The 40,598-nt window shown below is 67.1% G+C and carries 43 protein-coding genes; 23 read left to right on the forward strand and 20 right to left on the reverse strand.

What is annotated here, in order from left to right:
* Positions 1-592, forward strand: a 592-nt coding sequence (locus tag AC1DS0_RS29925) for an autotransporter outer membrane beta-barrel domain-containing protein (protein WP_476817848.1), incomplete at its 5' end; no start/stop codon positions are given.
* A 30-nt stretch (positions 593-622) separates the two neighbouring features.
* On the opposite strand, the gene AC1DS0_RS29930 is transcribed toward AC1DS0_RS29925, so the two are convergent.
* A complete protein-coding gene (locus tag AC1DS0_RS29930) occupies positions 623-1,708 on the reverse strand; it encodes a Kelch repeat-containing protein (RefSeq protein ID WP_476817849.1) in 1,086 nt (361 codons plus the stop codon).
* Between the two features lie 155 nt (positions 1,709-1,863).
* On the opposite strand from AC1DS0_RS29930, the gene AC1DS0_RS29935 reads away from it, so the two are divergent.
* The 5 genes from AC1DS0_RS29935 (at position 1,864) to AC1DS0_RS29955 (ending at position 7,919) form a co-directional block, all read left to right on the forward strand.
* Positions 1,864-2,625: an SDR family oxidoreductase gene (locus AC1DS0_RS29935; protein WP_476817850.1), complete on the forward strand. Its 762-nt coding sequence runs from the start codon at positions 1,864-1,866 to the stop codon at positions 2,623-2,625.
* A 136-nt stretch (positions 2,626-2,761) separates the two neighbouring features.
* Positions 2,762-3,493, forward strand: a complete 732-nt coding sequence (locus AC1DS0_RS29940) for a cation efflux transmembrane domain-containing protein (RefSeq protein WP_476817851.1) — start codon at positions 2,762-2,764, stop codon at positions 3,491-3,493.
* A gap of 157 nt (positions 3,494-3,650) precedes the next feature.
* A complete protein-coding gene (locus AC1DS0_RS29945; RefSeq protein WP_476817852.1) occupies positions 3,651-4,586 on the forward strand; it encodes a sulfurtransferase in 936 nt (311 codons plus the stop codon).
* Positions 4,587-4,595: 9 nt separating this feature from the next.
* Entirely contained in the window at positions 4,596-5,846 is a 1,251-nt protein-coding gene (locus AC1DS0_RS29950) for a YeeE/YedE family protein (RefSeq protein ID WP_476817853.1), read from the forward strand.
* Positions 5,847-5,933: 87 nt separating this feature from the next.
* Positions 5,934-7,919, forward strand: a complete 1,986-nt coding sequence (locus AC1DS0_RS29955; protein ID WP_476817854.1) for an acetyl/propionyl/methylcrotonyl-CoA carboxylase subunit alpha — start codon at positions 5,934-5,936, stop codon at positions 7,917-7,919.
* Positions 7,920-7,960: 41 nt separating this feature from the next.
* On the opposite strand, the gene AC1DS0_RS29960 is transcribed toward AC1DS0_RS29955, so the two are convergent.
* The gene (locus AC1DS0_RS29960; RefSeq protein WP_476817855.1) at positions 7,961-8,542 is read right to left on the reverse strand and encodes a helix-turn-helix domain-containing protein; all 582 of its coding nucleotides are present in this window, start codon (positions 8,540-8,542) and stop codon (positions 7,961-7,963) included.
* A 94-nt stretch (positions 8,543-8,636) separates the two neighbouring features.
* Between AC1DS0_RS29960 and AC1DS0_RS29965 the strand changes: the two genes are divergently transcribed.
* Positions 8,637-9,605: a threonine ammonia-lyase gene (locus AC1DS0_RS29965; protein ID WP_476817856.1), complete on the forward strand. Its 969-nt coding sequence runs from the start codon at positions 8,637-8,639 to the stop codon at positions 9,603-9,605.
* On the opposite strand, the gene AC1DS0_RS29970 is transcribed toward AC1DS0_RS29965, so the two are convergent.
* Positions 9,602-10,441, reverse strand: coding sequence for an aminoglycoside phosphotransferase family protein (locus AC1DS0_RS29970; RefSeq protein ID WP_476817857.1), 840 nt, complete (start codon positions 10,439-10,441; stop codon positions 9,602-9,604). The genes AC1DS0_RS29965 and AC1DS0_RS29970 overlap by 4 nt on opposite strands.
* 108 nt (positions 10,442-10,549) lie before the next feature.
* Complete coding sequence (locus tag AC1DS0_RS29975) at positions 10,550-11,329, reverse strand: SDR family NAD(P)-dependent oxidoreductase (RefSeq protein WP_476817858.1); 780 nt, start codon at positions 11,327-11,329, stop codon at positions 10,550-10,552.
* 151 nt (positions 11,330-11,480) lie between these two features.
* Here AC1DS0_RS29975 and AC1DS0_RS29980 point away from each other — a divergent pair, with 151 nt between their 5' ends.
* Positions 11,481-11,918 carry a DUF1489 family protein gene (locus tag AC1DS0_RS29980; protein ID WP_476817859.1) on the forward strand — a complete coding sequence of 146 codons (438 nt, stop codon included), beginning with the start codon at positions 11,481-11,483 and terminating at the stop codon, positions 11,916-11,918.
* 94 nt (positions 11,919-12,012) lie between these two features.
* On the opposite strand, the gene AC1DS0_RS29985 is transcribed toward AC1DS0_RS29980, so the two are convergent.
* From AC1DS0_RS29985 to panC, 3 genes are all read right to left on the reverse strand, one after another.
* Positions 12,013-12,843 (reverse strand): SDR family oxidoreductase, encoded by an 831-nt coding sequence (locus tag AC1DS0_RS29985; RefSeq protein ID WP_476817860.1) that lies wholly within the window; start codon positions 12,841-12,843, stop codon positions 12,013-12,015.
* Positions 12,844-13,116: 273 nt separating this feature from the next.
* The gene (locus AC1DS0_RS29990) at positions 13,117-13,635 is read right to left on the reverse strand and encodes a YcxB family protein (RefSeq protein WP_476817861.1); all 519 of its coding nucleotides are present in this window, start codon (positions 13,633-13,635) and stop codon (positions 13,117-13,119) included.
* A 24-nt stretch (positions 13,636-13,659) separates the two neighbouring features.
* Positions 13,660-14,508, reverse strand: coding sequence for a pantoate--beta-alanine ligase (gene panC / locus AC1DS0_RS29995; RefSeq protein ID WP_476817862.1), 849 nt, complete (start codon positions 14,506-14,508; stop codon positions 13,660-13,662).
* 192 nt (positions 14,509-14,700) lie between these two features.
* On the opposite strand from panC, the gene AC1DS0_RS30000 reads away from it, so the two are divergent.
* Both AC1DS0_RS30000 and AC1DS0_RS30005 read left to right on the forward strand, forming a co-directional pair.
* Positions 14,701-15,450, forward strand: coding sequence for a VWA domain-containing protein (locus AC1DS0_RS30000; RefSeq protein ID WP_476817863.1), 750 nt, complete (start codon positions 14,701-14,703; stop codon positions 15,448-15,450).
* Positions 15,447-16,175 carry a J domain-containing protein gene (locus AC1DS0_RS30005; RefSeq protein ID WP_476817864.1) on the forward strand — a complete coding sequence of 243 codons (729 nt, stop codon included), beginning with the start codon at positions 15,447-15,449 and terminating at the stop codon, positions 16,173-16,175. Before AC1DS0_RS30000 ends, AC1DS0_RS30005 begins: the two co-directional genes overlap by 4 nt.
* A gap of 17 nt (positions 16,176-16,192) precedes the next feature.
* Here AC1DS0_RS30005 and AC1DS0_RS30010 read toward each other — a convergent pair whose 3' ends face one another.
* The gene (locus AC1DS0_RS30010; protein WP_476817865.1) at positions 16,193-17,824 is read right to left on the reverse strand and encodes an SPOR domain-containing protein; all 1,632 of its coding nucleotides are present in this window, start codon (positions 17,822-17,824) and stop codon (positions 16,193-16,195) included.
* 411 nt (positions 17,825-18,235) lie between these two features.
* Here AC1DS0_RS30010 and AC1DS0_RS30015 point away from each other — a divergent pair, with 411 nt between their 5' ends.
* The 7 genes from AC1DS0_RS30015 to AC1DS0_RS30045 all read left to right on the forward strand — a co-directional run bounded on the left by AC1DS0_RS30015 (position 18,236) and on the right by AC1DS0_RS30045 (position 24,580).
* The gene (locus AC1DS0_RS30015; protein WP_152013764.1) at positions 18,236-18,580 is read left to right on the forward strand and encodes a phasin family protein; all 345 of its coding nucleotides are present in this window, start codon (positions 18,236-18,238) and stop codon (positions 18,578-18,580) included.
* Positions 18,581-18,772: 192 nt separating this feature from the next.
* Complete coding sequence (locus AC1DS0_RS30020) at positions 18,773-19,831, forward strand: Rieske 2Fe-2S domain-containing protein (RefSeq protein ID WP_476817866.1); 1,059 nt, start codon at positions 18,773-18,775, stop codon at positions 19,829-19,831.
* 270 nt (positions 19,832-20,101) lie between these two features.
* On the forward strand, positions 20,102-20,443 hold the full coding sequence (gene clpS, locus AC1DS0_RS30025) for an ATP-dependent Clp protease adapter ClpS (protein ID WP_244544047.1): 342 nt from the start codon (positions 20,102-20,104) through the stop codon (positions 20,441-20,443).
* A gap of 43 nt (positions 20,444-20,486) precedes the next feature.
* Positions 20,487-22,994, forward strand: a complete 2,508-nt coding sequence (clpA, locus tag AC1DS0_RS30030) for an ATP-dependent Clp protease ATP-binding subunit ClpA (RefSeq protein WP_476817867.1) — start codon at positions 20,487-20,489, stop codon at positions 22,992-22,994.
* Positions 22,995-23,024: 30 nt separating this feature from the next.
* Positions 23,025-23,273, forward strand: coding sequence for a hypothetical protein (locus AC1DS0_RS30035; protein WP_476817868.1), 249 nt, complete (start codon positions 23,025-23,027; stop codon positions 23,271-23,273).
* A 219-nt stretch (positions 23,274-23,492) separates the two neighbouring features.
* Entirely contained in the window at positions 23,493-24,227 is a 735-nt protein-coding gene (locus AC1DS0_RS30040; protein WP_476817869.1) for an AzlC family ABC transporter permease, read from the forward strand.
* Positions 24,224-24,580, forward strand: a complete 357-nt coding sequence (locus AC1DS0_RS30045) for an AzlD domain-containing protein (protein WP_476817870.1) — start codon at positions 24,224-24,226, stop codon at positions 24,578-24,580. Before AC1DS0_RS30040 ends, AC1DS0_RS30045 begins: the two co-directional genes overlap by 4 nt.
* Positions 24,581-24,668: 88 nt before the next feature.
* Here the strand turns inward: AC1DS0_RS30045 and AC1DS0_RS30050 are convergent, their stop codons facing one another.
* The 9 genes from AC1DS0_RS30050 to AC1DS0_RS30090 all read right to left on the reverse strand — a co-directional run bounded on the left by AC1DS0_RS30050 (position 24,669) and on the right by AC1DS0_RS30090 (position 31,448).
* Entirely contained in the window at positions 24,669-25,511 is an 843-nt protein-coding gene (locus AC1DS0_RS30050) for a M48 family metallopeptidase (RefSeq protein ID WP_476817871.1), read from the reverse strand.
* Positions 25,512-25,649: 138 nt separating this feature from the next.
* Positions 25,650-26,537, reverse strand: a complete 888-nt coding sequence (locus AC1DS0_RS30055; RefSeq protein WP_476817872.1) for a sigma-70 family RNA polymerase sigma factor — start codon at positions 26,535-26,537, stop codon at positions 25,650-25,652.
* A gap of 9 nt (positions 26,538-26,546) precedes the next feature.
* Entirely contained in the window at positions 26,547-27,011 is a 465-nt protein-coding gene (locus tag AC1DS0_RS30060) for a carboxymuconolactone decarboxylase family protein (RefSeq protein WP_476817873.1), read from the reverse strand.
* Between the two features lie 69 nt (positions 27,012-27,080).
* Complete coding sequence (locus AC1DS0_RS30065) at positions 27,081-27,548, reverse strand: carboxymuconolactone decarboxylase family protein (protein WP_476817874.1); 468 nt, start codon at positions 27,546-27,548, stop codon at positions 27,081-27,083.
* Between the two features lie 64 nt (positions 27,549-27,612).
* On the reverse strand, positions 27,613-28,041 hold the full coding sequence (locus AC1DS0_RS30070; protein WP_476817875.1) for an HIT family protein: 429 nt from the start codon (positions 28,039-28,041) through the stop codon (positions 27,613-27,615).
* Between the two features lie 34 nt (positions 28,042-28,075).
* Positions 28,076-29,311: a GNAT family N-acetyltransferase gene (locus AC1DS0_RS30075; RefSeq protein ID WP_476817876.1), complete on the reverse strand. Its 1,236-nt coding sequence runs from the start codon at positions 29,309-29,311 to the stop codon at positions 28,076-28,078.
* A complete protein-coding gene (locus AC1DS0_RS30080; protein WP_476817877.1) occupies positions 29,308-30,057 on the reverse strand; it encodes a glycerophosphodiester phosphodiesterase family protein in 750 nt (249 codons plus the stop codon). Before AC1DS0_RS30080 ends, AC1DS0_RS30075 begins: the two co-directional genes overlap by 4 nt.
* Entirely contained in the window at positions 30,057-30,530 is a 474-nt protein-coding gene (locus AC1DS0_RS30085; protein WP_476817878.1) for a RidA family protein, read from the reverse strand. Before AC1DS0_RS30085 ends, AC1DS0_RS30080 begins: the two co-directional genes overlap by 1 nt.
* Before the next feature lie 105 nt (positions 30,531-30,635).
* The gene (locus tag AC1DS0_RS30090) at positions 30,636-31,448 is read right to left on the reverse strand and encodes an SDR family NAD(P)-dependent oxidoreductase (RefSeq protein WP_476817879.1); all 813 of its coding nucleotides are present in this window, start codon (positions 31,446-31,448) and stop codon (positions 30,636-30,638) included.
* Between the two features lie 122 nt (positions 31,449-31,570).
* On the opposite strand from AC1DS0_RS30090, the gene AC1DS0_RS30095 reads away from it, so the two are divergent.
* Positions 31,571-32,146, forward strand: coding sequence for a TetR/AcrR family transcriptional regulator (locus AC1DS0_RS30095; protein WP_476817880.1), 576 nt, complete (start codon positions 31,571-31,573; stop codon positions 32,144-32,146).
* 105 nt (positions 32,147-32,251) lie between these two features.
* Complete coding sequence (locus AC1DS0_RS30100) at positions 32,252-33,079, forward strand: cell envelope integrity EipB family protein (protein WP_152013779.1); 828 nt, start codon at positions 32,252-32,254, stop codon at positions 33,077-33,079.
* On the opposite strand, the gene AC1DS0_RS30105 is transcribed toward AC1DS0_RS30100, so the two are convergent.
* Together AC1DS0_RS30105 and AC1DS0_RS30110 are read right to left on the reverse strand one after the other, a co-directional pair.
* Positions 33,036-34,400 (reverse strand): DNA polymerase IV, encoded by a 1,365-nt coding sequence (locus AC1DS0_RS30105; protein WP_476817881.1) that lies wholly within the window; start codon positions 34,398-34,400, stop codon positions 33,036-33,038. The two genes, AC1DS0_RS30100 and AC1DS0_RS30105, sit on opposite strands and share 44 nt — an antisense overlap.
* Positions 34,397-34,687, reverse strand: a complete 291-nt coding sequence (locus AC1DS0_RS30110) for a DUF3572 domain-containing protein (protein ID WP_152013797.1) — start codon at positions 34,685-34,687, stop codon at positions 34,397-34,399. Before AC1DS0_RS30110 ends, AC1DS0_RS30105 begins: the two co-directional genes overlap by 4 nt.
* Before the next feature lie 141 nt (positions 34,688-34,828).
* Between AC1DS0_RS30110 and AC1DS0_RS30115 the strand changes: the two genes are divergently transcribed.
* A complete protein-coding gene (locus AC1DS0_RS30115) occupies positions 34,829-35,200 on the forward strand; it encodes a response regulator (RefSeq protein ID WP_091842024.1) in 372 nt (123 codons plus the stop codon).
* Between the two features lie 16 nt (positions 35,201-35,216).
* The gene (locus AC1DS0_RS30120; protein WP_476817882.1) at positions 35,217-36,593 is read left to right on the forward strand and encodes a PleD family two-component system response regulator; all 1,377 of its coding nucleotides are present in this window, start codon (positions 35,217-35,219) and stop codon (positions 36,591-36,593) included.
* A gap of 268 nt (positions 36,594-36,861) precedes the next feature.
* Here the strand turns inward: AC1DS0_RS30120 and AC1DS0_RS30125 are convergent, their stop codons facing one another.
* Positions 36,862-37,065: a hypothetical protein gene (locus AC1DS0_RS30125; RefSeq protein ID WP_476817883.1), complete on the reverse strand. Its 204-nt coding sequence runs from the start codon at positions 37,063-37,065 to the stop codon at positions 36,862-36,864.
* Positions 37,066-37,389: 324 nt separating this feature from the next.
* Here AC1DS0_RS30125 and AC1DS0_RS30130 point away from each other — a divergent pair, with 324 nt between their 5' ends.
* Entirely contained in the window at positions 37,390-37,716 is a 327-nt protein-coding gene (locus tag AC1DS0_RS30130) for a hypothetical protein (RefSeq protein WP_476817884.1), read from the forward strand.
* A gap of 319 nt (positions 37,717-38,035) precedes the next feature.
* On the forward strand, positions 38,036-40,598 hold a 2,563-nt coding region (locus AC1DS0_RS30135), incomplete at its 3' end, for an autotransporter-associated beta strand repeat-containing protein (RefSeq protein WP_476817885.1).

Consider the following 40,598-nt stretch of genomic DNA (forward strand, 5'->3'; position numbering starts at 1 on the left):
ATCTGCGTCTCGACGCCATCTGCGTCTCGACGCCGGCGCGGCCTATAGCTGGTCGGAGAGCGACATCCGCCGCCAGGTCCAGATCCGCGGCTTCGGCGACCTGCTGCGCCTGCAGCGTCCGGGCTCGGTGACGCAAGGCTTCGCCGAGCTCGGCTATGCCTTCGCCTTCCAGGGCTTTGCGCTCGAGCCCTTCGCGCAGCTGGCGCTGATCCGGGTCTCGACCGACGCCGGCAGCGAGTGCGGCGGGGCCGCGGCCTTGCGTGTGCTCTCCTCCGACCAGACGCTGGGCTTCATCACGCTCGGCCTGCGGGCCGAGGCGCAGCTCGGGGCGATGCCGCTGTTCGCCCGGGCCATGCTCGGCTGGCGCCACGGTTTTGGCGAGCTCACCCCGCAGGCCAGGACCGCCTTCGTCGCCGGCACGACACCGGCCACGGTCTTCGCAGCCAGGATCGACCGCGAGGCACTTGTGGCGGAAGCCGGCCTCGACTGGCGGATCTCGCAGGCCACCGCGCTCGGCCTGACCTACTCCGCCGCCATCGGCGAACGCTCCAGAGACCACGCCCTCAAGGGCAGGGTCGAGATGCGATTCTGAAAGGGCGCGAGGGCCGGCCTCGCGATCGGCTCACCCCAGACTGAACGCCTCATGCACTGCGCTCTGCACGCCGCCGCCCATGATCGGGCCGCCGCCGGCGACGTGGATGGCGTCGCCGACGAGGGCGGCGCCAAGGCCGTGGCGCGGTGTCAGCATCGGGGCGAACTGTTCCCAGCCGTCGCTGGCGGGATCATAGGCCTCCATCTGGCCGAAGACGCGGTTGGTGCCTTCGCCGCCCATGATGAAGACCTTGCCGCGATAGAGCACGGCGCCGTGGCCGGAGCGGGCGGTCGGCAGCGGGTTGCGCGGCGCCCATTTGTCGGTCGCCGGGTCATAGGCATGGTGCAGGTTCGAATTGGTGTGGAAGCTGTCGACGCGTCCACCGATGACATGGATCAGGTTGCCGATGGCGAGCGTGCCGGTGTGGTCGCGCGCCGTCGGCATGGGCGCGCGCTCGCTCCAGGCGTCGGCCTTGGGATCATAGACGCGGTGCCAGTTGACCGAGGTCTTGCTCTCGGTGGTGTCGCCGATCGCGCCGCCGATCGCGTGCAGCAGGCCGTTCAGTCCGACGACCGCGGCCGAGCCGATCGGGCGGGGCAGGGGCGCGATCTCAGCCCATTTATCCGCCTTGGGGTCGTAGACGAAGCAGCGCGGATGCGGCTTGCGATTCTGCTCGAGGAAGCCGCCGATGGCGTAGAGTTTTCCATCGAGAAAGGCGACGCCGACATGGTTGGCGCCCTGGGGCACGGGCGCGCCGTCGCTCCATTTGTCGGCCTTGGGATCGTAGACATGGTGGTAAGCGCGGTCGGTGCGCTGCTCGCCATAGCCGCCGACGATGTGCATGCGGTCGTCATGGGCCGCGGCCCAGGCCATTTCCGAGCGCGGCAGCGGCAGCAGCGCCTTCGTGCTCCAGCGGCCGGAATCGGCGGTCTTGGGCGCCGGTGAATCGAAGACGTTCTGCGAGGCGGCGAGCTCGGGCTTGCCGATGCGACCGGGCTGGTTCAGCCGCTCGTAATGGCCGCCATGCTGCTCATGGCCGGGCTGCTGGGCGAAAGCGGTTCCGGCGAGGCTCGCGGCTCCGGCGGCGACGAAACTGCGGCGGTTCAGGCTGGTCATGACGCATCCTCCCTCGCTAGAACAGTAGGGCGGACCTTGCGTCAGGCAAGGGACAGGGCGGAGCCGGTCTGCGGGAAAAGCGGTTCCGTATACTGCATACGCTGCTAAGGTGCGGCACCTGAAACGGTTTAAATCACGGTAAGGCGAGGAAGCGCATGTCTGGGCATAACAAGGTCGCGATCATCACCGGTGCCGGCTCGGGCGTCGGCCGGTCTGTCGCCATCGCCTTCCTGAAGGATGGCTACCGCACCGTGCTGGCGGGACGGCGCACTGACGCTCTTGAAGAGACGATCAAGCTCTCGGGCGTACCAGCCGCGCAGGCGCTCGCGGTCTCGACCGACGTCACCGACAAGAAGTCCGTCGAGGCACTGTTCGCCAGGACCAAGGACAAGTTCGGGCGCGTCGACGTGCTGTTCAACAATGCCGGCGTCAATGCGCCGGGCGGCGTGCTGCTCGAGGACCTTTCGCTGGAGGACTGGCAGAAGGTCGTCGACACCAACCTGACCGGCCCGTTCCTGTGCACGCAGGAGGCCTTCAAGGTGATGAAGTCGCAGGAGCCGCGTGGCGGGCGCATCATCAACAACGGCTCGATCTCGGCGCAGGTGCCGCGGCCGAATTCGGCCGCCTACACCGCGACCAAGCACGCCATCTCCGGCCTGACCAAGACCGCCTCGCTCGACGGGCGCAAATACGACATCGCCGTCGGCCAGGTCGATATCGGCAATGCTCTGACCGAGATGGCCAAGAAGATGACCACCGGCGTGCCGCAGCCGGATGGCTCGATCAAGGTCGAGCCGGTGATGGATGTCGACCATGTCGCCTCGACCGTGCTGCATATGGCCGGCCTGCCGCTCGAGGCCAACATCCTCTTCGTCACGGTGATGGCGACCAAGGCCCCGCTCGTCGGGCGCGGCTAAGGGGCACGCTCCCGCAAGCGCCGGCGCCGTGAGCGGTGATCCGCTATCGTCCTGGTCGGGCCAGTTCCGGCCAGCGACGTCTTGCGACGAGCATAATTTGCGCGACACTGTCCGGGGCGGCTCGGGAGTGCCTCGCTTGTCAGCCTTCGATGCGTCGGAACGGGTTGAAGACGTGGATGGTCGGCACAAGGCCGAGCATGACGGGGAGGAGGGCGCTCGCGTCGAGAGCGAGCCCGGCCATGCCGCGCCGGTCGATCCCAAGGTCGCGCGGGCCTATCGGCTGACGATCTGGGGTATCGCGCTCGGCATCCTGATCTTCGCCGGCAATGTCGTGCTCTGGGCGCTGGCGATCGGCAACAACCAATTGTTCAAGGACGGCGTCGACTGGGTCTATGACGTCGCGCTCTACGGCATCGCCGCGCTGGTCTTCGGCCGCGACGAACGCGCCGAGAAGCTGGCGGCGCTCGGCATCGGCGCGGTGATGGCCGTCGCGGGCCTGCACACGCTCTATGATCTCTGGGACAAGATCCTGCGGCCGCGGCCGATCGAACTCTTCACGCTCGGTTTCTCGGCGGCGAGCGCGATCCTGATCGCTTATCTGATCATCGGCGTGCTCTGGCGCTTCCGGGCCGAGGCCAATCCTGTGATCAAGGCAACCTGGCTGTCCTCCCGGAACGACGCGATTTCGACCACCGGCTTCGCGCTGCTCGGCCTCGCTGCGCGGCTATTGCCAGTGCGCTGGCCGGAATATCTGTTCGACGTCTTCGTCGCCTTCCTCTGCTTCCAGGCGACCTGGGCGATCTGGCGCGCGACCAGACAGCCGCAGGATCGAACCAAAGTCGAAGCAAAAGGAGAATATTCTCCCTAGACCAAGGTCGTACGACCCAGTTCTTCCGCCCTGATGGCAAACAAAAAAATCCTGTCCGGCTTCTCCGGCAGGTCGCGTGGCGAAATCATGGCAGCCCCTGCAATTCACGCCGAAACGGGCCGAGATCCCGGCTCTTTCGGCGCCAAGGAGCGCCAGAATGTCCGTCCTCTCCCTCATCCGCCGTGGTGCGGCCGTGCTGGCCGCGAGCCTCGCGCTCGGCGGCGCGGCGCTGGCCCAGTCCGGCCCGCTGGTCTCGACCGAGTGGCTGGAGAAGAACCTCAACGATCCCAAGGTCCGGATCGTCGAGGTCAGCGTCGAGCCCGGCATCTATGAGCGCGGCCATATCCCCGGCGCGCAGAACATCGCCTGGCATACCGACCTGGTCGAGGCCGTCTCGCGCGACATCGCCGGCCCCGAGAAGTTCCAGGCGCTGGCCCGCAAGCTCGGCGTCGACAAGGACGTGACCGTCGTCCTCTACGGCGACAACAACAACTGGTTCGCCGCCTGGGGCGCCTGGGTGTTCGACATCTACGGCCTGCGCGACAACGTCAAACTGCTCGATGGCGGCCGCAAGAAATGGGAGCTGGAGAAGCGCCCGGTCGCGACCAATCCGGTGCCGGTCAAGGCCTCCAACTTCACCGTCGGCGAGCCGAACAAGGCGCTGCGCGCCCGCCTCACCGACGTCGTCGCCACCGTCGAGAAGAAATCCGAGGCGCGCGTGCTCGACATCCGCTCGCCGGACGAGTTCTCCGGCAAGATCATCGCGCCGGCCGGCTTCCAGGAGCTGGCGCTGCGCGCCGGCCATATCCCCGGCTCGGTCAACGTGCCGTGGGCGCGGGCGGTCAACCAGGCCGACGGCACGCTGAAGTCGCCGGAGGAGCTGAAGAAGCTCTATGCCGAGGTCGGCATTGACGGCACGAAGCCGGTGATCACCTCCTGCCGCATCGGCGAGCGCTCGAGCCACACCTGGTTCATCCTCTCGCGCGTGCTCGGCTATCAGGCTGCCAATTATGACGGCTCCTGGACCGAATACGGCAACGTCGTCGGCCTGCCGATCAGCAATCCGGCCGGCACCGTCTGGGGCGGCAAGTAAGCCCTCCTGATGAGCATTTCCGATGATAGCGGCGCGCTGGACTATGAGCTGGCGCGCCGGCAGGCGGGGGCGGAGCCGATCGGGCTGCCGCCCTTGCGCTACATCGCGGCGGCCATCGTCGCCACGGCGATCGCGGTGTCCATCTACCTCGTCGGGCGCCATGGCGATCCGGCGCCGCGGCTCCAGCTCTCGCTGATCCTCGGTGCCGCCTTCGGCTTCGTGCTGCAGCGCGCGCGCTTCTGCTTCTTCTGCATGTGGAAGGATTGGCTCGACCGGCGCGATCCGCGCGGCCTGCTCGGCATTCTCGCCGCGCTGGCGGTCGGGCTTGCCGGCTACACCCTGATCTACGGCGCCTGGCTGCCCGATCCGTCCGGGACGCGCCTGCCGCCGACGGCGCATATCGGCCCGGTCGGCCCGGCGCTGCTGCTGGCGGGGCTCGCCTTCGGCGCAGGCATGGCGATCTCCGGCTCCTGCATCAGCGCCCATCTCTACCGGCTGGGAGAGGGCTCGCCGACCTCGCCCTTCGCGCTGCTCGGCGCGGGTCTCGGCTTCATTCTCGGTTTCCTGAGCTGGAACGAGCTCTATCTCCTGACGATCTCGGAGTCGCCGGTGCTGTGGTTGCCGCGGCAGATCGGCTATGGCGGAGCGTTGCTGGCGGGGGTTGCCGTGCTGGGCGCGGTGGCCTGGTGGCTGCTGCGGGTTGGCCGGCCGAACGAGCGGGGCGCGGCGGACAAGGCGCTGGTCAATCCCGTCGCCGCGATCTTCCTGCGCCGCTGGCCTGCCTGGCTTGGCGGGCTCTTCGTCGGGCTGATCGGCGTTGCCGCTTACCTGCGCCTGTCGCCGCTCGGCGTTACTGCCGAGCTCGGCTCGCGCTCGCGCCAGTTGGCGACGCAATTCGACTGGCTGCCGGCGCGGCTCGAAGGGCTCGACAGCTTCCGCGGCTGCGCCACCCTGATCCGCGAGACGCTGTTGACGCCGAACGGGCTCTTCGTCGCGGGGCTCATCGTGGCTGCGTTTGCTGCGGCGCTGGCGGCGGGCGAGTTCAAGCCGCGGCGGCCGAGCGGCGGCCATGTCCTGCGCGGGCTGGCGGGCGGCGTGCTGCTCGGCTGGGGCACGGTGTTCGGGCTCGGCTGCACGGTCGGCACACTGCTCTCGGGCATCTCGGCGGGAGCGGTCTCGGGCTGGGTGTTTGCGGTCGGCCTGATCGCCGGCACGACGGTGATGCTGAAGCTGGGGCGGCGGCTCGGGCTGCTGGATTGAGGCGCTGCACCCATCCCGGCCTGCGCAACAAGGCGCAGACAAGGGCTTCGGCTGGGCTATAACGGGGCATCGGTTCGAGGATGTCCCATGTCGATTGCCGCCAAACTGCCCTCCATCCTGATCGCCAATCGCGGCGAGATCGCCTGCCGGGTGATCCGCACCGCCAAGCGGCTCGGCCTGCGCACCATCGCCGTCTACTCAGACGCGGACGCCGAGGCGCTGTTCGTCGAGATGGCGGATGAGGCCTACCGGATCGGCCCGGCGCCGGCGCGCGAGAGCTATCTCGATGCTGGGAAAATCCTCGCCGTCGCCAAGGAGGCCGGTGCGGCCTGCATTCATCCGGGCTACGGCTTCCTCTCCGAGAATGTCGCGTTCGCCGAGGCCTGCGCAGCGGCTGGCATCGTCTTCGTTGGCCCGCCGGCCTCCGCCATCAGCGCCATGGGCCTGAAGGATGCGGCCAAGGCGCTGGTCGAGAAGGCCAATGTTCCGATCGTGCCGGGCTATCACGGCGCCGAGCAGGATGTCGGTTTCCTCGCCAAGGAGGCCGAACGCATCGGCTATCCCGTGCTGATCAAGGCGGTCGCCGGCGGCGGCGGCAAGGGCATGAAGAAGGTCGATCGGCCCGAGGATTTCGCCGACGCGCTCTCCAGCGCCCAGCGCGAGGGCAAGAATGCCTTCGGCGATGCGCGCGTGCTGGTCGAGAAATACGTGCTCTCGCCGCGCCATGTCGAAATCCAGGTCTTTGGCGACAGCCACGGCAATGTCGTCCACCTCTACGAGCGCGACTGCTCGCTGCAGCGTCGCCATCAGAAGGTGATCGAGGAGGCGCCGGCGCCGGGCATGACGCCGGAGGTGCGCGCCGCCATGGGCAAGGCGGCGACAGAGGCGGCCAAGGCGGTCGGCTATGTCGGGGCCGGCACGGTCGAGTTCATCGCCGACGGGCGCGATGGGCTGCGCGCCGATCGTTTCTACTTCATGGAGATGAATACGCGTCTCCAGGTCGAGCATCCCGTCACCGAGGCGATCACCGGGCTCGACCTGGTCGAGCTCCAGCTCAAGGTCGCCGCCGGCGAGCCGCTCGGCTTCACCCAGGAGGATGTTCGGGCCGAAGGCCACGCCGTCGAGGCGCGGCTCTATGCCGAAGATCCGGAGAAGGGCTTCCTGCCTTCGACCGGCAAGCTCTGGGCGCTGCAATTCCCGCAGAGTGAGGACATCCGCATCGACACCGGCGTCGAGGCCGGCGATTCGGTGACGCCGTTCTACGACCCGATGATCGCCAAGGTGATCGCCCATGGCCGCACGCGCGACGAGGCGCTCGACCATCTTGCCTTCGCGCTCGGCGAGACCATCGTCGCCGGTCCCCGCACCAATCTCGCTTTCCTGAAGAAGCTCGCCGAGGCTGAGGGCTTCCGGAAGGGGCCGTTCGATACCGGTTTCATCGAGCGCAATATCGAGGCGCTCGGAGCCGAGCCGCAGCCGCTCGATGCGGCGGCGGTTGCGGCGGCCGCGCTGCAGCTTGAGGAAGAGCGTCAGGTGGCGGCGCTCGACCTCGCTATCGAGCGGACCGGCGATGAAGCCAAGTCGCCCTGGCTCGACGCCGATGCTTTCTCGCTGATGCCGCGTCCGGCGCTCGGCCTGCCGCTGCTGGTCGATGGCGAGCGGATCGAGGCCAGGATCGAGTGGAACGGCGACGATGCCCGAGTCTCGCTGCCGGGCCATCCGCTTGATGAGGGCGAGCATGAGGTGACGCTGGTCAGGGCCGAGGCCGGGACCTATCTCGCTTTGCATCGCGGCCGGCAGACCTCCGTCGCGCTGTTCGATCCGTTCAGTGTCGATCTCAATGCAGTCGCCGGCGCTGGCGGCGTGATCAAGGCGCCGATGCACGGCAAGCTGATTGCGCTCTTCGTCACAGCGGGCGAGGCAGTGGTGAAGGGCCAGCGGCTCGCCATCGTCGAAGCGATGAAGATGGAGCATGTGTTGACCGCTCCGCGCGACGGCACCGTCACTGAGCTCGGCGCCGAGCCGGGCGCGCAGGTAGCCGAGGGCGCGAAAGTGGTCGTGCTCGGAGAGTGACGCTTCCCGGCGCTAGGAGCTGGGCTTGTTCTCGAACAGGCTCAAGCCTTCGGGCTTGGTGCGAAGCGGTAGTGGATCAGGTCCATGACCACGGCCTCTTCGCGCGTCCGATTGCGATAGCCGTGCCGGCGGTCGGCGGGAAAACGCAGCGACTGGCCCTGCCTGAGCGGCCGCCACTCCTCCTCGACCAGCAGTTCGACCTCGCCGTGCTGGACGGTGATGTGCTCGACGACGCCGACGTCGTGCGGCTCCGAGATGCTCTCGAAGCCGGGTGCGAAGGTGAGTTCGTAGAGCTCGAAGCCGAACCGCGCCTCGTATGGAAAGACAAGAGCCCGCTGCATGCCTTCCTGCGACGGGCGCACGCGCAAGTCGGCGGCGTCGCGCAGAAGCAGCACGTCGCCGCTTCCCCCATCGGCCTCCAGCAGCGCGGTCATGGGAGCCCCCAGGCCCGTGGCGATCTTCCAGAGCGTCGCGATGGTCGGCGCGGATTCCCCCCGCTCGATCTGGCCGAGCATCGCCTTGCTGACGCCGGTGCGGGCCGCCGTCTGGTCGAGGCTCCAGCCGAGGTCACTCCTGATCGCTTTGAGCAGCTTCGGTGTTTCGACGGGGCTGACGGGTTTCATGGCAGGCGTCTCCGCGGCGTGCGTTATTGCGCACAAAGGTCTTGTGCGTTAAAGCGCACGAGCCTTTCCTATCATTCTGCTGGAGGCTTGTCCCATGCAGCCGAACACCAGGCTCGACCTCGACCGCATCCGGCAAGCGCAGCGAGAAATCTCGCCGCTGTTTCGCGATACGCCGCAGTTCCAATCTCCGACGCTCGGCGAATTGCTCGGCTGCGAGCTCGTCATCAAGCTCGAGACTGCGAACCCGATCGGCTGCTTCAAGGGGCGCGGGACCGAGGTCGCGATGGCGCGGCTCGCCAGGAGTGCAGGCCCAAAGGCTGCGATCTGCGCCAGCGCCGGCAATCTTGGCCAAGCGCTGGCCTATAGCGGCCGGTCGCGCGGCATCGATGTTTCGGTGATCGCGGGCAAGGGCGCCAACCCCGGCAAGATCGAGCGCATTCGCCGGCTGGGCGGAGTGGTCGAGCTGGTCGAGGGCGATATCGAGACTGCCCGCGAGCGTGCGCGGAAGATCGCGGCTGACGGCAACGCCTTCCTGATCGAGGACAGCGAGAACCTCGACACTTGCGAGGGCGCGGCGACGATCGGGCTCGAGCTCGTCGAGGGGGCAGGGCGTATCGATACCTTGCTGCTCGCGCTTGGCGGCGGTGCGCTGGCGACCGGCGTCGGCCATGTCATGAAAACCCTGTCGCCAGCGACCGAGATCGTCTGCATCCAGCCGAAAGGGGCGCCGGCCCTGGCGCTGTCGTGGCGAGCCCGATCGGTCGTGACCACAGAGAGTACCAACACCATCGCCGACGGCGTCGCCGGGCGATTTCCGATTCCGGACGTCCTCACCGACCTGCTCGCCGTCGCCGACCATGTTCCGCTGGTCGAGGAAGCCAGCATCGTCGAAGGCATGCGGCTGCTCTACCGGCATGCCGCCCTCGTCACCGAGCCGTCGGCGGCGCTCGGCATCGCCGCCATGCTGGAAGATCCCGGGCGTTACCGTGGCAAGCGCGTCGCCACGGTGATCTGCGGGTCGAATGTCCTGCCCGATCGGTTCAGTGCGTGGATGCAGGACTAGAGCGCATCCAGCGCGACGATAGCCCGCTCGGCAACGGCGAGATTGATCTGCGCCAGCGGATCGTCGTCACCAAGGAACCAGGCGGCCGAGAGCCCGCACCAGGCCAGGATCCATCTGAGCAGGCGTTCGCGCTCCAGCCCGGATTTCGCCAGCACGATCCCCAGCCGGCGCTCGAAGCGGCCGGGCAAGACCGCGACCGGCGGCTCGGGATCGGCGAGATCGGGATCGCAGAACAGGATCGTGTATTCGAAGGCGCGATCGCCGATCACCGATTTCGGGTCGATGGCGAGCCAGCCTTTGGCCCCGAAATCGAGCACATTGTCATGGTGCAGGTCGGCATGCAGCGGCATGATCTCGCGCTGTGCCGGCAGGAGTTCGGTCGCTGCTGCCGCCGAGCGGGCGAGGATGCCGCCGCGCTCCTGCGCCATCGGGAAGAGATCCTTGAACCAGGTTTCCAGTGGGATCAGGCCTGAAGGCGCCGGGCCGCGCGGCTTCTGCAAAGCGGCGATGGCGTCGCAGAGAATGGCTGTCGCCTCATCGTCGCCCGCTGCGCCGCTGCGTGCCATGGCGGCGAGCGAGCGGGAGCCGGTGGCGCGCTCGATCAGCATGGCGCTGCCATCGTCATTGCGCTCGAGCAGCCGAGCGGCGCCGTCGCCGGCCCAGTAGTCGAGCGGCAGATAGCCACGCCGTTCGTCCTCGACCTCCGGCAGCTTCAGCATGGCGGGTTGGCTATCGTGCAGCACAGGCAAGAGCTGGCTGGCATGAGTGCGGATCGGCTTGCCGGCGGGCGCGAGATTCCAGCGGGTCAGCCAGGGCGAAAAGGCGTTGGTCGGCATCGTCGGTCGTCTATTCCGTCATTGCGAGCGTAAGCGAAGCAATCCAGGGGGACTGCGCGGACGCTCTGGATTGCTTCGTCGCTGCGCGCCTCGCAATAACGTCGGAGGTTAGTCCGCCGCGCGGCCGCGACCAATCAGCGGAAACTGCTCGACCTCGTAGATCTGGCCGGAGACGTGGCCGCTTTCTTCCGACAGCCAGAAGGCGGTGTGGGCGGCAATCTCGGCCGCCTGCATGATCTGGCCGAAGGGGGCGAATTCGAGCGGTACCTCCTTCTCCCAGCCGGGCTTCTTGCCCTCGCGCTGCTGCGTCGCATCTTCGTTGGCGGTGAAGGTCCAGCCGACATTGAGCTGGTTGACCCGGATATGCTCGCGGCCGAGCGTGTTGGCGAGGTTGCGCGTCATCGTCATCAGCGCGCCCTTCGACATCGAATAGACGGTGAGGTTGGAATTGCCGCAAAATGCGTTGATCGAGCCGACGGTGAGGATCGAGCCGCCGGATTTCTGCAAGCGGAAGGCGCGGATCGCCGCCTCGGCGCAGAGCAGCGGCGCGCGGGTGTTGATCGCGATCATATGGTCGAAGAAGGCGGCCGTGGTCTCGCCGAGCACGCCGCGCGGATAGATGCCGGCATTGTTCACGAGCCCATCGATGCGGCCGAAGGCCTTGCGCGTCGCGTCGACCAGCGCCTGGGCCGTCGCCGGCTCGGCGAGATCGCCGATCGCGCCGGCGGTCGCGGGGCCGAGCTTGCGGCAGGCGGTGTCGACCTCGTTCTGCTCGCGGCCATGGACCAGCACCTTGGCCCCCTCGGCGATCAGGCGCTCGGCCATGGCGTAGCCGATACCGGTCGAGGAGCCGGTGACGAGAATGGCCTTGCCTTGCAGTCCGCGCATGTCGTGTCTCCGTTCGGGTCGGCAGCCTTAGTAGCCTGCGAGCGCGGCGCCGTCATGGCCGCGCCCTCGTGGGTCACCCCGGCGCGGCGCGGTTGTGGAGAAAGGCTGCGGCCTCTGGCGAGGCGCGCCTGCGAGGATTAGGTTGCCCGCCATGCCGCTCCATATCCTCAAGCTCTGCGTCGGCGCCGAATCGATCAGCGATCTCGAAGAGTGGATCGCCGAGCGGCAGGCGCAGCGCCGTGCTCGCGGCGAGCCGTTGGAACAGCTGCACACCACCCGCATGGTGCCGAAGCGGGTCGAGGAGATCGTCAACGGCGGCTCGCTCTACTGGGTTATCAAGGGCCAGGTCTCGGCCCGCCAGCGCCTGATCGCCATCCGCCCCTTCACCGATGGCGAGGGCATCGGCCGCTGCCATCTGGTGATGGAGCCGGTGGTGGTGCCGGTTGAACCCCGGCCGTTCCGGCCGTTCCAGGGTTGGCGTTATCTCCAGGACAAGGATGCGCCGCGCGATATCGATGGCCGCAGCGGCGATCTCGGCGTCATGCCCGAGCAGATGCGGCGCGAACTGGCGGAGCTGGGGCTGCTGTAACCCAAGCGTTACGAGAGCTGTTGGAGTTGCCACCGCAGATCGCCTCGGAGGCGCCTCTGCGGTGGCTTCTTCCTGTTAGTAGCCCGCTGAAAGCTCAGCCTGAGTTCAGGGCTGCGAAGAGTTCCTCGTAGCGGCCATCACGCTCGGCCCAGCGCCGGGACTGATCGCGTTCGAGCAACAGCTCGCCCCGAGGGTGATCGGCCTGTTCGAGCCGTTGCACCACCTCGGTGACATAGGCCGCGAGAGGCATGGCGCGCGGGTCGATGGCCTGCTGCGCGCCGGTGAGTTCCGTCTGCACGTAGGGCGGCGAGAGCTCCAACACTTCGACAGGGACGTTGCGGAGCTGATGACGCAGCGACTGCAGCCAGGAATGCAGGAAGGCCTTGCTGGCGCAATAGGTCGGGAAGTCGGCGCGCGGGACGAAGGCGAGCGCGGAGCTGGTCGCGAGGATCGCCGCGTTTGGCTGGCCTTTGAGGAGTGGCAGCAGTGCCGCCGTCACCCGCAGCACCCCCAGGATATTAGTCGAGACGATCGCCTCCGCATCGGCGATGTCCCAGCTGTCGCTTGTCATGTCCTCGCTGCGCGAGATGCCGGCATTGGCAATCAGCACATTGAGGTCGGGAAAGCGCGCACGAATCTCGTCGCCAAGGCGCGACATGCTTCCAGGGGCGTCGAGATCGAGCGGCAGCCCGACCATGCCGGGTCGGCCAGCCGTGATCTCGTCGAGGAGGGCTTGCCGCCGTCCCGTGACGATGACGCGATTGCCTCGCGCGTGAAAAGCCTCGGCGAGCGCACGGCCGATGCCGCTGGAGCCGCCGGTGACGAGAATGGTGTTGCCAGTCGTCTTCATGATTGCTGCCTTCATCAGGTTCCGGTGAGTGGAAGGCCACGGCGGCCTCGGGAACGCTGACGGCAGGTGGCTCACGGGAGACGGCACGGCACCATGGCAGGTGTGAACCTGTCCGGAGCAGCGAGCTGTCTCGCGCGGGCTTGCGGCCGCAAAGCAGGTGACTGGGGCATACCGTGGCGCCTTGTGCATCGAGATCTCCCTGCTGGGACCTTCTCGACCAAGGACGCGTTGGATGACGGTAACGCCTACGGCAGTGCCTTGCGGCGACTGCAGGGGCAGAGCTAGCCCGGTAGTCTGCCGAGGTCAACGTATCGTTGGGACTGCGCTCCGCGCAGGTGCAAGGCTCGTTCAGAACGCTGCGAGGATCCGCTGCAGATCCGCGATCTGCTCGGGCGTCAGCGCACGCTTCGGCAGGATCTGGTAGCTGTAGTCCGAGATGAAAAACAGGAAGAGGTGTTGATCCTCGCGGATCTTCATGTAGTCGCGCCACGGAATGTGGTTGCGTGCGCCAGGCTGCTCAGCCTCGTAGGCTTCCTCGTCCCAGCTGGCCGAGACGGGCTTGCGGACCAGCTTGTCCTGCCTGAACCGTCGGCGGATGACGAGCGGGCCGAGCGCGAGCGGTATGCCGAGGCCGAAGCCGAGAATGGTCGCGATGATGACGAGCGCGAACGGCAGGAGGTTGCCGCGCAATTCCGGCCAGGGCATTCCGGCAGCGGAGAAGAAGCCGACGAAGGCCGCCATCGCGACGAGCCAGAGTACTGACAGACGGATGATGGTCTGCTTCTCGCGGATTCCGCTGAAGGCGTGCAGGCGAACCGCGCGACGGAGATCGAGCTCGTCGAGCGTGAAGGTCGTCGTGCGGTCCATCGCCTCTTCCGTTCGGCCTGCGCCTTACACCCCGATATTGTCGATCAGCCTGGTTCCGCCGATCCGCGCCGCGATCAGCAGGCGAATCGGGCCATCGGCGCGCGAGGTCACCGGCGCCAGCGTGTCGGCGTGGCGGGCTTCGAGATAGTCGAGCTCGAAGCCGGCGGTGATGATCTCGTTCTGTGCGTCGGCGACCGCCTGGAAGAGCGGATCGTCATTGCGGATGCGGGCGGCGAGGGCCTGCATCACCCGGTGCAGCGTCGGAGCCAGCGCGCGCTCATCGGCCGAGAGGTAGCGGTTGCGCGAGGACATTGCGAGCCCGTCTGCCTCGCGGAAGGTCGCCAGCGGCACGATCTCGATGCCGAGATCGAGGTCGCGGGCCATGCGCGTCACCACCTTGAGCTGCTGATAGTCCTTCTCGCCGAAGACGGCGAAATCGGCCTTGCTCTGTGTGAAGAGCTTGCAGCAAACCGTTGCCACGCCTTCGAAATGTGTCGGGCGGAAGCGATCCTCCAGGCTGACGGCGGCCGGGCCGAGCAGCAGCACGCGGCTGGCGAAGCCCGGCGGATACATCTCCTCGACGGCGGGGAAATAGATCGCATCGGCGTTTGCCGCTTCCAGTTGGGCGCGATCGCTGTCGAAGGTGCGCGGGTACTTCTTGAAGTCCTCATGCGGGGCGAACTGCGTCGGGTTGACGAAGATCGAGACGATGACGCGGCGAGCGTGCTTCTGCGCCTTGGTGACGAGCGCGATATGGCCCTCGTGCAGCGCACCCATGGTCGGCACGAGCGCGACCTTCTCGCCGGCTGCATGCCAGGCCGCGACCGCCTCGCGCATCGCCTTGACCGTTTCGAACACCGCGACCTGCGACATGGCGCTTCTCCCCAGGCATGTTCCGCAAAAGTGGTCCCACTTTTGCGGTCAGAACATGCCGTACTATTGAGTTGCGCGAATTCTGATCGTTCGACCGTCGCCGGTCGAACGGAAAGCGCGCGGTTGGGGACGGGTAGCAAATGCCGGCGGCGCGGCCAATATCTCTGACATGAGCAAATCCCGGCGAAGAGCATGACGCGTGAAGACGGCAAGGCGGTGGGCAAAGCGGGCGAGACGCGCCCGGTCGAAAGCGCTGCGCGCTCGAAGCCCGGAGAGATCGATCGCTTCGTCGCTGCGGCCAAGCAGCTCGCGCCGCTCGCGACTGGGCAGGCCGGGCGGCTCGTCTTCTCGCTCGACGCGACGATGAGCCGGCAGCCGAGCTGGGATCTGGCGTGCTCGCTGCAGGGCCAGATGTTCGAGGTCGCGGCGAAGACCGGCGGGCTCGCGGTTCAGCTTGTCTATTTCCGCGGCTTCGACGAATGCCGCGCCTCGGGCTGGCTCGGCGAGCCGCAGCGCCTGACCGGGCTGATGAACAAGATCGATTGCCGCGGCGGGCAGACGCAGATCGGCCGCGTGCTCAAGCATATCCGCGACGAGGAGCGGCAGGTGGCGATCCGCGCTTTCGTCTATGTTGGCGATGCGATGGAGGAGGATGTCGATCGGCTCTGCGCGCTTGCCGGCGAGCTTGGCCTGCGCGGCGTCAGGGGTTTCCTGTTCCAGGAAGGGGCCGATCCGGATGCCAGCGCCGCCTTCGCCGAGATCGCACGCCTGACCGGCGGCGCCCATGCCCGCTTCGACGTCAACGCGCCGAATTCCCTGCTCGACCTGCTGCGCGGAGCAGCGGCCTATGCCAGCGGCGGACGCGAGGCGCTGTTGAAGCTCGCGGGGCAGAATGCTGCGGCACAAAGGCTGCTCACGGCGATGGAGGGCCGTACATCGTGAGTCTGCTCTACGGTATCGCCACGCTGATCCTGATCTGGTGGCTGGCCAAGCTCTTCGCCGGCTCCGATCCGAAGAAGCTGGTCCGGCTCGGCAAGGTCGTCGGCGGCACGCTTTCACTCGGCGTCGCGGCGTTGCTGATGCTGCGCGGCCGCCCGGATATGGCGATCTTCCTGGGCGGGCTCGGGGCCTGGCTGCTCGGCTGGAGCGCTTATGGCCCCGGCGGGCTCAAGATGCCGGAATGGGCGAAGGACTGGGGCGGGACCGGCTCGGCCGGACGCTCGAAGGTCGCATCGAGCCTGCTGGAGATGGAGCTCGACCATGACAGCGGCGGCGTCAGGGGCAAGGTCCTGGCCGGCGCTCATGCGGGGCGCGATCTCGACGATCTCAACCCCACCGAACTCAGTGCGCTGCTGCGCGAGTGCCTCGCCGGTGATCCCGACGGGGCGCGCCTCCTAGAGGCATATCTCGACCGCCGGGCGCCCGGATGGCGTGAAGACGCTGATCGTCACCGCGACGCGGGGCAGCGCGGCGCGGCGCGCACGGGCGCGATGTCGGACGAGGAGGCCTACGAGATCCTGGGGCTTCAGCCGGGGGCGGGCCCGGAGGCGATCCGCGATGCCCATCGGGGCCTGATGAAGCGGATCCATCCGGATGCCGGCGGCACCAGCGGGCTTGCCGCTCGTGTCAACCAGGCCAAGGATACCTTGCTGAAAAAGCATGGCTGATCTCCTTTCCCGATCGGTCAGCCGCGGGTGGCGAAGCAGGAGAAGCCGCCGCGTTTGAGCTGGGCGCAGGCCTTCTCGGCGTCCTTGGACTCCTCGAAGCCGGCGAAGCGGGCGCGGAACAGGGTGGCACCACCCTTCTCGACCTTCTCGGTGAAGGGCGAAGCGTCGGCGAGCGAACCGGAGGCCTTGGCGCGGGCGCGGCTGAGGATGTCCTTGGCCTTGGCCTCGTCGTCGGTGGCGCCAAGCTGGATCACCCATTTCGAGGCGATCGCGGTCTTCTCGGCCAGCTTGGCTTCGGCCTTGGCCTCGGGCGCCTTGGCGACATGCGCCACCTTGACCGGGGCCGGAGCCGGCTCGGACAGACGGGCCTCGACCTTCTTCGGCATGGGCTGGGCCTCGTCCTTGACCGCCGCTTCGGCGACCTTGGCGATCGAGGAGGTGGTGTCGACATTCGCCGGCGGGCGCAGGACCTTGCCTTCAGCCGGGGCGGCGCCGATCGACCAGCGCATGGCCGACGGCGTCGTGGTCGCGGCGACCGGGCGCATGTTGGAGAGGGCGAGCGCCTGGGCGCTGCCGCTGAGGGCGCGCGGCGGCGGCATCTGGGCGGTCGTCGTCGTCGCGGCATAGGCGCGGGCGGCGGCGGGCACTTCCGGCTCGGCGCGCGGACGCGGTACCGGGATCGGCGCAGGGGCCGGGGCGGGTTCAGGCGTCTGGGCGACGAGCGCCGGGCGAGCCGGCGGCTCGGGAACCGGGGCCGGAGCCGGCGCGCGATAACGCTCCTGCTGCGGCTCTGTGGCCTCGGCGATCATCGGAGCGCTGCGGCCGCCGGTGCTGGCGCGCGGCAGGCTGGCGAGGACGAGATCGGACATGATCTTGTCGCGCGATGCGCCGGAGCGACCGCCGAGCACGATCGAGACGATCTGGCGACCCTCTGCCTTGGCCGAGGTCATCAGGTTGAAGCCGGAGGCGCGGGTGTAGCCGGTCTTGATGCCGTCGACGCCCTCGATCTTGCCGAGCAGGCGGTTGTGCCCGCGAATCGTGCGCGAGCCGTACTGGAAGGAGCGCGTCTGGAAGAGCGGGAAATAGCGGGGGAAACGCTCCTGAATCGCCCGAGCCAGGATGGTCAGGTCGCGCGCCGTGGTGATGTTCGGCGGCGAGTTCGGCAGGCCGTGCGGGTTATAGAAGCGGGTCGAGTCCATGCCGAGCGAGCGCGCCTTGCGCGTCATCTGCTCGGCGAAGGCCTCTTCGGAGCCGGCGATGTTCTCGGCGACCACGACGGAGGAATCGTTGGCCGAGAGGGTGATCATGCTCTTGATCGCGTCCTCGACCTCGATGGTCGAGCCGGCGCGCAGGCCGAGCTTGGTCGGCGGCTGCGAGGCGGCATAGGCCGAGACCTTGAGCTCGGAGCTCATGGTGAAGCGGCCGCGCTCCATCTGCTCGAAGAGCATGTAGAGCGTCATCACCTTGGTGAGTGAGGCCGGGATGCGCGGCGCATCCTCGTTGACGGCGTGCAGGGTGCGGCCGCTCTTGGCGTCGACGACCATTGCTGCATAGGGCGGGGCGTAGCCGCCCGAGACATGGCGCCGCTTCTTGCGGGCCGCCTCTGCGGGCGAGACCGTCGCGGTCAGAGCAACGGCAGCAATACTCACCACCCCGATGAACGCGAGCCAGCGCCCGCGTCGGGACCCAACGCAACCAGAAGCCATGCAACTCGCCTCAACTCACCCACCCGTCCGTCGCAGGCTTTGCAGCGTGGCGCGAAGGACACAGACTAGGAGGTTAGGTGGATGCGGTTACGGAGGAGTTAAGCGCCGGACAGCTTTCACATGGTCGTTTTCACATGGCGGTCACACGGGGCGGTCAGGTTGCAAACCGTTGCCGGTACACGCTGGGTAGCTCTGCGTTTGGTGCATTGCAGCACAAGCTTGACTTTTATGTTGCGCTGCACAATATGCAGAAGCGCCCCGGTGATGGACCTTTTCATCTGACCTTGAGGGCACGGAACCCGGGCCATTCCGGCTCGTCAGCAGAGGCGGCGCGCGAGCGTCGAAAGGGACACCATGATCCAGCAGTTCGAGACCATCCAGAAGGCTTCCAAAGAGAACGTCGATGCCGCTCTGAAGGCGTTCGGCGCCACCTCGAAGGGCGTGCAGGCTCTGGCCGTTGAGGCCACCGACTACGCCAAGAAGTCGTTCGAGGCCGGCACGGCCACGATCGAGAAGCTTGCCGGCGTGAAGACGCTCGACAAGGCCATCGAGATCCAGTCGGACTACGTCAAGACCGCTTTCGAGGGCTATGTCGCCCAGGTCACCAAGATCGGCGAGCTCTATGCCGCGATCGCCAAGGACGCCTACAAGCCGTTCGAGGGCATCGTCGCCAAGGCCGTCCCGACCCCGGCCAAGTGATTTTGGCGCGGCGGGATTCGCCCGGCCGCAGCTGATCACCTGAGAATTTCAAGAAGCCCGGCCTCGGCCGGGCTTCTTTGCGTTTGGGCTCCTTCCGGATGCGCCTTCGCGGCAATGCTCTGGCAACTGGCGGGCGGCTGTCTGCCTGCGTCGTGTTTAGCCTGATGGCAGCGACCTGAGCCAGGAGCCGCAATGAGCCGTTCGACGATTGCCATGGACGCATCGAGCAGTGCAGAGCCGCCCCGGGAGGCCTGGTACTGCGTCAAGAGCTCCGGCAGCCTGGCGACGGGCGCGATGGCGAGCGTGACCGTTCTCGGCGAGCAGGTCGTGATCGGCCGCACGAAGCTCGGCGAGCTCTTCGCCTTGCGCGATCGCTGCCCGCATCGCGGCGCGCCCCTGTCCGAGGGGCGGTTCGACGGCGTCGCGATCACCTGCCCCTTCCATGGCTGGCGCTTCGGAGCCGATGGTCGCTGCCGGGCGATGCCGACGCTGGTCGATGGCGACGTCACCGATCCCGGCCAGGTCAAGGTCGGCGAGTTCCCGATCCGCGAGAGCGACGGCATCATCTGGCTCTATCTTGGTACGCGGCCGGAGCTTGCGCCGCCGGTGCCTGCCTTGGCGCTTGCAGGCAAGACGCGCTGCCGCGTCGCGGTCTCGGTTCTGGTCGAGGCCTCCTATGATCTCAGCGTGCTCAGCCTGATCGACCCCGGACATGTCGGCTACGTCCATAACTCGTGGTGGTGGCGGCCGACCGCGACGGCGCAGGAGAAAGTTAAGGACTTCGAGCCGCTGCCCTTCGGCTTCCGGATGAAGGCGCACAAGGCGGCGGCGAACTCGCGCGGCTATCGCCTCCTCGGGAGGCCGCAGACGGAAGTCGACTTCCTGCTGCCTGGCCAGCGGATCGAACGGATTCGCCTCGGCGAGCGCGCGATCGTCAACGCGACCTTCGCCACGCCAATCGATGCGCGCCGGACGCTGCTGACCAATGTGCTGCTGTCGGACCTGCCGCAGCTCATGCCGCTCGCGCCGGTGATCAGATGGGCAGGGCACGCCTTCCTGCGCCAGGACCAGCGGATTCTCGAACTCGCCCAGCAGGGGCTGGAGCGCAAGCCGACCATGCTGCTGCTGGGGCAGGCCGACCGGCTGGCGCAATGGTATTTCCGCCTGAAGCGTGACTATGCCACAGCCCGCCGGGAGGGCACCGTTTTCTCCAATGGGCTTACTCCGGAGCGGCTGCGCTGGCGAACTTGAGAGTTGGCTGCGGCTCCGCAAGGCCCTGAGAAGCCTGGCTATTCCGGCCGCGCTTTTGCTTTGTCCGATTCAAAAAGGCGCTTTGCTGTGGCATGCGCTCCGAACGGGCTGGCGAAGCGGGGGAGACGACTGTAAATTCGTGAGCGAAGCACTATCTTGATGTCAGCCTTCGGGACGGACACCTTGAGCCAAGCAGCCACGACGCCAATCGATCAGGACCTGCCAGCCGGCAACGCGCCGCGCGGGAACGCGTCCTCTTTTGCGCCGCGTCTGGCGTCGAAGCCGCGGGCGCCATCCGGCCCGACCGACAATGACCGCAGCGGAACCGGCACCGCGGTCCTGACCCGCACCAGAACACGCAAGCCCAACCTCTACCGCGTGCTGATCCTCAACGACGACTACACTCCGATGGAGTTCGTGGTGCATGTGCTGGAGCGGTTCTTCAACAAGGACCGGGCCGAGGCGACGCGCATCATGATGCACGTTCACCAGAACGGCGTCGGCGAATGCGGCGTCTTCACCTACGAGGTCGCCGAGACCAAGGTCACCCTGGTGATGGACCTCGCCCGCAAGCACATGCATCCGCTGCAATGCGTGATGGAGAAGAAGTAGCTTTGAACATCATCCTTTCGAAACTGGACTGGGAGCGCTGACCTTGCCGAGCTTCTCGCGCAGCCTCGAACAGGCGCTTCACCGGGCCCTCGCGCTCGCCAATGAGCGCCACCATGAATATGCGACGCTGGAACACCTGCTGCTGGCGCTGGTCGATGACCAGGATGCCGCCGCGGTGATGCGCGCCTGCAGCGTCGATCTCGACACGCTGCGCCGCAACCTCGTCGACTATATCGATGCGGAGTTGACCAACCTCGTCACCGACGGGCGCGACGATTCCAAGCCGACCGCCGGCTTCCAGCGCGTGATCCAGCGCGCGGTGATCCATGTCCAGTCGTCCGGCCGCGAGGAGGTGACCGGGGCGAACGTGCTCGTGGCGATGTTCGCTGAGCGCGAGAGCCATGCCGCCTACTTCCTGCAAGAGCAGGACATGACCCGCTACGACGCGGTCAACTATATCAGCCACGGCATCGCCAAGCGCCCCGGCGCCAGCGAGAGCCGGCCCGTGCGCGGCGCCGAAGAGGAGCCGGAGCAGCGCGAGCAGCGCAGCGAGCAGGCCAGTGACGGCGACAAGGACAAGAAGAAAAAGGAAAGCGCCCTCGACGCTTACTGCGTCAACCTCAACCGCAAGGCGCGCGACGGGCGCATCGACCCGCTGATCGGCCGTGAGGCCGAGGTGCAGCGCACCATCCAGATCCTCTGCCGCCGGCAGAAGAACAATCCGCTGCTGGTCGGCGATCCCGGCGTGGGCAAGACCGCGATCGCCGAGGGTCTGGCGCTCAAGATCGTGCGCGGCGAGGTGCCGGAGGTGCTGGAGGACGCGACCGTCTTCTCGCTCGACATGGGCACGCTGCTCGCCGGCACGCGTTATCGCGGCGATTTCGAGGAACGCCTCAAGCAGGTGATGAAGGAGATCGAGCAGCACCCGAAGGCGGTCATGTTCATCGACGAGATCCATACGGTGATCGGCGCCGGTGCGACCTCGGGCGGCGCGATGGACGCCTCGAATCTGCTGAAGCCGGCGCTGGCCTCGGGCGGGCTGCGCTGCATCGGCTCGACCACCTACAAGGAATACCGCCAGTATTTCGAGAAGGACCGGGCGCTGGTGCGCCGCTTCCAGAAGATCGACGTCAACGAGCCGTCGGTGCCGGACACGATCGAGATCCTGAAGGGGCTGAAGCCTTATTTCGAGGAGTTTCACAAGCTGCGCTACACCAACGACGCCATCAAGGCGGCGGTGGAGCTGTCGGCGCGCTACATCCATGACCGCAAGCTGCCGGACAAGGCGATCGACGTGATCGACGAGACCGGCGCCTCGCAGATGCTGGTGACCGAGGCCAAGCGCAAGAAGACGATCGGCGTCAAGGAGATCGAGGCGGCGGTCGCGACCATGGCGCGCATCCCGGCCAAGACCGTCTCCAAGGACGATGCCGAGGTGCTGCGCAACCTCGAGACCACGCTGAAGCGCACCGTCTACGGTCAGGAGAAGGCGATCGAGGCGCTGTCCTCGTCGATCAAACTCGCCCGTGCCGGCCTGCGCGACGGCGAGAAGCCGATCGGCTGCTACCTCTTCGCGGGGCCGACCGGCGTCGGCAAGACGGAGGTGGCGCGCCAGCTCGCCTCCTCGCTCGGCGTCGAGCTCGTGCGCTTCGACATGTCGGAATACATGGAGCGCCACACCGTCTCGCGGCTGATCGGCGCGCCTCCGGGCTATGTCGGCTTCGATCAGGGCGGCCTCTTGACCGACCAGATCGACCAGCATCCGCACTGCGTGCTGCTGCTCGACGAGATCGAGAAGGCCCATCCTGACCTGTTCAACATCCTTCTGCAGGTGATGGACCACGGCAAGCTGACCGACAACAACGGCAAGCAGGTCGATTTCAGGAACGTCATCCTGATCATGACCACCAATGCCGGCGCCGCCGACATGGCCAGGAACGCCTATGGCTTCACCCGCCAGAAGCGCGAGGGCGACGACACCGAGGCGATCAACAAGCTGTTCGCGCCGGAGTTCCGCAACCGGCTCGACGCGACGATCTCGTTCGGCCACCTGCCGAAGACGGTCGTGGCGCGCGTCGTCGACAAGTTCGTGCTGCAGCTCGAGGCGCAGCTCGCTGACCGCAACGTAACCATCGAGCTCTCGGACGAGGCGCGCGAATGGCTGGTCGACAATGGCTATGACGAGGCGATGGGCGCCCGACCGATGGCCCGTCTGATTCAGCAGACGATCAAGACGCCGCTGGCCGACGAGGTGCTGTTCGGCCGCCTGAAGAATGGCGGTGCGGTCAAGGTGGTGGTGATCCAGTCCGAGACCGGTATCAAGGTGCTCGGCCTCGAATTCCCCGACGGGCCGATCAAGCCCAAGCCGGAGAAGGACGTCGCTGCTGCAGCCGAGAAGCGCACGCGCAAGCCGCGGGCGAAAACGCCGAGCAAGGCCAAGGCGGCCGGCTCCGGCAGCGCCAAGCGCGGTCCGAAGCCGGATGCTCCGGTCGAGCCGCCGAAGGCGCGCAGCGTCCGTACCGTCCCGAAGGTTCCGTTGACCAAGGCCTGATCGGTGTTCTTCAAGCGCAAGTCGGAAAGTGTGTGGGCTCAAGAGGGCGAGGTCGCCGCGCAGGCGGCCGCTCCCGCGCCCAAGGAAAAGCTCGGCTGGTTCGAGAAGCGGGCGCGCCGGCGCCGGCGCCGGATCATCTTCGAGGAAGTGCTGGGCTGGATCATGGTCCCGGCCTTCCTCTATCTGCTCTATCTCGGCTATCGCGCCGTCGGCGGGATACCGAAGGAAGGCATGGACTTCTTCCAGGAGGTGATCGGGCTCGCGATGAAGAGCTTCTGATCCGACTTGCGCTGGGCGCAAGGCCGGCGCGCGGTCTGGTGGCTGTCATGCGACCAGCGTCATGCGCTTTAAGCAAAAGGGCTCGCAGTTGCTGCGGGCCTTTTTCATATCGTTCGGTCCGATGATCCGATCTTCGAGCTCCTCGCCTTTCGATCGCAGCAGCGCTGTTCCGCCAGGGATCGTGCCGGTGGGCAGCTGGTGGCGCAGAGCGATGGCGAGATGACCGAGGCCGCTCCCAACCAATGGCTGCGCCCGTGGGCGCGCGGCTTCCGCGATGCCGCGATGCTCCCCGCCTGGGTCGTCGGGCTCTCGCTGATGGGCGTCGGCACATTGGCGCGCGATGTCGGCTATCCCGTCGAGGCGGCTGTGCTCTCGACGATCCTGGTCTGGGCCGGCCCGTCGCAGGTGCTGTTCTTTGCCTCGATCGCCGCCGGCGCCGCCTGGAGCGCGATCGCGCTCGCCATCGGCTTCGCCTCGCTGCGCTTCCTGCCGATGACCGTATCGCTGCTGCCGCTGCTGCGCCGGCCGGGCCAGAGCGTGGCGCAGCAGATGCTGATCGCGCATTTCGTCGCCGTCACGGCCTGGGTCGAGGCGCTCCGGCGACTGCCGAACATCCCGCCCGAACAGCGCGTCGGCTATTTCCTCGGTTTCGCCAATGCGCTGATCGTCATCAGCGCGCTCTGCACCTATGCCGGTTTCCATCTTGCCGGCATCGTGCCCGCGCCGGTCGCGGCCGGATTGCTCTGCCTGACACCGATCTTCTTCCTGTCGTCGATGGTCGCCGGCATTCGCGGCCTCGGCGACATGGTCGCGATCGGGCTCGGCCTCGCGCTTGCGCCGGTGGCAGGCTGGGCGATCGGCGGCGGCTTCGATCTGATCGCAAGCGGCATCGCCGGCGGCAGCATCGCCTTCCTGGTCCAGCGCTGGCGCAAGGCGCGAAAGGCGGGCGCATGACCCAGCCGATCGCCTTCCTCGACGGGCCGTGGTGGCCCTATCTCGCGCTTGTCCTGTTCGCGATGCTGCCGACCGAGATCTGGCGCTGGCTCGCCGTCGCCTTCGCGCGGAAGCTGGACGAGAGATCGCCCTGGCTCGAATGGGTCAGGCTGGTCGCGACCTCGCTGCTGGCCGGCGTCGTGGCCAAGCTGGTGCTGACGGCTCCAGGTGCGCTTGCCGGCGTGCCGCTTACGGTGAGGCTGGCAGCGCTCGCTGTTGCCGTTACGGTCGTGCTCGCCTTTCGCCGCCGGGTGATGCTGGCGGTGCTTGCCGGCGAGGCGGTGCTGATCGGCGGCGCCGTATGGCTGAGCTGAAGGCCTAGCCGCGCGATCCCTTCCATATGAAAACCGGCGCCTGGGAAGGCGCCGGCTCGGTCATGCTCGATGGCTGTCCGCCTCGGCTTTACGCCGGCCGCGGTGCGAAGCTCGGGCGGATCGTCTGGTTTGCCGCCGGCTGCGTCTTGTACCACTGCGTCACCGCCTCGACGCGGCGGGTGTGGCGCGGATAATGCGAGACGATCTTCAGGAAGAAGCCGGCGATGCCGGGCACCATCTGCTCCTGGTTCTGGAAGGCGTCGGGGTTCATCTGGGCGTTCAGCCTGGCGCTGCCGCAGGCCAGCATCTGCAGGCCAGTGCGGGCGGCCTGCAGATCGCGGGCGACGAAGGCGCCGATGCGGTCGCAAGTCAGTTCGCGGCCACGGGAGTAGGCGGCGCCGAGGAACGGGATGATGTGGCCGGGAAAGCGCAGATAGCTCCAGGGCTCGTCGAGATGGCCGGCGACATGGTGACCGAGCTCATGGCCGATGACGAAGCGAACCTGCTCGTCATTGTCGGCGTCGATCAGGGCCGAGGTCAGCCAGATATAGCGCTGGCGGCCGACGAGGCGTAGCGCCATCGCGTTCAGCACGCCGCTCGAGTTGTAGACGAAGGTCTGCGGGATCTCGCGCAGGCCGAGCGCGCGAGCGCCGTCCTCGACCATGCGGTGGATGTGCGGGAACTGATCGGGCCCGACCATGACGAAATGGCCGATCATATAGGCGCGGGTGATGGCGCGGGCCCAATAGGAGACCAGCCAGAAGATGCCGAAATAGAAGAGCAGCAGGAGACCGTGCCAGATCGAGCCGCTCAACAGGGCAACGGCAATGGCGCCGAGCACCACCGCCCAGATGGCGATTCCGACGACGAGCATGATGCTGCCGTAGAGCTTTTCCTTGGGATGTTTGACTTGGGAAATATCGAAATTCATAGCGCAAGGCTCCAGCGTGGATGAAATCAGCTAGCCGGGATGCCTTGTCCACATTTGAGCCATAATCGCGTCGGTTCGCGTGTGGTCTGGGCTGGTTTCGATCTGACGTTGCGTTATCTCCGCAGAATGCCGTGCGCCTCAATCGACCGTCAGCGTGATGTGCCGGAGCTTGTCGGGATTGCGCACGACATAGATCGCATGGACGCGCCCGCCGCGGATGTCGAGGGCGGTCGCCTGCAGAGTCTCGCCGCGCTCGAGGCTGAGATAGCCGGGCAAGCCGTTGATCATCACGGGCTTGTAGACGGTGGTCGATTGCCCGAGGCTCATCACCTTGCGGGCGATGCCGGCAAAAAAACGCGCGACGCGATCGATGCCGTGGAGCACGTTCATGACTGCCAGCACCTTGCCGCCGCCGTCGCTGTGGAAGGCGACATCCTGGGCGAGCAGGGTCTGCAGGTCGCTGGTGTCGGCGTTGTGGGCGGCCTTGAAGAAGGCCTCGACGAAGCGCTTCGCCTCAGCCGGATCGATCTTGTTGCGCGGTGGCATGTCGATGCGGACATGCTCGCGGGCGCGCTTGGCGAGCTGGCGGCAGGCGCTCTCGCTACGATCGATGGTGCGGGCGATCTCGGCGAAATCCAGCTCGAAGATGTCGTGCAGCAGAAAGGCGGCGCGCTCCAGCGGCGACAGCCGTTCGAGCGCGAGCATCAGCGCGATCGGGGCGTCGAGCTGCGTGTCGACATCGGCTTCAGCCGCGCCGATTTCCTCGACCAGCGGTTCCGGCAGCCAGGCGCCGACATAGAATTCGCGCTTGCTGCGGGCCGACTTCATCTGGTCGAGGCAGAGGCGCGTGACGGTGCGGGCGAGATAGGCGCGCGGCGCTTCGACCTCGCCCTGCGTCACGTCGCGACAGCGCAGCCAGGCCTCCTGGACGATGTCCTCGGCATCGCTGACCGAGCCGAGCATGCGATAGGCGAGGCGGGTCAGGAAACGGCGATGCGTCTCGAAGAGATCGTCCGGGGCGGTCATGGCGGTGTCTCAGGCGGCGGTCTTGGCTGGCCGGTCGTTGGGGTGGCTCGTGCGGAAGCCGATCGCGATCCGGTTCCAGGTGTTGATCGTGCCGATCAGCAGAGTGAGCTTCACGGTTTCCTCAGGGCTGAAATGGCTGACGACTTCGTCATAGGCCTCGTCCGGCGCATGGGTCTGCGAGATCAGCGTCAGCGCATCGGTCCAGGCGAGGGCGGCGCGCTCGCGCGGGGTATAGAGCGCCGACTCGTGCCAGGCGTCGAGCAGGAAGAGGCGGGCCGGGCTCTCGCCCTCCTTGATCGCATCGGCCGAATGCATGTGCAGGCAATAGGCGCAGCCATTGATCTGCGAGGCTCGCATCTTCACGAGGTGGATCAGGCTGTGCTCGAGGCCGCTCTCCTTGATCGACGCTTCGAGCGCGATCATCGGCTTCATGGTGTCGGGGGCGGTGGTGTAGGGGTTGAGGCGCTTGCTCATGATGGGGCTTTCGGACTGAAGCATTTCTGGCCCGGCGACTGCCGGGCCAGCAGGCTGGTTCGCGCGGCGTCAGGCCGCGGCCTTCTCGCGGCGACGATCGTTCGGATGCAGCGTGCGGAAGCCGCAATTGATCCGGTTCCAGAGGTTGATCATGCCGATCGCGACCGAGAGGTCGACGCAATCCTTTTCGTCGAAATGCTCGCGCAACTCGGCGAAGGCCTCGTCGCTCGGGCTGCGGTCGACGAGCCGCGTCAGCTCTTCCGTCCAGCGCAGGACGGCGCGCTCGCGCGGGGTGTAGAGCTCGGACTCCTCCCAGGCGCTGAGCAGGGCAATCCGGATCTCGCTCTCGCCGGCCTTGCGCGCGTCGGCGATGTGCATGTGCAGGCAGTAGGCGCAGCGGTTGATCTGTGACGCCCGGATCTTCACCAGTTCGAGCAGGCTGTGCTCCAGCTTCGACTGGTTGATGTAGTCCTGCAGGCCGAGCATGGCCTTGTAGGCGTCGGGGGCGGTCTGGAAGCCGTTGAGGCGCTGGGTCATCGTCGTCTCCATCAGGTGGTGATGAAGACAGGACGAGACGGCCAGCGCCCGCGTGACATGCTCCTCAAAGATTTTTTAGCGCCGCTCGAATTTTTTCCGCGGCGGCCGCGAGATCCTCGGGCTTGGCCATCTCGCTGGCCGGTGGCTTCATCGCGATGCCCTCATGGCGCGGGATGACGTGGACGTGCAGGTGGAAGACGACCTGGCCGCCAGCGCTCTCGTTGAACTGCTGCACGGTGATGCCGTCGGCGCCGAAGGCGGCCATCTGCGCCCTGGCGATGCGCTGGGAAATCGTCGCGACATAGCCGAGATCGCCGGCGTCGATGTCGAGGATGTTGCGCGCCGGGTTCTTCGGGATCACCAGCGTGTGACCGGGCGCGCGCGGCATGATGTCGAGGAAGGCGAGCGCCCGGTCGTCCTCGTAGACGCGGTGGGCCGGCAATTCGCCGCGCAGGATCTTGGCGAAGATGTTGCTGGGATCATAGGCGGTCATCGCGCAGGTTCCGGTCGTTGGTGGGCCAAGGAAGTCAGCTGTCGCCAGCCTTGCGGAAGGGGCTCTCCTGCGCAAGCGCAGTCACTGCAGAGCTGATCTCACGCCGTTCGCCGGGCAGATAGGCGGCGACGGCACGGGCGAGGCCGGGATCGGCGAGGAGATGGGCTGAGCGCGTGATCACCGGGCGATAGCCGCGTGCCAGCTTGTGCTCGCCCTGGGCGCCGGCCTCGACGCGGACGAGCTTGTGCGCGATCGCGTAGTCGATGGCCTGGTGGTAGCACAGCTCGAAATGCAGGAAGGGGTGATCCTCGATGCAGCCCCAGTTGCGCCCATAGAGCGTGTTGCCACCGCGGAAATTGATGGCGCCGGCGATATTGCGGCCGGCGCGGCGGGCGAGCACCAGCACGACGCGCTCACCCATGCGCTGCCCGATCTCCGAGAAGAAGCGGCGGTTGAGATAGGGCCGGCCCCATTTGCGCGAGCCGGTGTCCTCGTAGAATGAGTGGAAGTCGTCCCAGACGCTCTCGGTGAGATCGGCGCCGGAGAGAACGGCGACCTCGATGCCGGCCGAGAGCGCCTCGCGCCGCTCGCGCTTCAGCGCCTTGCGCTTGCGCGAGGCCAGCGTGGCGAGGAAGTCGTCATAGCTGCCGAAGCCCTCATTGCGCCAATGGAACTGGATGTCGTGGCGTTCGAGGAAACCCGCCTCCAGCAGCGCCGCCATGTCCGGCTCCTGCGCGAAGGTGACGTGCACGGACGAACCGCGGACCTGCTCGCGCAACGCCTCCAGTCCGGCGATGAGAGCCTCGCGCGCCTCGGCTGCATGCGGCCCATCGGCGACGAGCAGGCGCGGGCCGGTCGCGGGCGTGAACGGGGCGGCGACCTGGATCTTCGGGTAATAGCGGCCGCCGGCGCGCATATAGGCTTCGGCCCAGCTATGGTCGAAGACGTATTCACCTTGGCTATGGCCCTTCACGAACGAGGGCGCGGCGGCGATCAGGCGGTCGTCGGCATCTTCGACCAGGAGATAGGCCGGTGACCAGCCGGTGCGGCCGCCGACGCAGTCGCTCTCTTCCAGCGCGCGCAGAAAAGCGTGCGAAACGAAGGGGTTGTCCGGGTCTGCTTGAGAGATTGAATCCGCTTGTTCGCAAGCTGATTCAAACGGTCGGCCGGCGCCTGGATTGGCGCAGGCGTCCCAGTCTGCGGCCGGGACGCTTTTCAGCGAGGTGGCAACGCGGACTCTGAGAGTGTCGCGTGTGCCGGTTTCGCTCAAGGCAGGAAGCCCTCGAAGACCATCTGGTCGGCGTGTGCGGCGGCGCGGGCGCGGTCCTCCGGCGTGCGCACCGTCCAGCTCATCAGCGGCAGTCCCAGCGCCTTGCGGCAGAGGAAGGGCGCAGCGCTCGGCAGGTCGGCGACCTTCCATGAGACGAAGTCGGGCCGGCTCTGCTCGAAATGCAGGAGGTTGGCGAGTGCGTGCTTCTGCGCAGGCGAGAGATGGTCGTAGTCGGCGTAAGCATACTCGTTCATCGCGACGATGCCGCGGGCGAAGCCGGGGGCGAGTTCGCGCAGGGCCGCGACGATCACCGGATCGAAGGATTTCAGTACGATCGGCTGGCCCTTATGGGCTTCAAGGATCTGCGCCGTACGCCGGGCCAGCCGCAGGTCGCCGTCGAAGCGGCTCTTGATCTCGATCACCAGCGGCGTCTGCCCGCCGATGGCGTCGAGGAAGCCGGTCAGCGTCGGGATGCGGTCGCTGGCGCCCTTCAGGCCGATCTGCGCGAGCTCGGCTGCCTTGCGGGCATCGACCCGGCCGGTCTCGGCCGTGAGGCGGTCTAGGACGAAGTCATGGAAGACGACCGCGTCCTCGTCGGCGCTGAGCTGGACGTCGCACTCGATGGCGAAATTGCCGGCGATCGCGCCGGCAGCCGCCGAGAGCGAGTTCTCGATCACGCCGCCGGCGGCATCGTGCAGGCCACGATGCGCGATCGGGCGGGCGGTGAGCCAGGCTTCAGCGGCCATCAGGCGATCTCGAACATGGCTTCGACCTCGACGGCGGCGTCGGCCGGCAGATTGGCGACGCCGACGGTCGAGCGGGCATGGCGGCCGGCATCGCCGAGCACTTCGACCATGAAATCGGAGGCGCCGTTCATGATCGCCGGCAGGGCGGCGAAATGCGGTGCGGCATTGATGAAGCCGCCGAGACGGACACAGCGCTTGATCCGGCCGAGATCGCCGCCGAGCGCCGCCTTGGCCTGGGCGAGCACGTTGATGGCGCAGAGCCTGGCCGCCTCGAGCCCGGCCTCGTTGAAGATCTCGCCGCCGAGCTTGCCCTTGTGTGCGTCGGAGAGCTTGCCATCGAGGCCAAAGCAGATCTGGCCGGAGATGATCAAGAGGTTGCCGGTGATGACATAGGGAACGTAGTTCGCGACCGGCGCGGCCGGGGCCGGCAGGGTGATGCCGAGGGCGGCGAGCTTGGTGTCGACAGCGTTCATCGGAGGGCTCCTGACCGGATCTGAACAGGAGCCTTTCATCGCCGATGCCAAGCCGGGTCGCAAGCGCGGCGCGGCTTGGCTGATGCGCCTGCCGGGCAGGGCGGATCAGGCAGCGTTGGGGCGCTTCGCCAGATAGCGCTCGGCCGGTGCGTTGCGCGAGAGATTAGGGCCGAGGGCCAGCCGCGCCGCCGTATAGCGCTCGAAGTCGGCCGTATCCGGCAGCGAGGGAATGGTGATGAACTCGCCCTGGTCGAAGCCGGCCAGTGCCGCATCGACCATGGCATCGACCTCCATCACCATTTCGGGCGGAAAACCGTCGACATCGACGCCGGCGCGCTGCCAGATTTCGGTGCGGGTGGCACCGGGAAGCACTGCCTGGACATGGACACCGGACGAGGCAAGCTCCTGCTGCAGCGAGATGCTGAGGTTCAGGAGGTAGGCCTTCGTGCCGCTATAGCTGCCATTGTAGATCTCCGGCGCCAGGGCCAGCACCGAGGCGATGTTGATGATCGCGCCCTGCTTGCGTGCGACGAAGTTACGGGCGRCCGCCGCGGCGAGGCGGGTCGGGGCGATGACATTCAGCTCGATCATGGTCTGGAAATGATCGATCTCGCCATCGAGCAGCGAGCCGGCGACCGACATGCCGGCATTGTTGACCAGCACGGTCAGGTTCCTGTCCTCGCGCAGGCGCTGCTCGATCGCGGCGAGATCCGCCTTCGCGGTCAGATCGGCCTTGAGCCATTCCACCTTGCGGCCAGTCTCTTTGCGAAGGCGCTCGGCGAGCGCTTCAAGGCGCGCCGCGTCGCGGGCGACGAGGACGAGATCATAGCCACGACGGGCCAATCTGTCGGCGTAGACGGCGCCGATTCCGGTCGAGGCGCCGGTGATGAGGGCGGTGCCGAGCTGCTGCGTTGCCATGTCGAATTCCTGTTCGATTTCAGTGTCTATTTTTCATGATGATTATCATGATTGAATTTAAATGATCATCGTCATATAAAGAGTCAAGAGGCTGGATCGCCGATTGTCGAAGGAGCGGATCAATGCGGGTCAGCCGCGAACAGATGGCCGAAAATCGCGAGCGCATTCTCGATACGGCGGCGACGCTGTTCCGCGAGCGCGGCTTCGACGGGGTCGGCGTCGCCGATGTGATGAAGGCGGTCGGCCTGACCCATGGCGGCTTCTACGGGCATTTTTCGTCGAAGGATGATCTCGCGGCCCAGGCGCTCGGGCGCGCCTTCGTCCACTCCGGTCAATGGGCTGTCGAGGCGAAGGCCGCGGACCCACAGGCGCCGCTGCAGGCGATCGTCGATCGCTATCTGTCACCGTCGCATCGCGATGATCCCGGCCATGGCTGTCCGGTCGCAGCGCTTGGCAGCGACACTGCGCGTCAGGGCGAGGCATCGCGTCTTGCCGCGACGGAGGGCGTGCGGGTGGCGATCAAGGGCCTCTCCGCCATCGCGCCGGGTGCAACCGCGGACGAGCGCAGAGCCAGCGCCATTGCGAGCTACGCCACATTGGTCGGCGCGCTCGTGCTCGCCCGAATGGTCGATGATGAAGCGCTGTCGGACGAGATCCTGGCGACGGCCAAGGCGGAGCTTTCCTCTGCCGAGGCGTGAGGGGCGCAACCTGCGTTGCCCGCCTTGTTTGCGCCATTGCCGCAATGCACCTAGATTTGAAGGGCTGCAGTTCGCCCCGGCTAAGAGCGCGAATCGAGGATCGGCATGAAGACGTATCGCGGCGGGATCGCAGGCCTGGCGGTGATGGCGGCGACGGGAGTCTGGGCGCAAGCTCCAGCTTCGGCCGAGCGCGTCGTGCTGGTGCCGCACCGGGCGGTCTATGATCTCGTGCTCGACGACGGCAAGCCTTCGCGCGACATCACCACGGCGCGCGGCCGCATCGCCTTCGACTTCTCCGGTGACGCCTGCGATGGCTATGCGCTCTCCTTCCGGCAGGTCACTGAGCTGACCAGCGAAGGCGGCCCGCGCGTGATCGATGCGCGCACGACAAGCTTCGAAGAGGGTGACGCCAAGAGCTATCGCTTCAAGACCGAAAGCTCGGCCGCAGGCGCGCCGGCCGACATTGTCGACGGCACGGCGAAGAAGGGCGAGGCCGGCTACGAAGTGCAGCTGCGTGCACCCAAGGCTGAGACGCATCGCGAGCCGAGCGCAGCGATGTTTCCGAATGAGCAGATGAAGGCCGTGATCCAGGCGGCGCGCGAGGGCAAGAATACCCTCAATGTCCGCCTCTATGACGGCGCCAATTCCGGCAAGGACGTCTACGACACGCTCTCGGTGATCGGCCGCAAGATCACGACGCCGGCCGCCGAGACGCCGCTGCGCAAGCCGGAATTCGAGAAGCTCGCGCGCTGGCCGGTGACGGTCTCCTATTTCAAGGTCGGTTCCGGTGAGAGCACACCGGCTTACACCGTGTCCTTCGAGCTCTATGAGAACGGCGTCACAGGTGCGATCCGGCTTGATTACGGCTCGTTCGCGCTGCGCGGCACGCTCACGCGTCTGGATCTGCTTCCGGCGAGCGAGTGCTCGAAGTAGTCGTGCTCGAAGTCGTCCTGCGGCGCGTATCGCGCAGCGACAGGCCCTTTTCGATCGCGGCGTCGCCGAATTTGGCGCGGACCTTGTCGAGGGCGCTTTCCATCGCCTTCAGCTTCGGCGTCTGCAGATCGGCGAGATCGCCGCGATCGGCCTCGGCCGGATCGGAGAAATCGCTCATGCCGATGCCGATCAGCCGGTAGCGCGGCCCGGTGCATTCGCGCCTGAGCAGGTCGCGTCCGGCGGAAAAGAGGCGCGCCGCGAGCTGGCTCGGCTCGGGCAGGCGTGCGGCGCGGGTGATGATGTGGAAGTCGTGGGTCTTGAGCTTGAGGGTGACGGTGCGCCCGGCAAGCTCCTGCGCTTTCAGCCGCTGCGAGGTCCTTTCGCAGAGCCGCCAGAGGATCGGCTCCAGCTCCTCGAAGCTGGCGACGTCGACGTCGAGCGTCGTCTCGGATGAGACGGTCTTGGCCTCGTGCTCGACGGTGACCTTCCGCGGGTCGATGCCGAGCGCGAGATTCCGCAGGCGTGGCCCGTCCTTGCCGACCAGGCGATAGAGCGTCGCGATCTCGGCCTTGGCGAGATCGCCGATGACGCGGAAGCCCGACTGCGCCAGCTTCGCCACGCCGGCCTTGCCGATGCCGGGGATCATCCCGACCGGCTTCCGGGCCAGGAAGGCGACGGCCTCGGCCTGGCCGATGATCGAGAAACCGCGCGGCTTGTCGAGATCGGAGGCGACCTTGGCGAGGAACTTTGCGTAGGAGAGCCCGACCGAGATGGTGATGCCGATCTCGTCCTCGATCCGGCGCTGGAAGCGGGCGAGGGTGAGCGCCGGGCTGGCATGGTGGAGCCGCTGCGTGCCACCGAGATCGAGGAAGGCCTCGTCGATCGAGAGCGGCTCGACCAATGGCGTCAGCTCCTGCATCAGTTTGCGGACCTGGCGGCCGACAGCGACGTATTTCGCCATGTCCGGCTTGATCACGGTGGCCTCGGGGCAGGCCTTCAGCGCCTGGAACATCGGCATGGCCGAGCGCACGCCGGACATGCGGGCGATGTAGCAGCAGGTCGAGACCACGCCGCGCTTGCCGCCGCCGATGATCACCGGCTTGTCGAGCAGGGAGGGATCGTCGCGCTTCTCGATGGCGGCATAGAAGGCATCGCAATCGATATGGGCGAGATGCAGGCTGTCGCGTTCGGCATGGCGCAGTAGGCGCGGCGAGCCGCAGGATGGGCAGCGGCGCACCGGCGCGCGCGCCTCGTCATGGTCGTGCATGCAGTCGCGGCAGAGCGCCCGGGTCGAGACGGCGATGCCGACCTCGTCGCTCACGGCTCGTAGGCTTCGGGCGGGCCGGCGAGGATTTCTCGCGCTTGCGCCACCATTTCGGGCTTCAGGTGCAGATTTCCGGCAAACTCGAGCAGCAGCGAATCGCTGGCGCAGAGATGGTCGAGCACGCCGAGGAGGAAGCCGGGCTCCTGCGCGGCACTGCGCAGGGTTGCAGGGCCGAGGCCGGTGGTGGCCAGGAACGGTTCCAGGCGCTCCGGCTCGGAGGCCAGGAAAGCGAGGGCCTTGAGCGCCAGGGTCTGCGCTTCCTCGCTGGTGATCGGGTGCGGCATGGCCATCTATCTATGATCGACGAGTCGGGTTTCGGGTTTGCGTTTCGTCAACTGCTCGCATGTTAAACCTAACACTGAACGCGGCCGACAGCCTGGAGAATCCGACATCGGATGACCAGGACTGTGCGGACTGGGGGACAGATGAAGAAGACGGTTCTGATCGTCGAGGACAACGAGCTCAACATGAAGCTCTTCAACGACCTGTTGGAGGCCCATGGCTATGCGACGCTCAAGACGGCGGATGGCATCGAGGCGATCGAGCTGGCGCGCACGCATCATCCCGATCTGATCCTGATGGACATCCAGCTGCCGGAGGTCTCCGGGCTGGAGGTGACGAAATGGATCAAGGAGGACGATGCGCTGAAGTCGATCCCCGTGATCGCGGTCACCGCCTTCGCGATGAAGGGTGACGAGGAACGTATCCGGGAGGGCGGCTGCGAGGCCTATATCTCGAAGCCGATCTCGGTAGGCAAGTTCCTCGAGACAGTGCGCGCCTATGTCGGCACGGCCTGAAGGGAAACGCTGAGCCATGTCAGCCCGGGTCCTGGTCGTCGACGACATTCCCGCGAATGTGAAGCTGCTCGAAGCCAAGCTGGGCGCCGAGTACTTTGACGTCATCACTGCGACGAACGGCATCGATGCGCTGGCGATCTGCGAGCGTGGCGAGGCGGACATCGTCCTGCTCGATGTGATGATGCCCGGCATGAACGGCTTCGAGGTCTGCCGCCGGCTGAAGCACAGCGCGACCACCGCCCATATCCCGGTGGTGATCGTGACGGCGCTCGACCAGCCGAGCGATCGGCTGAAGGGGCTCGATGCCGGTGCCGACGACTTCCTGACCAAGCCGATCGACGACACCGCTTTGTTTGCGCGAGTGCGCAGCCTGGTCCGGCTGAAATCGGTCACCGACGAGTTGCGCCAGCGCGCGCTCGCCTCGCGGCAGCTCGGCATCGCCGATCCGTTGGCCGCGGCCGCGGCAGAAACCGGGCTCAACGGCCGCGTCCTCCTGATCGAGGACCGGCCGCTGATCGCCGAGCGCCTGACACAGGCGCTGTCGGCCTTCCATTCGATCGAGACGGAAACCGATGCGCAGGCCGCGCTCGCGCGCGCCGCCGAAGGCGATTTCGAGATCGTCCTGGTGAGCCTGGACCTGCAGAACTATGACGGCCTGAGGCTGTGCAGCCAGCTGCGCTCGCTGGAGCGCACGCGCAACCTCTCCGTGCTGCTGCTCGGCGAGGCCGAAGACAAGTCCCGCGTGCTTCGCGGCCTGGAAATCGGCGCGCATGACTTCTTGGTCCGGCCGATCGACCGCAACGAATTGCTGGCGCGCGCCCGGACGCTGGTCCGCCGCAAGCGCTTCGCCGAGAGGCTGCGCGACAGCGTGCAGTCCTCGATGGAAATGGCGGTGATGGACCAGCTCACCGGCCTCCATAACCGCCGCTATCTCGACAGCCGGCTTGCGACCCTGTTCGACGAGTCGGCACTCAGGGCGCGGGCGCTGTCGCTGCTGGTGCTCGACGTCGATCGCTTCAAGGTCGTCAACGACAGCTGGGGCCACGATGCCGGCGACGAGGTCCTGCGCGAATTCGCCGACCGGATCCGCGCCTGCACGCGCGGCATCGACCTGGTGGCGCGCATGGGCGGTGAGGAGATCGTCGTCGTGCTGCCTGACACCGCGCTCGAGGCGGCGCGGGCCGTTGCCGAACGCATCCGGGAACGGGTCGAGGGCGAGGCTTTTCAGATCCAGCGCGGGCAGCGCGCGATTACGGTGACGGTGTCGATCGGCGTCGCCAGCCGGAGAGCGGGCGATGCCGGGCCGGTCGAGATGATGAAGCGGGCCGACGAGGCGGTCTACCGAGCCAAGGCTGCCGGCCGCAACCGCGTCATCGTCGCCAGCGCCGCCTGACCCGCCATAGCGGGCGAGGTAAGGTTTCCAAGTAGGGTTAAGTTTCGATGAATAATGGTGAATCAATCGTCTCCGATTGATTCGGGAGGGCTTCCGCGTAGGGTGATTTCCAAGAGAACGGCTGCCGAGCAGCCGTCCGGAACGCCCTTCGGAAGCCCAGGTTCCGCCGCATCTCCTGGGTCACCGCTGGGCTCGGCCGGCCGATGACGGGATCCTGGCCTCCTCAGCCCCGTCGTCGGCCGGCCACCTCGCTTTCGGGGTCGTCGCCTCAGCGCAGATGGCGTTCGACCAGCTCCGGTATCCAGTAGCCGAGCACACCGAAGCCGACGAGCAGCAGCAGCAGGAGCAGGGCAGCCCGCAGGCGGTGCGTCCAGCGGCGCGACTCGTCGACCTCGACGATCAGGCGCAGGAAGCCGCGTACCAGTCCGCCTGGGCGCGAATGCGGTTCGGCTGACTCTGGGCCGTTGCTCAAGCGAGGCTCCTGCGGATGGCGCGGGCCGGGCCGCGCCGGCAAGTTAGAAGATCGGCACTGCCGGCGCCAGCGAGTTCGCCAAGAGCCCGGAGCGAACTGCTCGCGTCGAGGGCGCTTGGCGAATGCATCGGCGAATACTGGCCAAGAACTAGGCGCCGAGAGGGATGCAAGACTGCATTAACCATCGTCGTCTCATGCTAATCTGATGACGATTCGCATGCCCTGCTATTCGGCTGCGAAGCTGCTGGCCTGATATCTTTGCAAGAGCCGACGCCGATCCGGCCGGCATGGCCTCATCGGCAAGCGGACTCCAAGGAGCGACCCATGCGTCTCATCGCATCGGCGCTCTGCCTCGCATTGCTGCCGTGGGGCGGAGGGCCTGTTCACGCGCATAGCTGGTACCCTTACGATTGCTGCAGCGACCGCGATTGCTGGCCGATGGGGCTGGATGCCGATGCGCGCGAGCCTGAGCCACGCATCGTTCCGGGCGGATACCTCACCCATGACGGGCATTTCGTGGCCGAGCAGAGCACGCGCGTCTCCAAGGACGGGCGCTTCCACATCTGCCGCAGCGGCGGGATGCTGACCGGCTCGGTGATCGCGCCGTCACAGCGGCCGATCTGCCTGTTCGTACCGAAGCCGGCCTTCTGACGGGAAGCGACCGGCGGGTCATTGGGGCGGTAGAGGCCTTTCCCTGTGCCGATGCCTACCTCGGCACAGGCATTCTCGGCATCGGCAAGATCCTGCACCTCGGCGCCGGTCCATCCGGCGCGTGGCAGGGCTATCGCTGTACCATCTGTGTCCCACCGAGCCGATTTGGCGGGATGTGAACGGCTGTTCATTGCCTTGCGCGCGCACCCGCGCAATCTCGCCTGCCGTGGTGGGATTCTGAATGCTGCCGATCGATTCAAATCGCCCGATCACCGTGCGGGCCCGTGGCCTGTCGCGTAATCGCCTGCCGGGGTTGGCCATGTCGGCATCCCTGCTCGTGCTGGCTTTGCTGCTGGCCGGTCCTCCGGCTTTGGCCGATGGCGGGCGCGGCGGAAATCCTGAAGGCAATGCGAATAACGGCGGCACGGCGGGGATCGACAACCCGACCGGCGTCGGTGGCTCCGGCGGCGTTGGCACAGTGGCCAACGCAGGTGGCGGCGGTGGCGGCGCCGGTGCTGTCACTGGCGGCGCCGGCGGCATCAGCGGCAGTGGCCCCTCCCTCGGCCGTGGCGGAGCTGGCGGTGTTCACGGCTCTGTCGATGCCGCGCTGCCATTGGGGTCCAGCACCGGCTCCGGCGGCGGAGCCGGCAGCCACGGTAACGGCTCCACCGGCGGCGGCGGCGGCGGCGCCGGCGGTTATGGCGCGGTGGTCACCGGGACGGGCGTGACGGGCGTCGTGTCCGGCACCATTGCCGGCGGACGTGGCGGGAATGGCGGCGGCTCCCTCGTCGACTATGGCGGTTCCGGCGGTTCGGGCGGTACCGGCTTGCTGTTCACCGATGGCAGCGCCGCGAGCACCTTGACAGTCAATGGTTCGGTTCAGGGCGGCAATGGCGGCGTGCGAGGCCTCGGGCCGGCCTTCGACGCCCGGCACGGCAGCCACGGCGCGGGTGGTGTCGGCATCGTCGGCGCGAACCTGTCGATCACCAACAACGGCACGATCGCCGGCGGGCTTTCCGGCGATGGCGTGACCCGTGCCGCGGCGATCCGCTTCACTGGGGGCAGCAACAGCCTGACCTTCGGCAACGCCACCTCTGGCCTGACCGGCGGCATCGTGATCGAAGCCGGTACGCTGAGCTTCGCCCAGCCGACTGATGTCACCGTCGACAGCGTCATCAGCGGCGCCGGCGCTGTGATCAAGACCGGTGCGGGCACGCTGACGCTGACCGGCGCCAACAGCTATGCCGGCGGCACGACGATCGCGGGCGGCAAGGTCTCCGTCTCCTCCGACGGCAATCTCGGCGGCACCGCAGGCGGCATCACGCTGAACGGCGGCGTGCTGCAGGCGACGGCGAGCTTTTCCACGGCGCGGGCGGTCGATCTCGTCAGCGCCGGCACGGTCGAGGTCGATGCTGGCCAGAGCCTGACCATGAGCGGCATCGTTTCCGGGGCGGGCGGACTCACCAAATCCGGCGGCGGCACGCTCGTGCTCTCGGGTGCCAATACCTATGGCGGTGGCACGACGATCGCGTCGGGCACGCTCTCGGTCTCGTCCGATGGCAATCTCGGCGACGTGTCGGGCGGCCTGACCTTCGGCGGCGGCACGCTGCTCGTCACCGGCAGCTTCGTCTCGGCCCGGACGATGACATTGAATGTCGGCGGCACCATCGAGGTCGCTGCCGGACAGGCCTTCACGCAAAGCGGCGTGATCTCCGATTCCGGCGGCCTGACCAAGAGCGGCGCCGGCGAGCTCGCGCTCTCTGGAGCCAACACCTACATGGGTGGCACCACCGTCACGGGCGGCAGGCTCTCGGTCTCGTCCGACGCCAATCTCGGCGATGCCTCGGGCGGGCTGACGCTGGATGGCGGCACGCTGGTCGCGAGCGGCTTTGATACGGCGCGCGCGGTGACCCTGGGCAGCTCCGGTGGCACGATCGAGGTGGCGAGCGGCCAGAACCTCTCCCATAGCGGCACGATCTCGGGCACTGGCGGCTTGATCAAGACCGGCGATGGCTGGCTCATCCTCTCGGGCAGCAGCACCTATTCGGGCGCGACCACGGTGTCGGCCGGCACGCTCTACATCAACGGCGCCGGCGCCCTGTCAGCGGCATCCGACTATACGATCGCCGCCGGTGCGCTGCTCGACATCAATGACGGCGTCGGCACGGTCACGGCTGGCTCGATCGCAGGTGCTGGCTCGATCCAGATCGAGCAGGACTCGACGCTGGAGGCCGGGGCGACCAACGCCTCGACCATCTTCAGCGGGGTGATCTCCGATGGCGGCAGCTTGCGGAAGGTCGGCACCGGTACGCTGACCTTGACCGGGAACAACAGCTATAGCGGTGGGACGACGATTGCCGGCGGCAAGCTCGCAGTCGGGTCGGACGCCAATCTCGGCGTGGCCTCCGGCAGTCTGACGCTGGACGGCGGCACGCTGCTGGTGACCGGCAACTTCGCCTCCTCGCGCACGGTGACGCTGGGTAGCTCCGGCGGCGGCATCGAGGTCGCGAGCGGACAGCTCTTCATGCATAGCGGCACGATCTCGGGCACGGGCGGGCTGACCAAGAGCGGCACTGGCCAGCTCTCCCTGTCGGGCACGAGCACCTATTCGGGCGCGACCACGGTCGCGGCCGGGACGCTCTATATCAACGGCTCCGGCGCGATGTCGGCGGCCTCGGACTATACAATCGAGATCGGTGGCCTGCTCAACGTCAACGACACGCTCGGGACGGTCACAGCCGGCTCGATCGCCGGGGCCGGCCAGCTGCGGATCGAGAACGGCTCGACCTTGGAGACCGGCGCGACCAACGCCTCGACCACGTTCAGCGGCATGATCTACGACGCCGGCAGCATCAGGAAGGTCGGCACGGGGACGCTGACGC

The sequence above is a fragment of the Allobosea sp. P4_H5 genome, from assembly GCF_056400825.1.

Excerpts from the sequence above, each read along its gene's own strand:
- AC1DS0_RS29930 (WP_476817849.1), bottom strand. The coding sequence starts at position 1,708 with ATGACCAGCCTGAACCGCCGCAGTTTCGTCGCCGCCGGAGCCGCGAGC.
- AC1DS0_RS29935 (WP_476817850.1), top strand. The coding sequence starts at position 1,864 with ATGTCTGGGCATAACAAGGTCGCGATCATCACCGGTGCCGGCTCGGGC.
- AC1DS0_RS29945 (WP_476817852.1), top strand. The coding sequence starts at position 3,651 with ATGTCCGTCCTCTCCCTCATCCGCCGTGGTGCGGCCGTGCTGGCCGCG.
- AC1DS0_RS29950 (WP_476817853.1), top strand. The coding sequence starts at position 4,596 with ATGAGCATTTCCGATGATAGCGGCGCGCTGGACTATGAGCTGGCGCGC.
- AC1DS0_RS29955 (WP_476817854.1), top strand. The coding sequence starts at position 5,934 with ATGTCGATTGCCGCCAAACTGCCCTCCATCCTGATCGCCAATCGCGGC.
- AC1DS0_RS29960 (WP_476817855.1), bottom strand. The coding sequence starts at position 8,542 with ATGAAACCCGTCAGCCCCGTCGAAACACCGAAGCTGCTCAAAGCGATC.
- AC1DS0_RS29965 (WP_476817856.1), top strand. The coding sequence starts at position 8,637 with ATGCAGCCGAACACCAGGCTCGACCTCGACCGCATCCGGCAAGCGCAG.
- AC1DS0_RS29970 (WP_476817857.1), bottom strand. The coding sequence starts at position 10,441 with ATGCCGACCAACGCCTTTTCGCCCTGGCTGACCCGCTGGAATCTCGCG.
- AC1DS0_RS29975 (WP_476817858.1), bottom strand. The coding sequence starts at position 11,329 with ATGCGCGGACTGCAAGGCAAGGCCATTCTCGTCACCGGCTCCTCGACC.
- AC1DS0_RS29980 (WP_476817859.1), top strand. The coding sequence starts at position 11,481 with ATGCCGCTCCATATCCTCAAGCTCTGCGTCGGCGCCGAATCGATCAGC.
- AC1DS0_RS29990 (WP_476817861.1), bottom strand. The coding sequence starts at position 13,635 with ATGGACCGCACGACGACCTTCACGCTCGACGAGCTCGATCTCCGTCGC.
- panC (WP_476817862.1), bottom strand. The coding sequence starts at position 14,508 with ATGTCGCAGGTCGCGGTGTTCGAAACGGTCAAGGCGATGCGCGAGGCG.
- AC1DS0_RS30000 (WP_476817863.1), top strand. The coding sequence starts at position 14,701 with ATGACGCGTGAAGACGGCAAGGCGGTGGGCAAAGCGGGCGAGACGCGC.
- AC1DS0_RS30015 (WP_152013764.1), top strand. The coding sequence starts at position 18,236 with ATGATCCAGCAGTTCGAGACCATCCAGAAGGCTTCCAAAGAGAACGTC.
- AC1DS0_RS30020 (WP_476817866.1), top strand. The coding sequence starts at position 18,773 with ATGAGCCGTTCGACGATTGCCATGGACGCATCGAGCAGTGCAGAGCCG.
- AC1DS0_RS30040 (WP_476817869.1), top strand. The coding sequence starts at position 23,493 with ATGACCGAGGCCGCTCCCAACCAATGGCTGCGCCCGTGGGCGCGCGGC.
- AC1DS0_RS30045 (WP_476817870.1), top strand. The coding sequence starts at position 24,224 with ATGACCCAGCCGATCGCCTTCCTCGACGGGCCGTGGTGGCCCTATCTC.
- AC1DS0_RS30050 (WP_476817871.1), bottom strand. The coding sequence starts at position 25,511 with ATGAATTTCGATATTTCCCAAGTCAAACATCCCAAGGAAAAGCTCTAC.
- AC1DS0_RS30055 (WP_476817872.1), bottom strand. The coding sequence starts at position 26,537 with ATGACCGCCCCGGACGATCTCTTCGAGACGCATCGCCGTTTCCTGACC.
- AC1DS0_RS30060 (WP_476817873.1), bottom strand. The coding sequence starts at position 27,011 with ATGAGCAAGCGCCTCAACCCCTACACCACCGCCCCCGACACCATGAAG.
- AC1DS0_RS30065 (WP_476817874.1), bottom strand. The coding sequence starts at position 27,548 with ATGACCCAGCGCCTCAACGGCTTCCAGACCGCCCCCGACGCCTACAAG.
- AC1DS0_RS30070 (WP_476817875.1), bottom strand. The coding sequence starts at position 28,041 with ATGACCGCCTATGATCCCAGCAACATCTTCGCCAAGATCCTGCGCGGC.
- AC1DS0_RS30080 (WP_476817877.1), bottom strand. The coding sequence starts at position 30,057 with ATGGCCGCTGAAGCCTGGCTCACCGCCCGCCCGATCGCGCATCGTGGC.
- AC1DS0_RS30085 (WP_476817878.1), bottom strand. The coding sequence starts at position 30,530 with ATGAACGCTGTCGACACCAAGCTCGCCGCCCTCGGCATCACCCTGCCG.
- AC1DS0_RS30095 (WP_476817880.1), top strand. The coding sequence starts at position 31,571 with ATGCGGGTCAGCCGCGAACAGATGGCCGAAAATCGCGAGCGCATTCTC.
- AC1DS0_RS30100 (WP_152013779.1), top strand. The coding sequence starts at position 32,252 with ATGAAGACGTATCGCGGCGGGATCGCAGGCCTGGCGGTGATGGCGGCG.
- AC1DS0_RS30110 (WP_152013797.1), bottom strand. The coding sequence starts at position 34,687 with ATGCCGCACCCGATCACCAGCGAGGAAGCGCAGACCCTGGCGCTCAAG.
- AC1DS0_RS30115 (WP_091842024.1), top strand. The coding sequence starts at position 34,829 with ATGAAGAAGACGGTTCTGATCGTCGAGGACAACGAGCTCAACATGAAG.
- AC1DS0_RS30120 (WP_476817882.1), top strand. The coding sequence starts at position 35,217 with ATGTCAGCCCGGGTCCTGGTCGTCGACGACATTCCCGCGAATGTGAAG.
- AC1DS0_RS30130 (WP_476817884.1), top strand. The coding sequence starts at position 37,390 with ATGCGTCTCATCGCATCGGCGCTCTGCCTCGCATTGCTGCCGTGGGGC.